Origin of the sequence: Actinoplanes sp. NBRC 101535 (assembly GCF_030269225.1) — a bacterium.
Classification (GTDB): Bacteria; Actinomycetota; Actinomycetes; order Mycobacteriales; family Micromonosporaceae; genus Actinoplanes; species Actinoplanes rectilineatus.
In genome coordinates, this window is record NZ_BSSY01000032.1 from 1 (window position 1) to 57,671 (window position 57,671).

Here is a 57,671-nt window from a genome sequence, read left to right on the forward strand (position 1 = left end):
CGCTGCCCGCTGCCCGCTGCCCGCTGCCCGCTGCCCGCTGCCCGCTGCCCGCTGCCCGCTGCCCGCTGCCCGCTGCCCGCTGCCCGCTGCCCGCTGCCCGCTGCCCGCTGCCCGCTGCCCGCTGCCCCGATTTTCTCGGTTGCTTCGGCGGCGCCGGCATACGGGACAGCGCCGGACGCAACAGCAACGAGCGGGACAGCAACGAGCGGAACAGCGATGGACGCGACAACAGCGAGCGGGACAGCAACGAGCGGAACAGCGATGGACGCGACAACAGCGAGCGGGACAGCGATGGACGGGAGAGCAAAAGACGGGGCAACGGGGCGGCAGTGAGAAGGATGCTGTGACGGGGCTGAGAGAGCGGAATCTCTCAGCGGCATGGGACACGCGGGTTGTCGGGGACACTGGGTCGCGCAAGCTGTCATGGCGCGGCTACGGAGTGGCCGCGCGGGGGAGGGTGTTTCGTTGGGCTTCATCGCGATGATCCTGCTGGTCATCGGTCTGATCCACTTCTATCTGTGGAAGCGGCTGGTTCGGGATCCGCTGGCCGCCGGGTGGCCGCGCCGCATCGGCACGGCCGTCGTCGTCCTGCTGGCGATCCTGGTGCCGCTGACCCTGATCGGGGTTCGTGCCGGGCACTTCATGTGGCTCGCCTGGCCCGGCTATCTGTGGATCGCCGTGATGTTCTATCTGCTGGTGACGCTGGTCGCGCTGGAGATTCCGCGCCTGCTCGCGTCGCGCCTGTGGGTGAGGAGGGCCGACCGGACCACCGCCGGGGCGGCCGACCGAGTCGACGCGCCCACCCCGGCCGCGCCCGCAGACCGGACGGGTGAATCCTCCGAAGCCGAGCTCACCCCCACCGCGTCACCCATCCTCGCCGCCGAGAGGGACAGCGAAGACGACAGGGACAGCAACGATGACAGGGACAGCAACGACGGCAAGAACAGCGAAGACAGCAAGAGCGATCCGACCAACAAAAACACGATTGAAAACAGTAAAGCCGATAAGACCGACAAGTCAGAAACGGGCGATGCGGAAGGCGTGAACCGCCGCCTCCTCCTCGCCCGCGGCGCAGCGATCTTCGCCGGCCTCACCGCTGCCTCGGTCACCGGGTACGGCGTCAAGACCGCCACCGGCGGCCCGCAGATCGACCGTTTCCAGATGCCGATGGCGAAGCTGCCCCGGACGATGGACGGCACCCGCCTCGCCGTCGTCTCGGACATCCACATCGGCCCGCTGACCGGCGTCGACCACGCCCGCCGCATCACCCAGGTGATCAACTCGGTGAACGCGGATCTGGTCTGCGTCGTCGGCGATCTGGTCGACGGCAGCGTCGCCGAACTGGGTGAGTTCGCCGCTCCACTGGCCGACATCCAGTCGCGGCACGGCACTTTCTTCGTCACCGGCAACCACGAGTACTACTCCGGGTACGAGGAGTGGGTCGACGAGGTCGCCCGCCTGGGGATGCGCCCGCTGCGCAACGAGCGTCTGGAGATCGCCGGCCTGGATCTCGCCGGGGTGAACGACCTGTCCGGCGCCGAGCAGGGCGACGCGCCCGATTTCGCCCGCGCGCTGGGGGACCGCGACACGAACCGCCCGGTGGTTCTGATGGCCCATCAGCCGGTGGCCGCGGTCGACGCCGCACCCTACGGCGTGGATCTGCAGATCTCGGGTCACACTCACGGCGGTCAGATGGCGCCGTTCAACTACCTCGTGAGCCTGGAACAACCGGTAGTCTCCGGCTTCGGGCGTGTGGACGGTGTGCCGGTCTACGTGACCAACGGCGCGGGGTTCTGGGGTCCACCGGTTCGGGTGGGCGCGCCCCCGCAGGTCACGGTCATCGAACTGCGCGTGGCATAACTCATCAAGATCGGTAAGTGTGTTTGAGCGTGGCGACTCGTGGCGAAACCGACGGCCGTGACAGGATGCGTGGCGTGGAGGTGACCGCGGATGCATACGTCGCGGACCTACACATCCACTCGCGCTATTCGCGTGCCTGCAGCCGCGACCTGACGCTGCCCAACCTGGCATGGTGGGCGCGGCGCAAGGGCATCGCGCTTCTCGGCACCGGTGACTTCACCCACCCGGCGTGGTTCGAGCACCTCAAGGAGAGTCTCGAGCCCGCCGAGCCGGGTCTGTTCCGGTTGAATGACGAGAAGCCGGTGACGAAGCGGCTGCCGGGTTCGTTGCGGGGGACCGATCCGGCCCGGTTCATGCTGAGTGTCGAGATCTCCACGATCTACAAGCGGGACGATCGCACCCGCAAGGTCCACCACCTGCTGTACGCACCGGATTTCGACACCGTCACCCGGATCAACACCGCGCTGTCCCGGATCGGCAACCTGACCGCTGACGGCCGTCCGATCCTGGGGCTGGACTCCCGCAATCTGCTGGAGATCACGCTGGAGGCCGGTGGTTACCTGGTCCCGGCGCACATCTGGACGCCGTGGTTCTCCGCCCTGGGGTCGAAGTCCGGTTTCGACGCGATTGCCGACTGTTATGCCGATCTGGCCCACCACGTCACGGCGGTGGAGACCGGTCTGTCGTCGGATCCGGAGATGAACTGGCGCGTCTCCAGCCTCGACCGGTACCGCCTGGTGTCGAATTCGGACGCTCATTCGCCGGCCGCGCTGGCCCGGGAGGCGACCCTCTTCACCGGTGTCCCGGACTACTTCGCGGTCCGCGACGGTGTCGGCCAGGCCGGCACCTTGGAGTTCTTCCCCGAGGAGGGGAAGTACCACGCGGACGGGCACCGCGCCTGTGGGGTGAGCTGGGAGCCGGAGCGCACCCGTCAGGCCGGCGGCCGCTGCCCGGAGTGTGGGCGCCCGCTGACCGTCGGCGTGTTGAGCCGGGTCGAGGATCTGGCCGACCGCCCGCTCGGTTTCCAGAAGGACACGCACGTCGAGCACCTGATCCAGCTACACGAGATCATCGGCGAGATCCACGGTGTGGGCCCGAAGTCGAAGACCGTCGAGGCACAGCTCAACCACGTGGTGGCGACGCTCGGCGCGGAGCTGGACATCCTCCGGAAGGTGCCGGTCGACGAGATCGGCAAGGCCGGTGGCGACGAACTGCGGGAGGCGATCACGCGGCTGCGGCGCGGTGACGTCCGCCGGGTGCCCGGTTACGACGGCGAATACGGCGTGATCACCCTGTTCGAACCGGGTGAGCTGCGCAACCGCAACAGCGCGCCGCAGATGGAGACGCTGTTCGACATGCCGGCGGCACAGTCGGCGAAGGAGAAGCCGGCGCCGCCCGTGGCGAAGCCGAAGGCCAAGCCGGCGAAGGAGAAGCCGGCCCCGCCGCCGTTGCCGTCGCCGCCGAGCCCGCACGAGCCGTTCGAGCCGATGCTGGCGGGCATGGAGGAGGTCGGCACCGGCCTGCTGGACCGTCTGGACGCGATGCAGCGGGTGGCCGCGTCCGCGCCGGGTGGGCCGCTGCTCATCGTGGCCGGCCCGGGCACCGGCAAGACCCGCACGTTGACGCACCGGATCGCCTACCTCTGCGCGGAGCTGGGTGTCTTCCCGGAGCGCTGCCTGGCGATCACGTTCACCCGGCGGGCCGCCGCCGAGTTGAAGGAGCGCCTGGAGGGTCTGCTCGGTGACGTCGCCGAGGACATCACGGTCGGCACGTTCCACGCGCTGGGTCTGACGATCCTGAAGGAGAACGCCAAGGCGGCCGGTCTCGGCACGGGTTGGCGGATCGCCGAGGAGCCGGAGCAGACGCAGGCGCGGGAGCAGGCCGGTGAGGACGACGCGGCATACCGGAAGCTGCTGCGGCAGCAGGACCTGGTGGACCTGGACGACCTGATCAGCGTGCCGGTGACGCTGCTGCGGGAGGACCCGGCGCTGGTCGAGAAGTACCGTCGCCGCTGGCAGTGGATCTTCGTCGACGAATATCAGGACGTCGACGACCTGCAGTACGAACTGCTGCGCCTGCTCAGCCCCGCGGACGGCAACCTGTGCGCGATCGGCGACCCGGACCAGGCGATCTACTCGTTCCGGGGCGCGGACGTGCGCTACTTCCTGCGCTTCAACGCCGATTTCGTGGATGCCCGCCTGGTCCGGCTGACCCGTAATTACCGCTCGTCGGCGCCGATCCTGGCCGCCGCGGTGCAAGCCATCGCCCCGTCGACGCTGGTGCCCGGCCGGCGTCTGGACCCGGCCCGGCTGGACCCGGAGGCACCGCTGGTCGGCCGTTATCCGGCGCGGAGCGTCTCCGACGAGGCCGATTTCGTGGTCCGGACGATCGACGAGCTGGTCGGCGGGCTGTCGCACCGCTCGCTCGACTCGGGCCGGATCGACTCCCGGGCCGCCGTCGCCGGCAACCTGTCGTTCTCGGACGTCGCCGTGCTGTATCGCACCGACGCGCAGTCCGGCCCGATCCTCGACGCGTTGTCCCGGGCCGGTGTGCCGGTGCAGAAGCGCTCGCACAACCGGCTGCGGGATCGTCCCGGCGTGCAGGTGATCGCCCGGGAGCTGCGCCACGAGAGTGGTCAGTCCGGTTCTCTGGCGTCCCGGGTCCGGCTGGCCGCGCAGTCGCTGGCCCAGCGGTTCGCCGCGCCGACGCTGGACGGCGGCCAGATCGCTCCGGAGGACATCTGGTCCGCCGCTGACCTGCTGCGGCCGCTGGCCGAGCGGGCCGGCGACGACCTGGCGCTCTTCCTCCAGCAGCTGTCGACCGGGGCCGAGGTGGACGCCCTGGACGAGCGGGCCGAGGCGGTCAACCTGTTGACCCTGCACGCGGCGAAGGGCCTCGAGTTCCCGGTGGTCTTCCTGGTCGGCTGTGAGGACGGCCTGGTGCCGCTGCGCTGGCCGGGGTCGGCGCCGACCGACGACGAGATCGCCGAGGAACGCCGGCTCTTCTTCGTCGGCCTGACCCGGGCACAGGACCGCCTGTACATCAGCCATACGGCCCGCCGGACCCGGCACGGCAGTGAACGCGATCAGGCGCCGACGCCGTTCCTCGACGTGATCGACTCGGGTCTGTTCGAGCGGCTGGGCGAGTCCACGCCGTCCCGTCCGAAGGACCGGCAGCTCAGGCTGTTGTGACACCGATCAGCCCTCCGGTGAGCAGGGCGGGGCCGAACGCCAGGGTGCGCGACCGGCCGGTGAGCAGCAGCCAGGCCGCGGTCAGGCCGCCGAGCACGTGGGCGGCGCCGAGGCCGGTCGCGACGGCCGGCCAGCCGGAGAAGCCGAGGATCAGCGCGAGCACCGCGCCGAGCTTCACGTCACCGAGCCCGAGGCCCTGCCCGGGCAGCAGCGCGATGGCCAGGTAGCCGGCTCCGGTCAGGGCGCCCGCGGCCAGCGCGGTGCCGATCCGGTCGGGGTGGGTCACCGCGAGCGGCACCGCGGTGGTGACGGCGAGTCCGGCGACCAGCGGGTCGGGGAGCCGTCGGCAGCGCAGGTCGATCGCGGCCAGGACGACACCGAGGAATGCCCCGATCAGGTAGACCGGGCGGTCGGCGAGGATCGCGCCGACGAGTCCGCAGAGCGCACTCCAGCGGACCGCGCAGCCGGAGAACAGGCTGCGGAGGTGGTGGACGACGGCGAGAGGTGACATGGCCGGGACGTTAGAACCCGGCCCCTGGGGCAGAGCAAGCCCGGCGATTCCGGCACGGTCCGCGACCGGGCCGCACGCTACCGTGGCAGGGCAGCGAAGGCCGCCGCGCTTCTGAAGGGGATCCCCGATGTCGCAGAACGGGCCGCACTCCGGTCAATCCTGGCCGGGTAAGAGTCCGGAGGAGCCCTACGCGGAGCCGGCCGATCCGTGGGTCGGTCAGCCGCATCAGATCCCGCATCAGCCGTACACCCCGGTTCCGCCGCCGCCGGACTGGAATGCTCCGCAGCCGCCGCCGCGCCGGGGTTTCGCGATGGGTGCCCTGGTCGCCGTGCTGAGTGTGCTGGCCGGTGGGGGCATCGCCACGACCGTGTGGTTCCTGTTGGGCCGCGACGACGAGACTCCGGCGCCCCTGGCCGTGCCGACCACCGCCGCGGCCGGTGGTCCCCGGCCGCAGACCAGTGAGGACGCCCGGTTCGCCGAGAAGGGTCAGTGCGTCCGCAACGAGGGCACGAACAACGAACCCGAGCTGCGCATCGTCGTCTGTGCCGCGAACACGTACGAGGTGCTGAAACGCATCGACGGATCGGCGAACGGCGAGAAGGACGCGATGGGTAAGTGCGCCAAGGTCACCGGGTACACGAAGTGGTACTACTACGACACCGAGTACGACGACGTCGACTTCGTGCTGTGCCTCAAGGAATTCTGAGGTGCTGTGCCTCAAGGAATCCAGCGGGCTGGGCCGCAAGGAACTCTGAGGTGCCGCGCCTCAAGGAATCCAGCGGGCCGGGCCGCGAGGAATCCGGCGAGGCTGGGCCGCGAGGAATCCGGCGAGGCTGGGCCGCAGGCGACTCTGAACCGCTCTAGCCGACTCTAGCGGAAACGCTAGACGACCCGATATTGTGCTACGCCATGGATCCGGTCCGGAACCCCTATGCTCCCGGCGCAGGTCAGCGCCCACCCGAGTTGGCCGGCCGCAGCCGTGAGCTGGGCGCGTTCGACGTCGTCCTGGAACGCGTGGCCCGCGGCCGCCCGGAGCGCAGCCTGGTCCTGACCGGACTGCGCGGTGTCGGCAAGACCGTGCTGCTCAACACGCTGCGCTCGGCGGCGATCGGCCGCCTCTGGGGCACCGGCAAGATCGAGGCGCGCCCCGATCAGTCACTGCGCCGCCCGGTCTCCGGCGCGCTGCACATGGCGATCCGCGAGCTGGCCCCGCACCACCGCGACCCGGATCGGGTGGACGAGGTGCTCGGGGTGTTGAAGGCGTTCGCGCTGCGGGCCAATGACGGCAACGCCAAACTGCGGGATCGCTGGGCGCCCGGCATCGACGTGCCACCGGCCCGTGGCCGGGCCGACTCCGGCGACATCGAGATCGATCTGGTGGAGCTCTTCACCGAGGTCGCCTCGCTCGCCACCGACGTCGGCACCGGGATCGCCCTGTTCATCGACGAGATGCAGGACCTCAGCGCCACCGACGTGTCCGCGCTCTGCGCCGCCTGCCACGAGTTGTCGCAGCTCGGCGCCCCGTTGATCGTGGTCGGCGCGGGCCTGCCGCACCTGCCGGCCGTGCTGTCCGCGGCCAAGTCCTACTCCGAACGGCTGTTCCGCTACCAGCGGATCGACCGGTTGGACCGGGAGGCCGCCGATCTCGCTCTGGGCGTGCCGGCCGAGCGGGAGGATGTCGACTACGACGCGGACGCGCTCGACCTGCTCTACGAGAAGTCCGGCGGTTATCCGTACTTCGTGCAGGCCTACGGCAAGGCCACCTGGGATCACGCCCCGCAGAGCCCGATCACCGCCGATGACGTCCGGGTGGCCGCGCCGGAGGCCGAGGGCGAGTTGGCGGTGGGCTTCTTCGGGTCCCGGTTCGAGCGGGCCACCCCGGCCGAGCGGGAGTACATGCGGGCGATGGCGACGCTCTCCGGCGATCCGGGCAACGACATGGACGCCGCGGTGCCGACCGCGGACATCGCCGCGTCGCTGGGTCGCAAGCCGGCCAGTCTCTCCCCGGCCCGGGACGCACTGATCAAAAAGGGTCTGATCTACTCCGGCGAACGGGGCACGGTCGCCTTCACCGTCCCGCACTTCGGCCGCTACCTGCGAACGCAGCCGGTGTGACCACGCCGTTACGGGTATAACGAGTTCCATGAAGCCGGTTCGTACCGCAGCCCGAGCCATGCTCGCTTCGATCTTCGTGGTCGCGGGCGTCAAGGCATTGTCCCGTCCCACCGCCTCGCAGCTGACCGCTGCCCGCCGGGTGAGCCCTCTGTTGGAGAGGGCCGATCCGCGTCTGCCCCGCGACCCGGCCGTCCTCGTCCGGGTGAAGGCGGCGTCCGACGTGGTCGCCGGCCTGGCCCTGGCCACCGGCCGGTTCACCCGTCCGGCCGCGGCGGTGCTGGCCGCCGGCCTGGTGCCGACCACGGTCGCCGGCCATCCGTTCTGGTCGGCGCCGCCGGAGGCCCGTGCCGAGCAGCGCATCCACTTCCTCAAGAACATCGGCCTGCTCGGCGGTCTGCTGCTGGCGGCCGTGGACACCGAGGGGCGGCCCGATCTGCGGTACCGGGCGGGGCACGCGGCCGATCGCAGCCGGCGTTCGGTGCGCCGCGCGGTGCGGACGGCCCGCCGCGAGGCCAGGATCGCCGCGGTCTCGGCGGCCACCGCCCGCCGCATTCCAGGCTGAGCCATTTTGCCCGGATAACAACCTTGTTGCGGCGTTTGCGTTAAAGCGGACGAGGGGCCACGCGGTCGGTCTGCGCCTTACTAAGCTCGCTTCCGCCCGGTTACGACTGCCGCCTTGCCCACCCTGCCTCGGGTGGGTCGAGCGACAGGCCGTGCCGTGCCCGGGGACGAGACGGGGGTCGCGCCATGCCGGCAAGCAGGAGGGGTGTGCGCCGTGCTGCGCACACCCGGTCAGTGGTGGTCACGCTGGGCGTGCTGGTCACGCTCCTGCTGATCACCCTCTGCCTTCGACGGTACGAGCTGAGCACCCTGACCGTCGCACATGAGGCCCTCCGGTCGTGGATGAACGGGGACGGGCTCTACGCGTACCACGTCATGGATGGTCATGAGGGTGCCGCGCTCTCCCCGGTCCTGGCCCTCCTGCTCGCGCCCCTGATGTTGCTGCCGCTGCCCGTCACCGGGTGGCTGCTGGCGCTGGCCGGCGCCGTCGCGCTGCTGCTCGCGGTCCGGGTGCTGGCCGGCCCACTCGCCCGCCGCAGCGCGACCCTGGTCCCGGCCCTCTTCGGGCTGGCGCTGCTGACCGAACCGGTTCGTGCCGCGTTCGGCATGGGACGCGTCGAGTTGCTGCTGTTCGGCCTGGTGGTGGCCGATCTGGTGGCGCTGCGCCGGGCCGCCTGGATCCGCAGTCGCGCCGCCTGGTGGCCGGGACGGTCCACCCCGGAACGACCACTGCAACGTCCCGTGCTCGCCTGGCTGCGCCGGGTCTGGGCGTCCGGCTCGTGGGCCGGCATCGGCATCGGGCTGGCGTCCGCGCTCTGCGTGACGCCGCTGCTCTTCGTCGCCTACCTGCTCGTCAGCCGGCAGCGGCGGGCCGCCCTGACCGCGCTGGTCACCGCGCTGGCCGTCACTCTCGGCGTGCTGGCGGTCCGGCCGGACGAGACTCTGACCTGGTATTCCGCGACCCTCTGGGAGCTGGACCGCAGCGGGCCGCTGAGTCACGGCGACAACCAGTCGCTGGCCGGTGTGCTGGCCCGCCTCTACGACTTCCCGGCGCCGCCGGTGCTGGTCTGGTTGTCCTTCGCCGTGCTGCTGCTGGCCGTCGGGCTGATCCGGGCCCGGTCGGCGCACCACGACGGTGACGAGACGGCCGCGTTCACCCTGGTCGGGCTGACCGGTGCGGTGATCGGCCCGTCCTCCACGTCGAGCGACTGGATCTGGCTGGTCCCGGCGGTGCTGATCCTCGCGGATGCGGGCCGGCGCCGCCGGACCGGTGCCCGGATGCCCCGCGCGGTGCGGTTCGCCGGGGCCGGATGTCTGGTGGCCGCCGTGCTCGGTTATGCCGTGCTGCTCGCCGGGCCGGGCTGGATCACCCGGTGGAGCGTGCCCGCGCTGACGCTGATCCTGCTGCTCAACGCGCTGCCGTGGCGGCACGCGACCACGCCGGCCGGGCCGGTGCGACGGCCCGCCCGGGAACCGGCGATCCCCGGTCCCCGCGGCGGCTGACCGTGGTCAGGGGCAGTTGACCCATTCCTCGGTGCCGTCCTGGAAGACCTGACGTTTCCAGATCGGCAGCCGGGCCTTGGCCTCGTCGACGAGTCGCGCGCACGCGGCGAAGGCGGCCGCCCGGTGCGCGGTGCTGACCGACGCCACCAGGGCGACGTCACCGATCCGCAGGCTGCCGACCCGGTGCGAGACGGCCACCGCGTAGACGTCCGGGTCGGCGGCGATCTCCTCGGCCACCTCCCGCAGAACGTCCGCGGCGCTCGGGTGTCCTTCGTATTCCAGCAGGGTCACCTGGCGTCCGTGGTCGTGGTCGCGGACCACGCCCTGGAAGGAGACCACCGCACCGGCCCGCGGGTCGGCCACCGCGGCCTCGTGTGCGGCCAGGTCGAGTGCTTCGTCGAGAACCTCGGCACGGGCCACCAGCCCGGCGATGACGGTCACGGTCGCTCCCCGGAGGACAACGGAAGGGGCAGGAAGGGTACGCGGTTGCCGGCGACGACCTTGGTGCCGGGACGGACCACCACGAACCCGTGCGCGTTGGCCAGTCCTCGCAGCATGGCCGAGCCGACGTGGCCGACCGGTGTCGCGACCCGGCCGTCGGTGTCGAGGGCGGCCAGCGCCAGGTGGGTGAAGGTGCCGCGACCCGGCACGTCCGCCGCGGCCTCGATCCGGGGCAGCGGCGGCAGGGTCCGGCCACGCAGCCCGGCGAGCAGCGGTGCGACCAGGGTGACCAGGGCGATCACCGCGGACTGCGGGTTGCCCGGCAGACCGGCCAGGAACCGCGGCCGGCCGTCCGGGCCGGGCACCCGGGCGAGCAGCATCGGGAAACCGGGCCGGACCGCGACGGTGTTGACGATGTACTCCGCGCCGAGTTCGGCGAGCGCCGGATGCAGGTGGTCGACCGGTCCGTGCATGGTGCCGCCGGTGGTGCAGACCAGGTCGGCGGTCTCGAGGCCGGCCCGGATCGCGTCCACGTGGGCGGCCAGGGTGTCCTTGACCGGTCCGGTGACGCCGGTGATCCGGGCGCCGTAGCGCCGCAGCCAGCCGGGCACCTGCGGGCCGAGCGAGTCGCGCACCCGGCCGGCGCCGGGCGGGCCCTCGGTGAGCAGTTCGTCGCCGAAGACCAGCAGCGCGGCGGACGGCACGCGGGTCGCCCGGATCGTCTGGTGACCGCAGGTGGCGGCCATCCCGATCACCGCCGGGTCGACGGGCGTCCCGACGGGCAGGAGTTCCTCGCCGCGGGTGGCCTCCTCGCCGGGGAGACGCCACTCGGGCATCCGCCGCGGCTCGCCGGTGACCAGGCCGTCGTCGCCGGTGGCCGACTCCTCCACCCGGATCAGGGCGGACGCTCCCTCCGGCACCATCGCGCCGGTGGCGATCTCGACGCAGACGCCGTCCTCGGTGAGCGGCGGGGGCGTCCCGCCGGCCAGCACCCGTCCGGCCGGCCGCCACGGTCCCGGGCCGCGCACCGCCCAGCCGTCGATGCTCGAGGTGGCGAAGGCGGGCAGGTCGGTCAGGGCGCGCAGCGGCTCGGCGAGGGTCCGGCCGTCCGCCTCGTGCAGCGGCACGTCCTCCGCCGCGCCGGCCGCGGCCCGGCCCGCCTCGAACGCCAGGGTGCGCGCCCGTTCCCAGTCCACTGGGGTCATCTCGGTCACTGACGAAGCCTATCGCCGCACGTCAGTGGTCGCCGCCGCGGATCTGATCGACGGTGTGCGCCAGCAGCGGGCCGAGGACTGCCAGACCGTCCTTGGCGCCGCCGGTGGATCCGGGCAGGTTGACGATCAGGGTCCGTCCGGCCACCCCGGCCAGCCCTCGGGAGAGTGCCGCGGCGGGCACCCGGTCCCGGCTGTACGCCCGGATCGCCTCGGCGATGCCCGGGATCTCGAAGTCGAGCAGTCCCCGGGTCGCCTCAGGGGTCCGGTCGGTCGGGGTCACGCCGGTTCCGCCGCTGGTCAGGACCACGTCGACGCCGTCCGCCACGGCCTGCCGCAGCGCTTGCGCCACCGGGTCGCCGTCCGGTACGACCACCGGCTGCTCGTCGACGTCGCAGCCCAGTTCACGGAGCCCGGCGACGAGACGGGGGCCGCTGGTGTCCGCGTAGACGCCGGCTGCCGCACGGTTGGAGGCGACGATGACGCGGCCTCTCATGAACGGTGCTCCGGGCGTACCCAATCGCCGGTCTTGCCGCCGATCTTCCGCAGCACCCGGACCGCCTCCAGCGATGCGGCCGGATCCACCGCCTTGATCATGTCGATCATCGCCAGGCCGGCGGTGGCGACGGCGGTGAGGGCCTCCATCTCCACGCCGGTGCGGTCCGCGGTCTTGGTGGTGACCGAGATCTCCACTGTGGTGTCGGTGAGTTCCAGGTCGACGGTGACGCCGTGCAGGCCGATCGGGTGGCAGAGCGGGATCAGGTCCGGGGTGCGCTTGGCCCCCATGATCCCGGCGAGACGGGCCACCGCGATCGCGTCACCTTTCGGCAGGCCGTCGCCGCGCAGCAGCGCGACGACCTCGGCGGTGGTCCGGACACGACCGGCGGCGATGGCACGCCGGGCGCTCACCTCCTTGGCCGAGACGTCGACCATGCGCGCGGCACCGGTCTCGTCGACATGGGTGAGGGAGTGGGATTCGTGGGGCATACCGGGAGCTTATAGAGATCCGGCGGTGGTCACGTTCGCGTCTCGGCCGTATGGGCTTCACACTTTGTCCACGCCCTGGAGTCATGCTTCGGCACTGGTCAGCACATCGGGGATCACTGCGGAAACGCATTTACCAACATAAGAATAAAGCTATGAACCGTCGCTTTGAGTCGCCATTTAGGGACTATGAGTAGCCATAATGCGATCGGTTCTCACATTCTGCCCAAAACGGCATGATTTACTTGAAACAGACAGCCCTTGCCCTCTAATTTCATTCCTGTCGCGACGGACGAATGCCGGATCCCCGACAACGGATCACCGATCCGGCCGGGGAACGCACAGGATGAGGAGAACGCCATGCGTGGCAGCAACGAGTGGGGCTGAAAAACGAGGGGTGCGCGGAATCGCACCCATGAATAGCCTTGAGCGACCACCTGATTGCGCTCGGCGACGGGACATCATGACGACGACCAGCACCAACGACGACGTGACCGATCAGCAGCTCCGGCTGCTCATCGGTCTCGTCGTCGTTCTGGGGTCGACCGCCGGGGTGATCTGGTTGCTGTACGGCCTGCGTTACCCGGCCCCGCACCCGCCGCTCGGCGCGCTCGCGCTGCTGACGGTCGCGGTGGTGGCCGCCAACCGGATCCGGGTCTACGTCCGGGTCCGGTCCAGTCTCGACGGCACCACCTGGGGCGAGATCCCGGTCCTCGTCGGCCTGGTGCTGATGCCGACCCACTGGGTCGTGCTCTGCGCGGTCACCGGACTGGCCGTGCTGCGGCTGGCCACCCGGACCAGCACCCGCAAACTCCTGTTCGGCCTGGCCAAGGAGTCGTTGACCGCCAGCGCCGCCGGGGCGGTGTTCCTCGCCTTCGGGGTGCGGCCCGACCTCGACGACCCGGTCTTCCCGGCCACCGCCGTGATCGTCGCCCTCACCGCCTTCAGCCTGGTCGACCAGCTGGTCTTCCTCCCCGTGATGGCCGCCGACTCTCGGACCAGCATCAAACTGGTCGCCCTGCAGAGCTGGCAGAGCAAGGTCATCGGCTTCCTCGGGCAGATGGCCGCCACCCTGCTGATCGTCGGCGTGCTGGCCACCGGGGCGAACACTCTGCTCCTGCTGGTCGTCCCGCTCGTTGTGGCCTGTATGCACCTGTGGCAGTCCCGCAGCGCCCGGACCCGCGAGGAACGCGAGTCGTGGCAGCGCCTCGCCAAGGCGACCGACGAGCTCAACGCCGTCGACCTCACCCAGGTCCTGCACTCCGCGACCACCCGGGCGGCACAGATCTTCTCCGCGGCCGAGGCGGCGATCGACCTGCCCACCGGCGGGACCGGCCGGACCGTGCGGGCCACCGAGGCCGAGGTCCTCGACGACGGCCCGCTCGTGCTGCGCCCCGCGCCGTCCCCACCCGGCGAGACGGTCGTCGACCTGGTCGCCCACGACGGTGGCATGCGCGTCGGGGTGCTCCGGCTCAGCTTCGGCGGCACCGTCCGGCTCACCGAGGTCGAACAGTACAAACTGCGGACCTTCGCCTCCGCGGTCTGCACGGCCATCCGCAACGCCCAGGCGTACGCCGAACTCGCCCGGATCGCCGCCGAGAACGCGCACGCCGCCACCCACGACCCCCTCACCGGCCTGGCCAACCGGCGACGGCTCTACGAACACGCCGGCCGGTTGTTCCACGGCGGCCTGTTCGCCCTGCTCATCATCGACCTCAACCATTTCAAGGAGGTCAACGACACCCTCGGCCACGCCGCGGGTGACGAGGTGCTGCGCGAGGTGGCCGGCCGTCTGCGCACCGCCGCCGCCTCCGGTGACCTGGTGGCCCGGCTCGGCGGCGACGAGTTCGCCGTGCTGCTCACCGGCCTGCCCACCCCGGCACTGGCCGCGCACCGCGCCGCCGGGATGCTCGCCGCCCTGGAACCGGTGATCGACGTCGAGGGCATGCAGATCACCGTCGAGGCGGCCGGCGGCATCGCCCTGGCCGCCGGCGCGGGCAACGTCGAGGAGCTGATGCGCCGCGCCGACATCGCGATGTACCAGGCGAAACGCACCGGCGAGCCGACCGCCACCTACGCACACGCCCGGGACACCGCCGACCTGGACCGCCTCGCCCTGACCGGCGAACTGCGCCGGGTCGTCGCCGAACAGGCGTTCACCGTCGACTTCCAGCCGATCGTCGACCTGGGCAGCGGCGAGGTCGTCTCGGCCGAGGCGACCGCCCGCTGGCGCCACCCCGACCAGGGCGGACTCGGCCCGGCACAGTTCCTGGAGTCGGTGGAACGCTCCGGTCAGCTGCCGGCCTTCGCCGACGCCGTGCTCGAGCAGTCGCTGCTCGCCATGCAGACCTGGCGGGACGCCGGGTTCGACCTGCCGGTCGCCGTCAACGTGTCACCGCGCAGCCTGCTCGACCCCACCTTCGCCGGGGCCGTCCTGACCCGGCTGGCCAAGCACGACGTGTCACCCGACCGGCTGGTTCTGGAACTCGCCGAGACCCTCACCATCAGTCAGCTCGACGTCGTCGAACGCACCCTCGCCGAGCTGCGCAACGCCGGCGTACGCCTGGCCATCGACGACTTCGGCACCGGCGTCTCGTCGCTCTCGGTGCTCTCCCGCGTCCCGGTGCACCAACTCAAGATCGACCGCGAGTTCGTCGCCGCCGTCGAGACCTCCGCCGAGGCCACCGCGGTCATCCGCACCACCGTCGACCTGGCCCGCAACCTGCACCTGACGGTCGTCGCCGAGGGCGTGGAGAGCGAACCCCAGCGCCGGGCCCTGTGGCGACTCGGCTGCCTGGCCGGGCAGGGGCACCTGTTCGCACGGCCGTACTCCACCTCGCGCTTCCTCAGCGCCCTCCAGCGCGGCTCGGGCGGCCGGCCCGGCGCACTGGCCACCGCCCTGCACGACGCCGGATCCGTGGTCCGCATGCCGGTCCGCCGCTCCGGGAGATCCTCTCTGCCACACTTGCCCGCGTGACGACGACGCCCGGCCTGCTCACACGCATCAACCAAGCCGCGGGCGGACTCGCGGCCGACCTGGCCCTCTACACCCTCTCGGCGATCTTCGCGCTGGTCACCGCACTCACCTCGACGCTGCTGCCCCACCGGGCGTGGGGTGCGATCGCCGCGGTCGGCTACCTCGTCGCGGCGCTCGTCGTCGCCGTCCAGCTGGTGCTGCGCAAACCGGTCCGGCGGGCCACCCTGACCTGGGCGACGTGGGCCGCGGTCACGCTACTGCCCCTGGTCGTGCAGGCGGTGCAGCGCGCTGCCGGGCGCACCGACCGCGCCCAGGAGGAAGTGCTTGTCGTCGAGCACATGGGCGAGTCGCTGCTGCACACCGGCACGCCCTACCTGAGCCGGCCGGAGATCGCCGGGATCGCGCTCGACGAGCGGCTGCTGGGCTACCGGCCGTACCAGCCTGGCATGGCCCTTTTCGGTCTTCCCCGCGCGATCGCGGGAGACCACTGGTGGACCGACTCGCGGGTCTGGTTCGCCCTCGCGACAGTGGGCGCGCTGGTCGTCGCGGTCACCGTCCTCCTTCGTGTACGCGGAACCGACTTCTCCCTGGTGCGGGCGCTGCAGGCGGCCACCGTCCTGCCGGTCACGTCGCTGACCCTCGCAACCGGCGGCGACGACATCCCGGTACTGGCCCTGTGCCTGCTCGCCCTGGCTCTCTTCGCCGCCGGCCGTCACACCGCATCCGGGCTGGCCGTCGGCGCGGCCGCCGCCTGCAAACTCCTCGCCTTCCCGGTGGTGGCCGTGCTGCTCGTGCTCGCCGTCGCCACCGGCCACTGGCGGCGTTTCCTTCCCGGTGCGCTCGGGCTGCCACTGCTCGCCCTGCTCCCGCCCCTGCTGGTGAACGCGGACGCCCTGATCGAAAATGTGCTCCGCTTCCCCCTCGGCCACGGCCTGGTCACCAGCCCCGCGCAGTCGCCGTTCCCCGGTCATCTGATCGCCCAGTTCCTGCCCGGTGGCCGGTACCTCGCCGCCGGACTGCTGGTGGCCGCCGCCGCCGTGATCGGCCTGCTCCTGCTGCGCCGTCCGCCCCGCGACGCCGGGACGGCCGCTCTCTTCTGCGGATACGGTCTGCTCGCCGCGATCCTGCTGATGCCGACCACCCGATTCGGGTACCTGCTCTACCCTGCCGCGTTCCTCGTCTGGGCGTATGCCCTCAGGAACCACACAGCTTCTTCCGCCCCACGGCATGACACGGCCTTGTACCGTCAATGAGATGCATATGACCTGCCCCAAGTGTCACGGCCCGATGCGGGTCTACGAGCGCAGCGGCGTCACGATCGACCAGTGCAGCGAGTGCCGCGGCATCTTCCTCGATCGTGGCGAGCTGGAGAAGCTGTTCGCCGCCGAGGCCAACTTCAACCGTGCCGCGCCCGGTGGTCACGTCCCGCCGCCGCCGCAGCCCGCGCCGCACCAGCAGCCCCACAGCCACGGTGGTTACGCGGCTCCGCCGCCCCCGCCGCCGGCCTACGGCGCTCCGGTGCCGCACGCCTACCCGGTGGCCCCGGCCTACGGGCACCACGGCCACTACCGCCACCACGGGCACTACCGTCGGCGGAGCTTCCTGCACGGCCTCTTCGACTGACCTTCACTCGACAGGCCATAGCTGCATCGGCGCCGGAGCCCTGGGCTCCGGCGCCACCCGCCGCTGCTCTCCCTCTTCGGGCTCGTGGTGCATCGCCGCTGTCGTCCGCGGCGCGCCGCCCGTGAATGCCGGACCGCGGAGGCGTTCGTCGAGCTGTTCTGCACCGGGCGGTGCATACCGGCGCAGATCGTGGCTCACTCGCGTCGATACTTTGGGCCGGACCCGTTGCGTCGATACGCGTCCGGGCTGAGCCGATTAGCCGCATCTCTACTCTTGGCCAATCTTGAGCCACCTTGCCTACCTATTCACTCCTTTATCCGGAGAAATGAATAGATGCATTCCTTCATGGAAGGCAAGACATCGGGATGCGCTTATATAGATACACCCGCGCGGCAGAAGGCGGACACGCCCGCATCCATCGGGCACTGATGCACGTTCACGACCACCTCGCCCACCAGCGACTCTTCAAGCGGTCGCCCATCCGCTGGCGAGGGGTGTCCGAAAAGTGGGATGAGCGCACGCGGCGCGGCGCCCCCTGCACCCACTCCGCACCGACAGCGGGTCACCGAACGCAACCACGGCCCGCACCCGTCGATCACTCCTTTGAAGACTCGCAACCAGCACGAGTACGCCGTTTCCCCACCCGACACGGACATCCACCACACCCATAGATCACTCCGAGTGACCACGAAACGGAGTCATATCGTCACTTTAGAGCGAGCCATTTCGATAAGGCTCTCTTTTCGTGTGCGTTACGAAGTCACCGGAATACGCAACGTCGCCGATCTTGGGTATTGTCACCTCGCCCCCTGTCGCGGCGAACGGAGGAAACCCCGTGACTGAAACTGACGATCGCACGGCGGACCAAGCCCTGCGAAACAACCTCGAAGACGTGTACGGCCGCTACGAAGAACTGCGGTCCGGTGTGGACGAATTGCAGCGCAGTCTCGCCACGATGCAGGTGAGCGCCGACTCTCCCGACGGCATCGTGCACGCCACGGTCGACGCCGACGGACGCCTGGTCGATCTGCGCCTCAACCAGGAGGCGTGCCGCGAGTGGAACGTCGACACTCTCGCCCGCGTCATCGTCGAAACCGTCCAGAACGCCTCCGAAGGCAAGAACCGCCAGATCGAGCACCTGGTGACCCACCGCCCCGTCGAAGAGGCCGCCTGACGGATCCCGGAAGTATCCCCGGCGAAGCTGAAGCCGGTCACCACAACCGAGACCGGTAACCGGCAACCCGGCGTGGATCACCACAGGCTGACGCACCACAGACCCGCAAGGCGACCGAAACCCGGTCGACCGTCACAGATCAGCGCTCCTTCGCACGATCGCACAAAATCGACGATCAGTGTGTCCGCCTCGACATCAGCACTCTCCCAACGGCCCATCACGGCTCCAGCAGATGACAGCCGTGCTCTCGAGCAGACAGCCCGTCCCCGCCGGACGGGGGCCGCGGCCAAACCGCGACCCGGCGGGACATCGGCCTGTTCACCGCCCGAGACCCCGCATCACCCTCCTGGCCGGCCGAGTCCACTCCGGTCCGCCACCAGCCACGACCTCGGCACCAGCCATCCAGTGCCATCGCCGCCGAAGGCTGACCTCTCAGCGCACGCCGGCCTCTTCGCCGCTCGACCGCCCGGCACCGCCGCTCGATCGCCCCGCCGCTCGACCGCCCCGCCCCGCCGCTCGACCGCCCCGCCCCGCCGCTCGATCGCCCCGCCGCTCGACCGCCCGGCACCGCCGCTCGGCACCGCCGCTCGGCCAGCCCAGCGCCGTTACACCGACCGACGGCGAGGCCGCCGACACGCGCCATCGCCCCAGCGGCCCTGCCGAACTCCCGATGCCTCAGAGGTCACGGCTGATGTTGCGACGCCACCGCCGATCGGGCTGAGCGTCGTCACCGCCCCGGAATGGATCGAGCGTCGCCCTCTCCGGCAGTGGCGGCTCAGATGGCCATGTCGACGAATCGGGACAGGTGCAGCTGCGCCGCGACCGTCACGGTGTCGGTCGGGCCGTTACGGTGCTTGGCGACGATGAAGTCCGCCTCGCCCGCCCGCGGTGACTCCTTGTCGTAGTAGTCGTCACGGTGTAGCAGGATCACCACGTCGGCGTCCTGCTCGATCGAGCCGGACTCACGCAGGTCGGACAGCTGGGGTCGCTTGTCGGTCCGCTGCTCGGGACCACGGTTCAGCTGACTCACCGCGATCACCGGGCACTCGATCTCCTTGGCCAGCAGTTTCAGACCACGGGACAGCTCGGAGACCTCCTGCTGACGACTCTCGGTCTTCTTCGGCGAGGACATCAGCTGGAGGTAGTCGATCACCAGCATCCGAAGGTTGTGCCGCTGTTTGAGCCGTCGCGCCTTGGCCCGGATCTCCATCAGGTTCATGTTCGGGGTGTCGTCCACGAAGATCGGCGCCTGGCTGATCTCGCCCATCCGCCTGGCGAGCTTCGTCCAGTCGTCGTCGGAGAGCTGTCCCGATCGAAGTGTGTGCAGTGGCACCCGCGCCTCGGCGGAGAGCAACCGCATCACCATCTCGATCTTGCTCATTTCGAGCGAGAAGATGGCACTGGCGTGCCCGTGCTGAATCGCCGCGTTGCGGGCGAAGTCCATGCTCGCCGTCGACTTACCGAGACCGGGACGACCGGCCACGATGATCAACTGACCCGCGTGCAGACCGTTGAGCAGGCGATCCAGGTCTTGGAAGCCGGTCGGGACGCCGGTCATCACGCCGCCCGAGGCGCCGACCGCCTCGATCTCGTCGAGGGTGGGCTGGAGCATGTCGCCCAGGGCGGCGAAGTCCTCGCTGACCCGCTTCTCGGTGACGTCGTAGATCGCCTGCTGGGCCAGGTCGACGATGTCGTCCACATCGCGACCGCCGTTGCCACCGGTGCCGTACCCCAGTTGCACGATCTTGGTGCCGGCCTCGACCAGACGCCGCAGAATGGCACGTTCCGACACGATGCGGGCGTAGTACGACGCGTTCGCCGCGGTCGGCACGCTCTCGATGAGGGTGTGCAGGTAGGGCACCCCGCCGATGCGCTGCAGGTCGCCCGAGTCGGCGAGCGCCGCCGCCACGGTCAGGGCGTCGGCCGGCTCGCCCCGGCCGTAGAGCTCGAGGACGACGTCGTAGATCGTGGCGTGCACCGGCCGGTAGAAGTCGTTGACCTTGAGAATCTCGACGACGTCGGCGATCGCGTCCTTGGACAGCAGCATGCCGCCGAGCACGCCCTGCTCCGCCGCGACGTCCTGCGGGGGCGCCTTGTCGAACCCGGTGCCCTGGTTGCCACCCGGGTCGCCGCCGCCCGGCCCGCCGGGGCCACCGCCCTTGCGACCCTGACCACCGCCGCCGAACGAGCCTCCGCCACCCGACTGGGAGGGTGGCCTCGATTCTGGCCGTGTGTCATCGGTGATCGACACCTAGGACTCCCCTCCATGAAGATGGCCGTCCGCGCGATCGACCAGCCTTAGTACGACTCTTTCGGCTGATCCCGGGCCCGGAACAGAAGAAATCTCTGATCAAAGCCAGAACGCGGGGCTGGACCACTGTACGAACCTGGCCGCTACCTGCCCAACTGCTTCGGTGGACGAGTCTTGGGACAAGCTGTGGACATCTAGGCCGCTCCTGTGGGTAGCCCTGTGCACACCATGTGGATAACTCTGCGGTGCGGACACCCGCCATCCGACCCGAGCAGGACTTTTGTCATCCCCACCTGTGGAAGGCAGAAAAGGTTCCGGATCAGGCAAATATCGTGTCGCGTGAGCAAGCCGTCGCGCTGAGGCGTTGCGGTTCCGTCTCATGCACGTCACCCTTTTCACGTGGACCAACGGGAGTGGGACTACGGTGCCCGCATGTCGCGCGACAAGCGCGCTGCGGAGGCTTGGCCCACCCGTGCCCCGGAGATCGACGAGTCGGAGCCCCGATGGTCGTCGCTCACCGACACCGGCAGCATGGTTCCCAGTCCCGAGGCGCAGACCTGGCAACGCCGGGCTGACGCCTGGGCTCAGCAGGCCGAGATCGAGCCGTACACCGGCGGTGGCGGCCACGAGGTCGAGCAGGCAAACCGCTGGTCGGATGTGACATCGGCGGGCCGCACCACGTTCCCCGCCGACGGCGCCGGCTGGCGGACACAGACCTCCGAGTGGCGGGCCACCGGCGCACGCTGGCGGCAGACCACCGAGTGGCGGTCCACCACCGGTTCGCACGTCTGGCGTTCGACCACCGAGGCCTGGCAGGCGGAGAACGGCGGCGCGGGCGGCGAGCCCGAACCGGAGCAACCCGCTATCGCCGGCACCGCATGGCCGACCCCGGAGTCCGACTCGTCGACCCCGTCGTGGCGTCAGCAGTCGGACACGCCGTCCTGGCAGCAGCGCGACGACGCGGCCCGGCCGACCACCCCGGTCGAGCAGACCTGGTCGTCCGAGAGCCGTCCGTCCTGGCAGGACCCGTCCGCACAGACCCCGTCGTGGCAGCAGCCGTCCACCCCGGCACCCTCGTGGCGTCAGCAGTCCACCGACACCCCGTCCTGGCAGCAGCCGTCGTCCGACACGCCGTCGTGGCGCGATTCCACGAGCAGCAGTTCCTGGCGTACGCCGCCCGACGCGCCCGCGGCGAACGCCGCCGAGACTCCCTCCTGGCGACAGTCGCCGCCGGAGGACACCGGTTCCTGGCGTTCGTCCGAGGACACCGGTTCCTGGGGCAGGCCCGTCGACAACGGCCGGCCCGCCGACAACGGCCGTCCTGGTGACAACGGCCGTCCTGGTGACGGTGGCCGTTCCGGTGACAGCCGGTCCGCAGGCGGGCCCGCCGACACCGGTTCCTGGCGGACCTCGACCGACACCGGCTCGCGACGCTCCTCCGACACGCCGTCCTGGCAGCAGCCGTCCGGCGCCGGCTCCAGCTGGGGTTCCGGTGCGAGCCCCCGTTCGAGCTGGTCGGACACCTCCGCCAACGGCAGCGCGCCGGCCCCGTCGTGGCGCGGTGGCACCAGCCCGGACGAGAACACGGTCGGCGGTCCCCGGTGGGGCCGTTCCGACACACCGGGCTGGCAGACCTCGTCCGCCGACGACGGCCGGCACCTGGTCCGCGAGGACGACCGCGCGGCCTGGCGCCGGGACGCCGACCAGTCCGACCCGTCCCCGAGGCGTGGCCGTCGCCGCGCCCGTGAGGACGACGCCCCGCCGTCCGGCGGCACCGGCTGGTCGAGCGACTCCGGCGCGGACAGCTGGGCCCGGCACACCGATACCGGCAACGTGTCGGGCTTCTCCGACCCGCAGTCCGGCGGCCCGATGCCGGATTCGCCCTCCTGGGGCGCCCGCTCCGGGGCACCCGGCCGCCGCGCCCTCCCGAGCCGCGCCGAGGAGCCCTCCCGGCACTCCTCACCCGAGCAGCTGCCGTCCCGGCGCGATCCGGGCCAGCCGTCCTGGCGTGATCCCGAACAGTCCCGGCGCGGACCCGGTCAGCCGTCGCGGCGCGAGTCCGACCAGTTCCCGCCCGACCCCTCCCGGCGTGAGCCGGACCCCTCGTGGCGCGATGCCGGTCAGCAGTCCTGGCAGGATCCCGAGCAGTCGCGGCGCGAGCCCGAACAGCCGTCGTGGCGTGAACCCGAGCCGTCCTGGCGCGACGCCGAACCGCGGCGCGACAGCACCCCCGACCGCTATGCGGCGCTGGCCGACCTGTCCGGCGACGGTCCCGGCCCGAGTTCGTTCAACGGTCCGCCGCGGGACGCCCGTCCCGGTCCGGATCCGTCGTCCACCGGGCAGATCCGTCGCGGTCAGGATCCGTCCTCCGCCGGACCGGCCCGTCGTGGGCCCGACCCCTCGTCCACCGGCCAGGTCCGCCGTGGTCCGGACCCGTCCTCGACCGGCGCCATGCCGGCCGGGACCGCGCCGACCGGTGGTGCGCCGCGCGGTCGTCGCGCCGCGGGCCGGGGCGGTTCCCGCTACAACTCGAACACGAACGCCGCGGACTGGCGTGAGAGCACCTCCCAGTGGGAGATGGAGCCGGACGACAGCAACTGGGCCCGCGACCCGGACACCGGCCAGTGGAGCCGGTCCGGCGACGACCCCCGGGTGCTGGCCTGGCGTGCCGAGGCAGCCCGCCGGGAGGCGCTCAAGGAGCAGGAGGGCGGTGACGCGGACGGCCCCGGTGGTGCGCCCGCCGCCCCGTCCGGCCCGGTCATCCCGTCCGACCCGCAGGGCGCCCGGCGGTCCCGCCGCAGCCGCCGTGCCGAGGACCGTGGCGACGGCCCCGGCGGACCGCTGCCCAGCAGTGGCATACCCGGTGGCATCGCCCCGAGCAGCAGCATCCCCGGACCCAGCTGGCAGACCAGCGGAATCCCGGCCGACGGCCCGTCCGCGGCCGCCCGCAGCAGCGCCGCGATGCCCATGCCGGCGCCGCGCGGCACCCCGCCCGGCAACCGTCCGCGCAGCGCGCCGATGCCCGAGGCCATCCGGCCGAACAGCGCGCCGGTCAATCCGTCGTGGAACGGCGCGGTCGCCCCCGGCTCGGCCATCCCGGCCTCGGACGGATATCAGCAGGGCCAGTTCGGTTCCGGTCCGGTGGACGACCAGCCGAGGTACGGCATCGACCGCTACCGCGGTGGTGAGCAGTCCGGTCGGCGGAACCGCGACGACCAGGAACCGACCGGCGGATTCGCCGTCCCGCAGCTCGACCCGGGCACCGGACGCCGCCGCGCGACCGACGCCGGTCCGCGCCGCGGTGACGAACCGTCCTGGCCGGCCCCCGACGAGCCGCGGCAGGGCCGTCCGTCCCGGCGTCCCGGCGGCGATCCGGACGGCTACGACACCGGTGGCTGGCAGCAGGGCCCGCCGTCCCGGCAGTCCCCGCAGCGGGAGTTACCGGCGGGCGGCTCGTGGGCCGACGCGTCCGGCGATCAGCGTCGTCCGTCCGCGTACGGTGGGCCGCAGCCTTCTCGTGAACTTCCCGCCGGTGGGCCCTCCTGGCAGGAGCCGCGCCGTTCCGGCCCCCGTGACGACGCGCCCTCCCGTGAGCTGCCGGCGGGTGGACCGTCCTGGGCTGATCAGGGCGGCCGGCCGAGCTACCCGCCGCGTGAGCTTCCGGCGGGCGGCCCCTCCTGGGCCGATGCGCAGGACCCTCGGGACGGCGGCTACGGCCCCGCCGACCGGGACGGCGGCTACGGCCCTTCCGACCGGGACATGCCGGGTGACGACCGTGCGGATCCCTACGGTCCCGGCAACGGTCGCCCGGATCCGCGCCGCCAGCCTCCGGCCGGTCCGCGCCCGCCTCGGGAGTTACCGGCCGGCAACGGTTCCTGGGGTGACGCCCCGCGCCCGGACGCACCCCGTTCGGCCTATGGTGCCGCTCCGGCCCGTGAGCTGCCCGCTGGGCCGTCGTCCTGGCCTGATCCACTCCAGCAGTCGCAGCGACCCGCCGCACCCGGCTACGGCCCTTCCGGCGCCGCTAGCACCGGTTCGTGGAGCACGCGCGGCTACGACGATCGCAACGGTCCGCAGGGCGGGGGCCCGGGCGGGCCGTCCGCCGCCGGAGGGGACTGGCTCGCCGCTGAGCGGGCGCCCCGGGGTGGCCCCCAGTATTCCCAGGGCGCCGGGGAGGGTGGTGAGACCGACTGGCGCAGCGGGTTGTCCTCGAGCAACCTCGCGGAGGGTGAATCACGCCGATACGGTACGTCGGACTTTCCTCCCTTTCGGCCCAGTGGATCAGCCGCCGTCGCAGGGCCGTCGAACCTGGCCCTAGGTTCCACCTCAGTCATCTCCGCCGTGCCGAACACCGGTACGGCCACCGCCTCCGCCACCGCGACGGTTCCGCGCACCCCGTCGACGGAACAGGCCCCGGCGACGGAACCGGAGGAGGACCGGACCTGGCCGCCACGGGCCACCGGTACCTTCACTCCGGCGTCGTCCGTATCCGCCGCCGCAGCGGTCTCCTCCGTCCCCGCCGCTTCAGCTGTCTCGTCCGTCCCCGCCGCCCCGTCGGCCGATGAGGAGGACAGGACCTGGCCGCCGCGGCGTGCGGGCACCGCCGCCACCGACGTCGGCGCGGACTGGCGCGCGGCCATGGCCACCGGCACCGCTCCGGCAGCATCGGCCGAGGTAGGCGCCGACTGGCGCGCGGCCATGGCCACCGGCACCACCCCGGCAGCACCGGCCGAGGTCGGCGCCGACTGGCGGGCCGCCATGGCGGGAGGCACCGCCCCTCCTGCGGCACCGGCCGAGGTCGGCGCCGACTGGCGAGCTGCGATGGCCGCCGGCACGACGCCCGCTGCCGCGGCTGCCGCACCGGTCGCCGCGCCGGGCGAGGAGGACACCTCCTGGCCGCCGCGCCGGTTCTCCACCGCCGCCCCCACCGGTTTCGCCGAGGACACCTCGTGGCCGCCGCGGGCCGCCCAGGCGGACGACACCTCGTGGCGCCGGTCGACCGGCGCGTTCCAGGGCACCGGCTCCTACGAGCGACGTCCGATGTCCGGCGGGCTGCTCGCCGGCAACACCGGTACCGACCTTCTCGACCCGGACGACGAGGAGAACGAGGAGGACACCGGCGGACCGCTGGCCGCCGTCGGTTACACCGTGGCGTGGTACGGCGTTCCCGTGGCCCTCTTCGTCGTCGGCATGTTCCTGATCAACAGCGGTCAGCGGACCAACGCTCTGACCACGCTGGTCAACGCCATCCCCGAGTTCGGTGTCTCGCTCGCCTTGAGCATGCTGATCGCCCTCGGCCTGCGCCGCGCCACGACCGCGTGGAAGGCCGCCAGTGTCGGGCTCGCCGCCGCGGTCGTCGGCGGCGGCCTGGCAACGGTTCTGAGCTCGGCCATCACCGGCAACAGCCTGAGCTGATCCGGCCTCGACACCCCCCGGAAAGCCTCGACACCCCCGGAAAGCAGAAAGGCGCGCCAGGCCGAAGCCCGGCGCGCCGTTTCGCGCGTGAGTCAGAGACTCACTTGGCGGCGACCACGTTCACCGGGAACGTGGCGGTCACCTCGGGGTGCAGCTTGACCTGCACGGTGTAAGCGCCCGTGGTCTTGATGTGACCGGGGAGCTCGAGGCGGCGACGGTCCAGCGAGGGGCCGCCGGCGGCCTTGACCGCGTCGACGATCTCGGCCGGGGTGATCGAGCCGAAGAGACGGCCACCGTTGCCGGAGCGCGCCTTCAGCGTGACCTTGAGGCCGGACAGCTGGCCCTTGACCTCGTTGGCCTGGCCCAGGTCACGGATCTCGCGGGCCTCGCGGGCCCGCTTGATCACGACGACCTGCTTCTCGGCGCCCTTGGTCCACTGGATCGCGAAGCCCTGCGGCAGGAGGTAGTTGCGGCCGTAGCCGTTCTTCACCTCGACGATGTCGCCGGGCGTGCCGAGGCCGGACACCTCGTGAGTGAGGATGATCTTCATCTGGATGTCCCCTCTCAGCGTGCCGTGGCCGTGTACGGCAGGAGCGCCATCTCGCGGGCGTTCTTGACCGCGCGGGCGATCTGCCGCTGCTGCTGGGAGGTCACACCGGTGACGCGGCGGGCACGGATCTTGCCGCGGTCGGAGATGAACTTCCGCAGGAGAGCGGTGTCCTTGTAGTCGATGTAGGTGATCCCGTCCTTGTCGAGCGGGTTCACCTTCTTCTTCGGCTTGCGAAGCGCCGCAGCCTTAGCCATTGCTCTTACTCCTGATATTCGAGAAAGCCCGAAGGCTTAGAAGGGAGGCTCGTCGTCGAACGAGGAGTTGCCGCCGCCACCGCCGGAGCGGTTGCTGCTGGAGGCCGGCGCAGCCGAGGCCCAGGGGTCGTCGAAGTCGTTGCTGCCGCCGCCGCTGTTGCCGCTGCTGCCGCCACGATTGCCGCCGCCACCGGACTGCCGGTTGCCACCACCGGAGGAGCCGAAGCCTCCCCCACCGCCACCGGAACGGCTCGCCTTCTGCACCTTGGCCGTGGCGTAGCGCAGGGAGGGGCCGATCTCATCGACCTCGAGTTCGTAGACGGTGCGCTTCTCGCCCTCGCGGGTCTCGTAAGACCGCTGGCGCAGCCGGCCCTGCACGATCACCCGAGCGCCACGCTGCAGCGACTCGGCGACGTGCTCGGCGGCCTCACGCCAGATGTTGCACGCGAGGAAGAGTGGCTCGCCGTCTTTCCACTCGCCCGATTGCCGGTCCAAGGTCCGCGGCGTCGACGCGATCCGGAACTTGGCGACCGCCGCACCCGAAGGGGTGAAGCGCAGCTCAGGGTCGTCGGTGAGGTTGCCGACGACCGTGATGGTGGTTTCTCCTGCCATGAACTTCTCCTCGCCGCATCAAACGTTGACGCAAAGGGTCTCAGGACCCTCTGACAAAAACGCCTCAGCGGGTCTCGGGACGGATGACCTTGGTACGCAGGATGGACTCGTTGAGCCGCAGCTGACGGTCCAGCTCGGCCACGGCCTCCGGGGTCGCCTGAAGGTCGACGACGGCGTAGATACCCTCGGCCTTCTTGTTGATCTCGAACGAGAGCCGGCGACGGCCCCACACATCGAGCTTCTCGACCGAGCCACCCGCAGTGCGGATGACGTTCAGGTACTGGTCGAGCGACGGGGCGACGGTGCGCTCCTCGAGCGAGGGGTCGAGGATCACCATCAGTTCGTAATGACGCAAGACTTACTCACCTCCTGTGGGCTTGAACGGCCACGGGATTTCCGTGGCAGGAGGTCTTGTGTCGAACGCAGAAGAAGCCGCGGGGAGACAACTCGCCCACGGCGAACGCACTGCGAACCGAGCCAGCATACCCACCCGAGCCGTCCGGCCCAAAAGCAGGGAAAAACGATGACCCCGTCCGGTGGACGGGGTCATCGCCTGGGAGAGCCGCGGGGCGTCCGGTCCGATTCGTTGGGTGGGACCTGGGGAGGAACGACCACACCGATGAGGTTGGACGCGTCCGCCCCGCGGAGCTTCGAGTAAGAGCTTACGACATATTTGCGTGAGATGCACGTTGCGACACGATTGCCCGAATCGCGGCAGTTGCGACGCCGAGGACGCAGACCAGCGCGGTCAGTCCGAGCAGCCCGAACGACCGGCCCTCCCGGATCGGCCCGACCGCCGCCATCGGCTCGGTGACCTCGGCCGGAGCGGACGCCGTCGTACCCGGCAGCAGCGGCGAACCGTCCGCGGCCGGCGGCACCGGCAGCATCCCCGCCGCCTCGGAGGCCGTCGGAGCCACGTCACTCGGCAGCGCACCGGCGGTCACGGGGACGCCGACTCCGGTCGTACCCCCGAGGATCCTGTCGGGGGAGACGGTGCCGGTGACGCCCTGCGGCAGTGACCGGGACGCCGAGGCCGCGTCGCCCACCGTGGTGGCCGGACGCGCCTCGGCATGCTGTCGTGCCTGATCACGCGCGGCGAGCTTGGAGACGGGCGCGGCGGTCCGATGCGCGTTCGCGGCTCCGGCGGCGGTCCCCGAACCGGACGTCTTGGCCGCTCCCGGAGCCGCACCACCGGTCGGCGCCGGGGCCGGATCGGCGGCCGCGGCGGACGGCTCGGTCTTGACCATCACCGGAACCGCGGTGTCGCCGGTACCGCAGTCCGGGGTCAGCAACACCGAGGTGGTGCCGCGCCGGAAGAGCACCTCGGCCGCGCCGTCGTCCGGAACGGTGCCGTGCGGCACCCCGCCGATCTTGAGCTCGGCGTCGTGGCCGGTCCGGTTGACCAGATGCACCACGGACCGCGCCGGCACGGTGATCGACTCGACGTCGGGCTTGGAGGCGCACGACAGGCCGAGCACGCCGGAGCCGGCGAAGTTCACCCGCCGCTCGCTGGGATCGAGCTGCTCGGCGCTCGCCGTCCCGTTGGTGAGCAGCGGGGCGCCGAAGATCAACCCACTCAGCGCCAGCGCCGCCACTCGGTATCGAGCCTGCCGTGACATGCACCATCCCCTATTCGACCGCCGGCGGGCCGGCATCCGTCAAAAGTGATCAATGCAGCTAACGAGGGGCGGCGGAGGCCGGTGACGCGCGGGCGGAGCGTCACACCCTCGTCGTAGGCTCGTCCCATGCGCATCGGAGCCCATGTCGATCCCGCCGAACCGCTGGCCGAGGCCGCCGCACGCGGCGCCGACGCCGTGCAGTTCTTCCTCACCGACCCGCAGAAATACAACGCGCCCAAACCACGCGAGGACGCCGAGGCGCTGCGCGTCTCCGAGGTGGACATCTACGTTCACGCGCCCTACATCATCAACGTCGCCTCGCCGAACAACCGGGTTCGCATCCCCAGTCGCAAACTGTTGATGCAACACGCCCGGGCGGCCGCCGAGATCGGTGCGAAAGGTCTGATCGTGCACGGCGGCCACGTCGGTTCCGGCGCCGAGCTCGCCTCCGGCTTCGCCAATTGGAAGAAGGCTTTCGAGTATGCGGAGAAGGACGGTGGCCTGCCTCTTCCCGTTCTGATCGAGAACACTGCCGGGGGCGACAACGCCTGCGCACGGCGCTTCGACGACCTGGCCCGGCTCTGGGAGGCCGTCGGTGAGTTCGGGGCCGGATTCTGCCTGGACACCTGCCATGCGTTCGCCGGTGGCGAGGATCTGACCGGCATCGTCGACCGGGTGAAGGCGATCACCGGCCGGATCGACCTGATCCACGCCAACGACTCCAAGGGCGCCTTCGACTCGGGCCAGGACCGACACGACAACCTCGGAAATGGGAAGATCGACCCCGATTTGGTGGTTGCGGTGATTCGCGCCTCCGGGGCACCGGCCATTGTGGAGACCCCGGGCGGCGCCGAGGCGCAGGCCGCCGACATCGCCCTTCTGCGGGAGCGGGCGGGCAGCTGACGCACCGGCACGGGAGGGTCATGTCCGAGGAGCCGCAGAAAACCGCACCCGTGGTGGTCGCCGCGGAGTCCGCCCGGCCGGCACGGCGGCGGTTCGGTCTGCTGACCGGCCTGCTGTCCCGTCGTGCCGCGCCTCCCCAAGCCACACCCTCCGAAACCGCGCCTTCCGAAGACGCGCCTTCCGAAGACGCGCCCTCCAAGGACACGCCTTCCAAAGACGCGCCTTCCAAGGACACGCCAGCCGAGCCCGAGGCAAAAGGCACGCCCGCTTCAAAGGGCACGAACGTTTCAAAAGACACGCCCGGTGGCGAGATTTCCGACAGGTCGGATTCGCCGGGCAAGAAGGGCATCCCGCAACAGCGCAAGGCGTCACCCGACGAACGGCCCCCCGGCGCCCCACCGGACCCGTGGAGCGCGTTCACCGCCATCCCGGAGAAACCCCCCGGCCTCATCCGCCGCGGCCTGAGGTTCGCCCGGCGCCGAGCGGTCCACGAGTACGCCCTGGTCACCTACGCCGCCGTTCTGCTGGCCGTCGCGATGACCTGGCCGACCCTGCGCTACCCGGCCTATACCCTCCCGCAGGACCTCGGCGACCCGTCCCGCCAGGCGTGGCTGCTCTCCTGGGCCGGCCACATCCTGGCCACCGACCCGGTCCGCCTCTGGCATTCGAACGCCTACTTCCCGCTGTCACACAGCTTCGCGTCCGGTGACAGCCTTCTCGGGTACGCCCTGTTCGCCATGATCGGCAGCGGGCCGACCGCCGCCGTCGTGCGCTACAACCTGCTCTTCGTCGCCGCGCACGCCCTGCTGGTCATCGGCGCCTACGCCCTGGTCCGCCAGCTCGGCGCCCGGCCGATCGGCGCCTCGGTGGCGGCCGTCGCCTTCGCGTACGCGCCATGGCGGCTGGCCCAGGAGGGGCACCTCGACATCGTCTCGGCCGGCGGCATCCCGCTCGCCCTGGCGATGCTGGCCCGCGGTCACGGCTGGTCCCTGCGGTACGGCTACCGTCCGGCCCGCCGCAGCAACAACTGGACGGTGGCCGGCTGGGCCGTGGCGACCTGGCAGTTGGGCATGGGCTTCTCGCTCGGCGTCCCGTTCGGCTACGTCCTGGGCCTGTTCGTGCTGGTGCTGCCCCTCACCGGCGTGTTCTACCTGATCCAGCGGCTGCGCCGGCGTAAGCCGAAACCGTGGATCGGCTTCCACCTGCTGACCACCGACTTCCTCGGCGCCTCGATCTTCGCCGGTGTCGGCCTGGTGCTGGCCGTGCCGTACGTACTGGTGCCGGACAGCGACACCAAGACCCAGGAGATCGGGTTCTTCTCACCGCCGCTGCGGAGCCTGCTGATCGGGCCGGCCGAGTCGCGGGTCTGGGGAGCCGCGCACGAGACTCCCCGCGCCTCGCTCGGCTGGGCCGCCGAGATGTCCCTGCTCCCCGGCTTCGTCCTGTACGCGCTCGCCATCGCCGGCCTGTTCCTGTCGATCTGGCGGTTCCGGCACCGGCTGCTGCTGCTCGTGGCACTGGCCGGGGCGACCGTGCTCACCCTGGGCACCACGTTCTTCGGGGGCCGCTGGACGTACCTGCCGTTGTTCGGGCACTACCCGGCCTCGTTCGACCTGCGGATCCCGGGCCGGTTGATGCTGTGGGTGACGCTGCTGCTGGCGATCCTGGCCGCCGGAGCCGTCGACGAGTTCGTCCGCCGGGCCCGGCATCTCGCCGCGCAGCGGTTCCCCCCGTGGCCCGGCCCGTGGTTGCGGCTGGCCATGGTGACGCCGCTGTTGCTGGTGACGTTGGAGGGCTGGAACGCCACGGCGCATCCGGTCGTCCCGGAGCAGCCGCAGGCGATGCGCACGGTCACCGGCCAGCTGCTGGTGCTACCGACCGGTGACCTGACCGATCAGACCGTGCAGCTCTGGTCGACGACCCGTTTCCAGTCGCTGGCCAACGGGGGTGGCGCGTTCGCCGCGGCCCGGCAGAGTGAGCTGCGGAGCCGGGTGGCGTCGTTCCCGGATGCGGCGAGCGTCGAGTACCTGCGGTCGGTCCACGTCACGGTGGTGGTCCTGCTGCGGGCGGAGAGCGTGGGCACGTCGTGGGAGCGGTCCGGCATCGTGCCGGTGGACGCCCTGGGCATCAGTCGTGAGGACCTCGACGAGAACACCGTGGTCTTCCGCCTCGGTTGATCCTGAGCGGGTCCTCACCGACGACAGCAGGCGCGGCCACGACGGGCCGCGCCTGCTGTCGTCTGCCGTGAAAGCGGTCAGCTCGTCAGCACGGCCGGCTGAGACGGTGGCGCCGGCGGCCGGAACGCGTCGATCGGCGCCTCCTCCGACGGCCCCATCCCGAACCGCTTGCGCAAGGTGGTGATCCACGGCGCTTCCGGCCCGTCCAGCGGCCCCGCCTCCGGGTCCACCCCGTCGTAGCTCTGCCGGACCACGTCCAGTTCCGGCCGCCAGATCTCCCGGACCACCGCGCCGACCAGCACCGCCACCGTGATCCACCGCAGGGTGGAGGCGAGCACGAAGGTGCCCTCCGGGATGACCGACTTGCCGCCGGCCCCGATCAGTTCGGCGTAGAACGCGGCGAGGTAGCCCACCTCCGCGATCGACCAGGCGATCACCGCACCCCACTTGGGGCGGGCCAGCGCGATCAGCGGGATGAGCCAGAGCACGTACTGCTGGGACCAGACCTTGCTGAACAGCAGGAACGCCGCCACCACCAGGAACGCCAGCTGGGACAGTCGCGGGCGGCGCGGGGCGAGCAGCCCGAGCAGCAGGATCGCGAGGCAGCAGAGGCCGAAGAGCGCGTACGACAGGATGTTGAGCGTCGGGATGTGGTTGCTGAGCCACTGGAACGGCCCCATGTCGCCCTCGACGCCGCTCTTCCACTTGCCGTCGAGGTACCGGCCGATGTACCAGAAGGTGCCCCAGTCGACGGGTCGTTCCGAGTTGAGCCGGAAGAACCGCAGCCAGCTCTCGTGGTACCAGAACCAGACCGGGAAGTTGACCGCCGCCCAGGTGACGGCGGTGGCGATGAACGAACTCCAGAACGGTCGCAGGCGTCCGGTGCGGAACGCGAGGATCAGGATCGGTCCGAGCAGGAACAACGGCCAGAGTTTCGCCGCCGCGCCCAGTCCGAGGAGGACGCCCGCCCAGACCGGCTTCTTCTTGACCCAGAGTGCCAGCCCGATGGCGGCCAGCCCGATCGCCAGGTAGTCCCAGTTGATGGTGGCGGTGACCAGGACGATCGGGGAGAGCGCCAGGATCGCCGCGTCCCAGGGCCGTCGCCGGCGCAGTGCCAGGACGATCGCGACGGTGGCGACGGCGAGGATCGACAGGATCAGCGCGTTGATGTTGTAGAACCAGCTGCCCTGGTTGATCTCCGGGTGCTGTTCGCCGTACCAGTGGACGGGCAGGCCGAGCGCGCCCATGAAGTAGCCGGTGACGACCGGGTATTCCACCGGGTGGTCGACGTAGGGGACCTTGCCCTCGTTGATGCCCTCGGCGTAGTAGAGCGCCAGCACGTCGGTGTAGCAGTAGCGGGTGTACTGCACGTTCTTCTGCCAGTTGCCGTCCATGCAGGGCGACTTCTGGACCCAGGAGAACGCGAGGATCAGGCAGGCCAGTGCCATCACGATCCGCGGGGCGGTCCAGAACCGGCCGGGCCGGGTGTCGGGATGCACCGCGTGTGAGCCGAGTGGACCGCCGATGAACTGGGAGAGTCCCCGCACGAAACCGTCCGAGGTAGCGCTCGAGACGTCAGGCCGCTCACTGGACGGTTGCTCGCTCATGTCTTGGCATCATGCCGCATGGGACGCCTGTGGCGTTGCCGGGTCGCGGCGTGCCACACCGGGGATGAAAAACGGAACGGCGCCCACCGGATGGTGGGCGCCGTTCTCAGCGGTGCGGTTCGTCAACGGCCGCCGGGGCCTCCGTCGTCATCGTCATCGCTGTCGTCGTTGTTGCCACCGTTGTCGGTGTTGCCACCGTTGTCGGTGTTCCCGCCGTTGTTGCCGGTGTTGTCCTGGCAGAGCGTCGGGAACTTCTGGCAGATGGCGTTCTGGTTCGGGTCCTGGACCGGTTCCTGCTGAACCGGCGGCGGCTCCTGGCCGTTCGCGTACTCGCTGTTGTCGTTGCCGGTCTCGATGCGCTCAGGGAAGGACTCCTTGTCCCACTTGAGCTCCTCGGTCACGGTCTTGATGAACTCCTCCCAGATGTCGGCGGGTGTTCCGGAGCCGAACATCTTCTTGGAGCTGCCGTTGGCCGCGGTGAGTTCCACCTTGTTGCCGGCGCCGCCGACCCAGACGGTCACCGCGAGCTGCGGGATGCCGCCGACGTACCAGGTGTCGCCGTTGCCCTTCTTGAACTCCCAGGTGCCGGACTTGGCGGCCGACTCCCGTCCGTTGCTGAGGGTGTGGTCCGACTTGCCGGGGATCTTCTGCATGACGCCCAGCAGGTTGGACATCTGGCTCGCGTCGAAGACCTGCTTCCCCTTGAGGTTCTCGCTGGGGATGATCTTCATCTCGCCGGTCTCCGGGTCGCGCCGCTCGATCTTGCGGATGAAGTGCGCGTCGTGCCGGACACCGCTGTTCATGATGGTGGCGACGCCCTGCGCGTGCTCCAGCGGAACCACGCGGTACTGACCGAAGGCGACCTCGTTGTCGAAGTAGCCGGAGCTCTTCCACTTGGAGGCGTTGGTCTTGGTCAGGTCGACCTGCTCGCCCTTGTCGGTCCACATGTAGCGGATGCCGGCGTCACGGGCCGCGGCGATGACCTTGTCGCGGCCGATGTTGTTGGCGATCCAGTAGAACGGGAAGTTGTACGAACGGATCGTCGCGGTCTCGAGGTCGCAATACTCGATCTTGCCGTCACAGAGCGCGGAGTCCTCGGCGCCGGCGTTGCTGATCTTGGTGCCGTTGGCGCGCTTCTGCGTGCCGTCCCAGGTCGTCTTGAAGGAGATGTCCTCCTTCAGACCCGCGGCCAGCGTGTAGAGCTTGAAGGTCGAGCCCGGCGACTGGCCGCCGTAGTCGACGACTCCGCTGCCGTCACCCGCCATGTAACCGGCGTAGTCGGTGCCGTTGGGGTCGTCACCGCCGTAGTAACCGAGCACCCGCCCGGTCTCCGGGTCGATGCCGATCACCGCGGACTGGTAGGTCTTCGGCCGGCCGTTCAGCGGCGAGGTCTTGCTCTTGCGGGAGCCGGCCGCGACCGCCGCGTCCTGGACCTTCTTGTTGATCGTGGTGGTGATCGAGTAACCACCCTTTTTCAGGTCGTCCGCGGAGATGCCGAGCTGAGTCAGCTCGTACTGCACGTGGCGCATGACCATGCCGACCGGCTTGCCGTCGGCGCAGGTCTTGCACTTCGAGCTGACCGCCTTGAGCTCCGGGTACGCCCGCTTGTCGTACTGCTCCTGGGTCATCCAACCCATCTCGAGCATGTTCTTCAGCGTGTACTCCCACCGCGACAACGCGTCGGTGGGGTTCTCCCGCGGGTTGTAGCCCTTGTGCGTCGCGGAGGCATACGGCTGCTTGATGATCGAAGCGATCACCGCGGCCTCGTACACGCTGATCTCGTTCTTCGAGCCGGTCACGACCGACTTGCCGAAGTAGCCGTTGGCGGCCGCCTCGACGCCGTACCGGCCCTCGCCGAGGTCGATGTAGTTCAGGTACATGCCCATGATCTGGGGCTTGTCGTACTTGGACTCCAGCTTGCGGGCGATCACGGCCTCGCGCAGCTTGCGGCTGTAGCTGATGTCCTTCAGGACGGCGACGTGGCGCGCGTACTGCTGGGTGATCGTCGAGGCGCCCTGCCGGTCGCCGTTGGTGAAGTTGTTCCACGCGGCACGGGCAATGCCTTTCATGTCAATGCCCTCGTGCTGGTAGAAGTTCTTGTCCTCGGCGGCGGCAACCGCGTGCTGCATTACCTCGCTGATCTGCTGGTAAGGCACGTTGATGCGGGGCTCGCCCTCTTTCGCGAGGACGTTGCCCTTGGTGTCGTAGATGATGTTCATCTGGTCTTCGGCCTGAGCGGCCGGAAGATCGACATCATCGAAGAAGTACGTGCCACCGACGATGCCGACGCCGAGCATGATGACGAGCACCGCTGCCGCGGCAGTCAGGATGTTCGCCCGGCGGTATTTCTTGTCAGCCTTGCTCCGGGGGCCCTTGCGGCCCTTGCCACCACTGCCCAGCACGTCGGGGACGCCGGAGGACGGCGGCACCGAGGCACCGCCCCGGACAGCACCCACCGAGGCCGCCCCGACCGAGGCGCGGCCCGGCGCGGCACTGCCGACCGAGGCCGCCCCGACTGAAGCACGGCCCGGGACGGCGGCGGCGCCACCGACCGAGGCCCGGCCTGGCGAGGCGCTGCCGACGGAGGCCGAACCACCGACCGAGGCCCGCCCCGGCACGGCGGCGGAGCCGCCCACCGAGGCCCGGCCTGGGACGGCGGCGGAGCCACCGACCGAGGCGCGCCCTGACTGCCCGCCGACCTGCGCCGCCCCGGACGGACGCCGATAGGCGTCCGGACCGGATCGGCCCTCGTTCGGGTCGGGCGCGTCGTCAGGCGTGGAAGCAGCGGACGGCCCGGGCACTCTGGCCCGGGCTCGTGCGTTCTGCGGATCGCCGTACGCGTTCATTCCTTCACACCTACCGGTCGCGGGGGCGCAGCCGGACGACCTGGCGGGGTCACCCTGGCGAAGCGCCACGAGCGGGCGTTTTCGGCTGCATCCCCGGCAGCCGGCTTGTCGAATGTCATCAATGACCGAACCCGGCGGGGGGTGCCCGGGTCGGCCCTGAACCAGTACACGTTAGCGAGATCGAACCGGTTCATCGGCGAGCCTCTCCGCCATGGGACGCCGCCGCCGTCCACAAAGTCTCCGACGACGCGAGGAGTAACTCGTCAGTGGCCTGCCCGTCACGACCGAGCACGTATCTCTCGATCAACTGGTTCCACGCGCAGGAGCGGCACACCTCCACCACGAAGACCTGGAACTCACGCAGCGTCATCGCCAACACGGGCAGCTCAGCGAGTTTCCGGGCCTGCCCGGCGGACTGCTTGAGCTCGTCTCCATAGACGTAGTGCACCAGTGTCAGATTGTCGCGACGGCAGATCGGGCACCGTTCGTCGGTGGGCTCACCGTGGTATGTGGCCGCGTTTCTCAAGTACGGCGACGCATCGCAGACTTCGAGCGCGCCGATCCGACCATTTCGCACGTCACGCAGGACTGCTCGCCTCTGTAGCGAGTAGTCGACGACCTGCCGCTGCGTGCGCATGGCGAGAAGAGTACGCGGTCCCCGCAGCAGCGGCGACTGTCATCACGCAGAGTGGCGTGGCGACTGCGAACCGGTGTTCGGGTTGCGCAGGTTCGGGGCCCGGCCTACCGTGACGATGTATCGAGCCGATACATCGTGACGTTCTGAAGGAGGGTCGAGATGCTTGATCTGGCGATTCTCGGTCTCCTGCAGGAGGCCCCGATGCACGGTTACGAGCTGCGCAAGGAGCTGGCCACCAAGCTCGGCACGCTCCGGGCCGCGATCAGCTACGGGACCTTGTACCCGACTTTGAAGCGGTTGAAGCTCGCCGGCTGGATCAGCGAGGCCGCGGCGAGCAACGACGCCGTCCCCCCGATGACCAGCAAGCGCGGCCGTGTCGTCTACAAGATCACCGCTGAGGGCAAGGAGCGGTTCGCCGAGCTCCTCACTCAGACCGGCCCGGAGACCTACGACGACGCCGGTTTCGGGGTGCACTTCACCTTCTTCTCCCGCACCGACCGCGCCACCCGCCTGCGCATCCTGGAGGGCCGCCGCCGCCGGATCGAGGAGCGCCGGGAGAGCCTGCGCGAGATCCTGACCCGGGTCGGCGACCGTCTCGACGCCTACACCCTCGAGCTGCAGCGCCACGGGCTCGAGGCCTGCGAGCGCGAGGTCCGCTGGTTGGAAGAGCTGATCACCAACGAGCGGTCCGGCCGCGCCCCCGCTTTCCGCAATCGTGCCGGGCTCACCGCCGCGCCCAGCCCCGCGCCCACCGGCGACACACCGCCGGCCGGGACGGCTCCGCCAGAAACACCGCGTCCGCACCAGGACCGGCCGTGATGAACAACAAGGAGGCAAACGCGATGGGCTCCGTCCGCGTCGCCATCGTCGGGGTGGGTAACTGCGCCTCGTCCCTCGTGCAGGGTGTGGAGTACTACCGGGACGCCGACCCCGCTGACCGCGTCCCCGGTCTCATGCACGTGACCTTCGGCGACTACCACGTCTCGGACGTGACGTTCGTCGCGGCGTTCGATGTGGACGCCAAGAAGGTCGGCATGGACCTCAGCGAGGCGATCGTCGCCAGCGAGAACAACACGATCAAGCTGACCGACGTGCCGCCGACCGGCGTCACCGTGCAGCGCGGCCCGACCTTCGACGGTCTCGGCACCTACTACCGCGAGATCATCGAGGAGTCGCCGGTCGAGGCGGTCGACGTGGCGCAGGCACTGCGTGACGCCGAGGTCGACGTCGTCGTCTCCTATCTGCCGGTGGGCTCGGACGAGGCCGACAAGTTCTACGCGCAGGCCGCGATCGACGCCGGTTGCGCGTTCGTCAACGCCCTGCCGGTGTTCATCGCCTCCGACCCGGTCTGGGCGCAGAAGTTCACCGACGCCGGGCTGCCGATCGTCGGCGACGACATCAAGAGCCAGGTCGGTGCGACGATCGTGCACCGCGCGCTCGCCAAGCTGTTCGAGGACCGCGGAGTCGAGCTGCTGCGCACGTACCAGCTGAACTTCGGCGGCAACATGGACTTCATGAACATGCTGGAGCGCAACCGCCTGGTCTCCAAGAAGATCTCGAAGACCCAGGCCGTGACCAGCCAGATCCCGCACGAGATGATCAAGAGCGACGTGCACATCGGCCCGTCGGACCACGTGCCGTGGCTCGACGACCGCAAGTGGGCCTACATCCGTCTCGAGGGTCGCTCGTTCGGTGACACCCCGCTCAACGCCGAGCTCAAGCTCGAGGTGTGGGACTCGCCGAACTCGGCCGGCGTGATCATCGACGCCCTGCGCGCCGCGAAGATCGCCAAGGACCGCGGCATCGGCGGCCCGATCCTCTCCGCCTCGTCGTACTTCATGAAGTCCCCGCCGGTGCAGTACAACGACCACGACGCGCACGAGTCCGTCGAGGCGTTCATCCGCGGCGACATCGAGCGCTGACCAGCGTGATCTGAGCGCGGCGCCAGCCACGCGGTGAGGCCGGCCCACGGTTGTGGGCCGGCCTCACCTCACCGACACAACCCTGCGGGGGTACGGCCGGAGCACCGTCCCCGGTTCATCGGCGAACGTCGCATCAGCCCCAGAGCCGGGTCAGGGCGACCCGCGCCTCCAGTTCGAGCAGCCGCCGCTTGCGGTCGAGCCCGCCACCGAACCCGACCATCTTGTTGCCGGCGCCCACCACCCGGTGGCACGGCACGATCACCGGGATCGGATTGCGGTTGCACGCCGTCCCCACGGCCCGCGCCGCCCCCGGGTCGCCCAGTGCCGTCGCGATCGCCCCGTACGTGACCATCTCCCCGTACGGAATACCGGCGATCTGTTCCCAGACCGCCCGTTCGAACTCCGACCCGCCCAGCAGCTTCCACGGCACGCTGAACTCGGTGAGCTCACCGGCGAAGTAGGACTCCAGCTGCGCGGCCGCCGCATGCTCGGCCACCGGTCCCGATTTCGCCCCGAACCGCACGCCCACCACGACGTCGCCCTGCACGGCGACCCCCAGCGGCCCGATCGGTGAGGCGACCACGAAGGTTGTCACACAACGATTCTCCCCCGGATGCAAGCTTTCCGATGGATGCGGCGTCTGGCCCGGTGGAGGTGACCGTGAAGCAGTCACTCGAGGACGAGTTCACCGTGTTCGTCGCGGACCGGGGGCAGGCGCTGCTCCGGATCGCGTACGCGCTGACGGGGGACCGTGGCGCGGCCGAGGATCTGGTGCAGGGCGCACTGGCCAAGGCGTACGCCCGATGGCCCCGCATCCACAGCGATGCGGAGGCGTACGTACGACGGATCCTCTACAACGATCGCGCCTCGCTCTGGCGGCGTCCCGGCCGGCGACGGGAGGTGTCGGTGGCCGAGGTGCCGGACCGGGCCGGGCCGGGCGCCCACGACGAGGACGTCACCGAACGGCTGGCCCTGCGGGAGGCACTGCTCGCCCTGCCCGCCCGGCAGCGGGCGGTGCTGGTGATGCGGTACCTGGAGGACCGCTCGGTGGAGGAGACCGCCGAGGCGCTCGGCTGCCGTCCCGGAACGGTGGCGAGCCAGGCGTCCCGGGCCCTGGCCAAGTTGCGTGTGTCGGCCGGTGACCGGATCACCGAGCTGGGAGGAGCCCGATGAGCGAGCTGGAGAACGCCGTGCGCACCACGGTCCGGGATCTCGCCGACGAGGCTCCACCGGCCCACGACCTGGCCGCGGTGGCCCGCACGCGGGGTCGCCGGATCCGGCGTCACCGCCACGCGGCCCTGGGCGCGCTCGCCGTGGTCCTGGTGGCCGCCACCGCCATGCCGTACGCCCTGCTGCGCCGGGACCCGCCCGCCCCGGTGGTGGATCCGGCCCCCGCGGTGTCCCCGGTCCCGTCGGCGAGTGCGGGGGCGCTGCCCGACTTCAGCGGTGACACCCCTTATCAGCTGCCCGGCGGCGCGGTGGTCACCATGCTGACCAAACAGGTGGAGGTACAGGAGGCCGACGGCACCATCGCGCCGGGGGACCCCGGATACGTGGCACTGGACCGGACCACCGGAACGTACCGCCAGCTGGACGTCACCGACCCGGACCTGGTGCCCGCACCGGACGGCCGGACGTTCGCGGTGATGGGGCTCAGCGGCCGGGTCGACGTCGTGGACGCGTCCGGTAACCGCAAGGCCCGCATCGACACGCGTGGCTCCTTCACGGCCTACTCCGGCCCGCAGTGGTCGCCGGACGGGTCCCGGCTCCTGGTGCCCACCGCGGAGGGTTTCGCGGTCTACACCGTGGCGACGGATGAGGTCCGCGAGTTCGCCGATGCCGACATCGTTCCGGGCTGCCCGGACGTCTGCTTCTTCACCTGGCTGCCGAACGGCCGGGAGGTGGCGGTGCCGCGCAAGGACTCCGACGTGCCGCACGACGAGGCGAAACTCGACCCCATCGAGTCGGCGGTGGTGTACTCCGCCGACACCGGCAAGCGGCTGCGGGCCATCCCGATGACGGGCGTGCCCGCCGGGCCGGGCGCGTGGTCGCCGGACGGGAAGTCGGTGATCACATTGGACCGGGGCGACCATCGGCGGCGGTCCCTGGTCGTGGTCGACGTCGCCACCGGGCGGACCGGGTCCCCGCTGCTGGTCGGCGCGGAGGGCGTCTTCCTGCCGGACGGCCGGATCCTGACCTTCGACGACACGGTGGCCGGCCTCTACGACGCCTCCGGGAACCTGCTGGAGGAGGCGTCGATGCCGCGCGAATTCGACGGGACCGAACTGACCGTGGCCCCGTCCTAGGAGATGTGGCCCTGCTCGCGGGCCCACTTGAAGAGCTCCGCCTCGGCCTCGTCCCGGTCCAGCGGGCCCCGGTCGAGACGGAGCTCCTTGAGGAAACGCCACGCCTGGCCGACGACCGGGCCCGGCGGGACACCGAGCAGTTCCATGATCGCGTTGCCGTCCAGGTCGGGGCGGACCTTGGCCAGGTCCTCCTCGGCCTCGATCCGGGCGATCCGGTCCTCCAGCGCGTCGTAGTCCGCGGCCAGCTGCGCGGCCTTGCGGCGGTTGCGCGTGGTGACGTCGGAACGGGTCAGCTTGTGCAGGCGGGCGAGCAGCGGGCCGGCGTCGGTCACGTACCGCCGCACCGCGGAGTCGGTCCACTCGCCGCGCCCGTACCCGTAGAAACGCAGGTGGAGGGCGACCAGCCCGACCACCTCGGAGATCACGTCCTTGGGGTACTTGAGGGCCTTCATCCGCTGCTTGGTGAGCCGCGCGCCGACCACCTCGTGGTGGTGGAAGCTGACCCGCCCGTCGCGGCCGACGGCCTTGGTGGCCGGTTTGCCGATGTCGTGCATCAGCGAGGCCATCCGCAGGATGAAGTCGGGGCCGCCGTCACCCTCCAGGCGCATCGCGTTCTGCACCACGATCAGGGTGTGCTCGTAGACGTCCTTGTGCTGCGCGTGCTCGTCGATCTCCAGCTTGAGCCCGGAGATCTCCGGCAGGAAGCGGTCGGCGAGGCCGGTGTCGACGAGCAGGCGCAGGCCGGCAATGGGGTCGGCGCCGGACATCAGCTTGGTGAACTCGTCCCGGATCCGCTCCGCGGTGATCCGGTCCAGGTCGGCGCACATCTCCCGCATCGCGGTGACGACCGGCTCGGCCACGGTGAACCCGAGTTTCGCGGCGAACCGGGCGGCCCGCAGCATCCGGAGTGGATCATCGCCGAAGGAGATCTCCGGGGCGGCCGGCGTCCGGATCAGCCGGGCGGTCAGGTCCTGTACGCCGCCGAACGGGTCGGTGAACTCGTGGCCCGGCACCGACACGGCCATCGCGTTGATGGTGAAGTCCCGGCGTTCGAGGTCGTCCAGCAGCGACGTCCCGTAGGAGACCACCGGGTTGCGGGTCACCCCGTCGTAGGCCTCCGCCCGGAAGGTGGTGATCTCGATCCGCAGACCGTTCTTCTGGATGCCGATCGTGCCGAACTCGCGGCCGGTCTCCCAGATCGCGTCGGCCCAGCCCCGGACCGCGTCGAGAGTCTGCTCCGGCCGGGCGTCGGTGCAGAAGTCCAGGTCGTCGCCGAGTCTGCCGAGCAGGGCGTCACGCACCGAGCCACCGACCAGGTGCAGTTCGTGGCCGGCCGCGGCGAACCGCTGCCCCAGCTCGTCGGCGAGGGGGGACACGCGGAGCAACTCGGCTACCGCTTTCTGCTGAACCGCATTCAAGACAGACATGGGACTACCAGGTTATCGGGCGCGGGCTCGGTCCGCGGGTGGCGGGTGGGCGTTCTCCACCCTTACCGGGCAGGATGAGCCTGTGCCCGTTTCCGAGGCGCTGCGACGCCTGAGCCTGAACCCCGCCTTCTGGACGGGTGGGCTCGGCGCCAGTGACACCGACGACCTCCCCCGCGACCTTCGCGTCTCGTTCCCCGTCCTGGACGGCTACAGCCTGGCCCTGGACGTGGACCTTGCGACCGGCGAGCAGGCGCTCGGACTGCGCCGGCCGGCTTCCAGCGAGCCGGTGCAGCTGGGCTGGGCGCCGCCCGGCGGGCCGTACCCGGCGTCGCTGCACTGGTGGGAGCTCGAGACCTGCGCGCGGGTGATCGCCCTGGACGATCCGACGCTGCCGCACCCGGGGCTGGTGGTGGCGCTGCTGTCGCCGTTCGCCGCGGCCGCCGCCGAGGACGACGTCGCCACCGTCTCGGCGATGCGGGAGGCGGCGTACCGCTCGCTGCGCCGCCCGGTGCCCCCGCCCGCGCCGAGCGGCCCCGAGCAGGACCCCCTGCCGATCTTCACCGCCGACCACTGGTGGCCGGCACCGGACGCGCCCTCCCCGCAGGTGCTCGACGAGGCGACCATCGCGGAGCTGAGCGCTCCGGTCACGGTGGGTGGTCAGGTCCGGGCCGACAAGCGCTTCCCGCTGGAGGACCTCTCCGACCTGGTCCGGCGAGCGCATCGGCGCCTGCTTCACATCCCCCATCAGGAGTGGTACGCGCAGACGCGGCCCCTGGCCCGTCGAATGGCGGAATCGGGTCACCTGGATGCGGTACCGGACCTGCTCGGGGCGCTCACCGAGGCGGGGTGCGATCACCCGACGGTGCTGGACGCTCTCAGCGAGCCCCTTGTTCCACTGGAGGCATGCTGGATGGTGGAGACCCTGGCCGGGGCCGAGCCCGGAACCCTCCTGCGTCACCACGTGTAACGAGAGGCCCTTATGGTGACTCCTACATCGGCACCGCTCGGGAGGCTCGGGTGAACAGCGGTCTATACCGCAGCACGCATGCGACACCGGACGACACACCGCCGGACCAGACCGGCGTCACGATCATCTCGGTCGACGCCGACCTGCCCGCGGGTGGCGACCAGGCCCTGCCGCCGGAGGAGATCCCGGCCGAGGAGCCCAGCAAGAGCACCGCCGGCCAGAGCATCATCATGGCGATCGGCAGCATGGTCAGCCGGGTCATCGGCTTCGTCCGGAACGCGATGATCGGCATGGCGCTCGGCTCGGCGGTCGGTGACGCGTACACCAGTGCGCAGTTCCTGCCCGGCCAGATCTACGAGCTGCTGCTCGGCGGCATCCTGTCCAGCGTCCTGATCCCGCTGCTGGTGCGCCGGCGCAAGGCCGACGCGGACGGCGGGCAGGCGTTCATCCAGACGCTGCTCACCTTCGCCATGGTGGCGCTGGGCGTGGCGACCGCGCTGGTGGTGGCGGCCGCTCCGCTGGTCACCGCGATCCAGACGGCCGGCACGGCTCCCGAGGCCTACCGCGACCTGGTCACCCAGTTCGCCTACCTGATCCTGCCGATCATCTTCTTCACCGGCCTGTCCGCGCTGATCGGCGCGGTGCTCAACGTGCACGGGCACTTCGCCGCGCCGATGTGGGCGCCCATCCTCAACAACATCGTGCTGATCGCCGCCTGCGGCGTCTTCCTGGTGGTCTTCGGCACCGACACGAAACTCACCGCGGAGAACGTCACCGGTGGCCAGATCGCGCTGATCGGCGGCGCCACCTTCCTCGGCATCGTGGTGCAGACCCTGGGCCTGCTCCCGGCGCTGCGCAAGGTCGGCTTCCGGTGGGGGTTCCGCTGGGCGCCGCGCTCGCTCGGCCTGCGCGAGATCGGCAGCCTGGCCGGCTGGATGCTGCTGTACGTCGCGGCCAACCAGGTCTCGGTCTTCGCCGTGGTCCGGGTGCTCAGCGAGGTGGCCGGCAAGGACAGCGCCAGCGTCCTCGCCTACAACAACGTCTTCCTGCTCACCATGATGGCGCACGGCATCGTGGGGGTCTCGGTGATGACCGCGCTGCTGCCGCAGATGAGCGCCGCCGCCGCCGAGGGCCGGTACGCCGACGTCAGCGCCGACCTGACCCGCGGCATCACCCTGGTGTCCGCCGCGCTGGCCCCGGTCGCCGTCGTCTACGGCGTGCTCGGCAAGCCGATCGCGGTCACCCTGTTCGAGGGTGGCAACTACTCGCACGAGGCGGCGCTGGCCACCGGCACCGTGCTGAGCCTGGCCGCGTTCGCCGTGCTGCCGCTGTCCATCAGTTACCTCTGTACCTATGCGTTCTACGCGCTGCAGGGCAACAAGACCGTCGCGCTGATCAACATTCCGGTGGTGATCGCCCGGATCGTCGCCTACTTCGTGGTCGCCGAACTGGTCGGTGACGCGCTCCTGGCGGCCGGCATGACCGCGGCCAACGCGCTGTCCTACCTCGTCTCCGCGGTGATCTCGCTCGCCGTGCTGCGCCGCCGGATCGGACGTCTCGATCTGGGCGCGGTCGCCGTGTCGCTGATCAAGGTGGCGGTCGCGGCCGGCATCGCGGCGGCTCTGGGTCTGCTGGTGGTCCGGTTCCTGCCCGGTTCCGGGGCTCCGGACGGCCGGATCGAGGCGTTGATCCAGCTGTTCGCCGGCGGCGCCGTGATCCTGATCGCCTATCTCGTGGCGGCCCTGATCCTGCGCGTCCGGGAGATTAGTCAAGTGATCGGAACGGTGCGCCGCAAACTCGGGCGCTGATCCACTTCAGGGCGCCCCTGATCAGGCGTTTCCCTGGCAACTCGGGCGCGATCTGCCCGCTTCGCACGCCTTTTCCCCGGTGCCGCGCCGGGGGGACGACCTGCCGGACCATGGCCTGGTACGGGTATGGTCGGTGTCGGCATGTGCGCGGGAGCACGTCGTCCTGAGCACCCCCATTATTCGACAAGCCAGCATGCACCCCTGAGGGAGGACTGGTGACCCAGGTCGGCGAAGGCCACGAGACCGCGGCCGACGAGGGCGGACCGGTCTTGACCTTCGGTGCGCCCACCGTCGGTGAGATTCTGGCCGAGCGTTACCAGCTGGAAGACCACGTCAACGACGACAGTGCGGGCCGTCAGGTCTGGCGCGGTGTCGATGTGGTCCTCCGGCGGGCGGTCGCCGTCGTGCTGCGATACCCGGGCGGTTCGTCCGCAGCCGAGATGTTGCAGGCAGCGGTCGCCGCGAGCCGTGTGATCCACCCCAATCTGGTCGGTGTCTACGACGCGATCGACGAGGACTCCCGGGCCTACGTGGTCCGTGAGTGGGTCGACGGCGAGTCGCTGCGTGACATGGTCGGCGCCCAGGGCCCGTTGGACCCGTCCCGCGCCGTCGCCATCGCGCACGCCGTCGCCGACGCGCTGACCTCGGTGCACGCCACCGGCATGGTGCACGGCAACGTGCACCCCGGCAGCGTGCTGATCGCCGACGACGGCCGGGTGGTCCTGGCGGACGCCCGCTCCGACGGCACGGACACCACCGAGTCGGACATCCGTTCCGTCGGCGGCATCCTCTACTTCGCGCTCACCGGCCACTGGCCGCACGCCGAGATCGGCAACAAGGCGCTGCAGGACGCCAACCGGGACAGCGCCGGCAACCCGGCCGCCCCGCGGCAGATCCGGGCCGGCATCCCGGCGTACCTCGACGATCTGACGATGGACCTGCTGGACCCGCGGGTGGCCGCCCCGGCCGCCGACGCTCTCACCGCCGAGCTGGGCCGTCTGGACGCCGCGTCGGAGGACGAGGAGTTCGAGGACGTCGGCCCGCTGCGCTTCGTGCAGGGTGGCGGCGGCTCCGGCGACTCGGCGAAGAGCGCTCCGAAGATCCTGCTCGGCGTCGGCGCCCTGGTGATCATCGCGATCATCGGCCTGGTCTTCGGCATCCGGGCGATCAGCAACTCGACGAGTTCCCCCGACACCCAGGCCACCGCCCCGGTCGAGGCCGGCGCCGGCGAAGGCGCCGATCCGTCCGGCGCCCCCGCCCCGGTGGCCGAGCCGACCAAGCTCAAGCTCACCGCCGACATGGTCCGCATCGTCGACCCGCCCGACGGCACGCGGGACGACACCGGCAAGGCGAAATACGTCGTCGACGGTGACAAGAACACCGCGTGGGAACTCTCCTGGTACAACAGCCCCAAGTTCGGCAACCTGAAGCCGGGCATGGGTGTCCTGATCAACCTGGGTGAGGCCCGTGCCCTCTCCGAGGTCCGTGTCTCGACCTCCAACCCGGGTGCCGTCATGGACGTCCGCACCGGCACCACCGACCCGGGCGACACGTCCAGCGGCGACGACAAGGTCGTCAAGGACTACAAGAAGCTGGGTGACGGCGACGCCGAGCGCACCGGCAACAACTGGGCGTTCTCCGGCTTCGAACCGGACCAGAAATACCAGTACGTTCTGGTCTTCCTGACCGAGCTGCCGAAGAACGACACCGGCCAGGGCTACCGCACCACGGTCACCGAGATCGAGCTCTACGGCTACTGATCCACGGTCCACGTCGAAGGGCCGGTCTCCTCCAGGGGAGGCCGGCCCTTCGACATGCCCGGGGTTCGGACCTCGTCGGTGGCACCTTCCCCCGCCTGGTTCATCGGTCACGGTGTGCACGACCGTGGTGACGACGGGAGCCGGTTCGTGGCATACATTGCTGGGGTGAATTCCCGGGACGGGTCAGCCGGGCCTCCCGGCGCGGACGGGTCCGCGCCGAGCGACGCCGCGCTGATGCACGCCCACGTGGCGGGTGATCCGCAGGCGTTCGGCGAGCTGGTCCGCCGGCACCGCGACCGGCTGTGGGCCGTCGCCGTCCGGACGCTCGGCGACCGTGAGGAGGCCGCCGACGCGGTCCAGGACGCCCTGCTGAACGCACATCGCAACGCCGGCAGGTTCCGCGGCGATGCGGCCGTGACGACCTGGCTGCACCGGATCGTGGTCAACGCCTGCCTGGACCGGGTCCGCAAACGGCAGGCGCACCCGACCGTCCCGCTGCCCGGGGAGCATCGTGACGACGACCGGCCGTCCGGCCGCGAGCCGGTGGCGCCCGCGCCCGACCAGGACACCGTCCTGGTGGTGCGGGAGGCCCTGGCCGCGCTGCCGTCCGACCAGCGGGCCGCGATCGTGCTGGTGGACGTGCAGGGCTACTCGGTCGCCGAGGCTGCCGTGATCCTCGAGGTCGCCGAGGGCACCGTGAAGAGCCGGTGTGCGCGGGGCCGGGCCCGGATGGCGCAGTCGCTGGGCTACCTGCGCGGGAAGCCCCGGGACGGCGGGGTGGCCGAGGACACGCCGGCGCGGGGGAACCGTACGGGCGGCGGGACCGTCCCATCCAGGTCGGCGTCGGTGACACCGCTGCCGACCGGACGTGATCGGAGGGACCAGTGACCGGCGCCGAGTTCGAGGGGGTCGACTTCGACCTGCTCGCCGACTACGTCGGTGGCGCCCTGGACGGCACCCCGGACGAGGACCGGGTGGCCGCGCTGGTCGCCGGCGACCCGGCGTGGCGGGAGGCGCACGAGCTGCTGGCGCCCGGGATGGCCGCGGTCGGCGCCGCCCTGGGTGGGCTGGATCCGGAGCCGATGCCCGGCGATGTCGCCGCCCGGCTGGACGCGCTCTTCGCCACGCCCGCCGCACCCCCCGTGGAGGACCTGGGGGACGGGGCTTCCCGCGTACCCACCAAGGTTCTAGATCTTGAGGAACACCGGCGCCGTCGCCGTCCGCGCCGGCTCGCGCCCCTCGGGGTGGCCGCCGGTGTGCTGGCCCTGGCCGGTGCCGCGATGAGCTGGCTGCCCGGGGTGTCTCTGGACGACGCATCCGATTCCGGGTCGGCTGATTCCGAGGCTGCCGGCGCCGCCGGTGAGGTCTACGCCCAGTCCGGCCCGGCACTCGCCGCGGCACCGCCGGCCGAGCGGATCGCGCGCAGCGGCACCGACTACACCGCCGAGACCCTCACCCAGAGCCCGGCGCTCGGTGCCCCGGCCGCCACCGCCAGCGACCAACCACGCATCAGTGCGCAGAACGAGCCGTCGACCGACCTGGCCCTGCTGCTCGACTGCCTGGCCGCGATCGCGCGGGAGAACGGCGGTGCGCCGCTCGACGTGCAATCCGTCGACTACGCGCGCTACCAGGGCGCCCCCGCCACGATCGTCCGGTTCAGCGCGGCGAACGGCACCTGGGTGTGGGCGGTCGGTCCCCGGTGCGGCACGCCCGATGGCGGCGCCGACGCCCTGGAGCAACTCCCGGTACGCTGACCAGCACCCCCACGTGAGGCCGGACACGAACCGGACCCGGGGGAATGGTGAATGCCTAGCATGACGTTCTAGCGTGCAGTGTCGTCCACGTTTCGGGGCGGCGAAAACAGACTGAGGAGTCGGCAGTGGACGAGGTCCGCAATCTGATCATCATCGGTTCGGGGCCGTCCGGCTACACCGCTGCGCTGTATGCGGCCCGGGCCAACCTCAAGCCTCTCGTGATCGAGGGTGTGCAGTCCGGTGGTGCGCTGATGACCACCACCGAGGTGGAGAACTTCCCCGGTCACCGCGACGGGATCATGGGTCCCGAGCTGATGGACAACATGCGCGCCCAGGCGGAGAAGTTCGGGGCGGAGTTCCTGACCGACGACGTCACCCGGGTCGAGCTGACCGACAAGCCGACCGAGGCCGGCACCGAGGGCCTCAAGACGGTCTGGGTGGGCGAGCAGCAGTTCTTCGCCCGCGCGGTGATCCTGGCGACCGGTTCCGCGTGGCGTCCGATCGGCGTGCCCGGCGAGCAGGAACTACTCGGCCGCGGTGTCTCGTCCTGCGCGACCTGTGACGGTTTCTTCTTCAAGAACCAGCACATCGTCGTGGTCGGCGGCGGTGACTCGGCGATGGAGGAGGCCACCTTCCTGACCCGCTTCGCCGAGACGGTGACCATCGTGCACCGCCGGGACAGCTTCCGGGCCAGCAAGGTCATGCAGAAGCGCGCCCTGGACAACGACAAGATCAAGGTCGAGTGGAACTCCACGGTCGAGGAGATCCTCGGCGAGGACGGCAAGGTCGGCGGCGCCCGGCTGAAGAACGTGCTGACCGGTGAGACCAAGGTCCTGGACGTCACCGGCGTCTTCGTGGCGATCGGCCACGACCCGCGCAGCGAGCTCTTCAAGGGCCAGGTCGAACTGGACGACGAGGGCTACGTGAAGGTGGACTCGCCCAGCACCCGCACCAACGTCTCCGGTGTCTTCGCCGCCGGTGACCTGGTCGACCACACCTACCGGCAGGCCATCACCGCGTCCGGCACCGGCTGCGCCGCGGCACTGGACGCCGAGCGCTTCATCGCTTCATTCGTCGAGCTGTAAAGAAAGACCTGGAGGGTCCTCGTGGGAGCAACCAAGGTGGTCACCGACGCCACTTTCGCCAGCGACGTGCTGGAGTCCGACAAGACGGTGCTGGTGGATTTCTGGGCCGAGTGGTGCGTGCCTTGCAAGAAGGTCGACCCGCTGCTCGCCGAGATCGCCGCCGAGCTGGGCGACAAGGTGGAGATCGTCAAGGTCAACATCGACGAGAACCCGCAGACCACCCTGGCCTACCAGGTCATGTCGGTCCCCACCCTGACGATCTTCAAGGGCGGCGAGCGGGTCAACTCGATCACCGGCGCCAAGCCGAAGAGCTTCCTGGTCAACTTCATCGAGTCCGCGCTCTGACGTCCCTTTGCACGCCCCGCGTCCGTTCTCGGACGCGGGGCGTACGCTTCCCAAGGTCGTCCTTTCTCGCCCCCTAGGGAGTCCTGAGTGCGGTCCATCCGACGCGGCGAAACCGGCCCCGCCGTTTCCGAGATCCGATCGATCCTGGTCGGTCTGGAATTGCTCGGTTCGGCCGAGCCGGACGTCTTCGACGAGGCGCTGGAGTCCGCGGTCCGCGCCTTCCAGCAGGACCGGGGACTCGGCATCGACGGCATGGTCGGCGACGAGACGTGGCGCGCGCTGGACGCGGCCCGGTGGCGGCTCGGTTCCCGCACGCTGTTCCACTCGGTGCCCGACCCGCTGGTCGGCGAGGACGTCCGCGCCCTGCAGGAACGCATGCTGGAGATGGGCTACGACACCGGTCGCCCGGACGCCGTCTACGGCACCCGCACCGCCCGGGCCGTGGCGCAGTTCCAGCGCGAGGTGGGCCTGTCCACCGACGGTTCCTGCGGTCCGCAGACGATGAAGGCGTTGCGCCGCCTCGGTCGCAAGGTCGTCGGCGGGCGCCCGCAGTGGCTGCGCGAGGCCGAGGCGTTCCGCCAGTCCGGCCCCAACCTGGTGGGCAAGACCATCGTGATCGATCCCGGACACGGCGGCGGCACGGACACCGGCGTCGTGGTGCCTGACGGCCCGCTGCGCTGGACCGAGGCGGACCTGGTGTTCGACCTGGCCTCCCGGCTGGAGGGCCGGCTCTCCGCGGCCGGCATGCGGGTGCACCTGACCCGCGGGCCGTCGCCCGCCAAGCCGATGACCGGTGTCGAGCGGGCCGCGCTGGCCAACAGCCTCGGTGCCGACCTGCTGATCTCGCTGCACCTGGACGGGCACGCCGCCGAGGCCGCCGAGGGTGTGGCCACCTACCACTACGGCACCGGCACCGGCCTGAGTTCCACGGTCGGCGAGCGCCTGGCCAACCTGGTGCAGCGCGAGATCGTGGTGCGCACCGGCATGCACGACTGCCGCACCCACGCGAAGAGCTGGGACCTGCTGCGTCTCACCCGGATGCCCACGGTCCGCGTCGACCTGGGCTACCTCACCTCGCCGGTCGACCGGGAACGGCTGATCGACCCGCTGTGCCGGGAACAGATCGTCGAGGCGATCCTGGCCGCGGTCCAGCGGATGTATTTCCCGGTGGAGCGGGACGTCCCCACCGGTTCGATCGACGTGCGCCAGCTGCGGATGGCGCTCAGTTCTCGGCCGAGCTCGTAGCGGGAATCGGGCGGAGGAGCTTCTCCGGGCTCATCGAACCGAGGAGCTTCTCCAGCGCGTACTCCACGTCCGACTTCCAGGACAGCGCGGTCCGCAGCTCGAGTCGCAGCCGCGGGTAACGCGGGTGCGGCCGGATGGTCTTGAACCCGACCGACAGGAAGAAGTCGACCGGCACCAGGCAGGCGCCCTGCCGCTCGTCCTCCTCGTCGATCTCGCCGGCCTTCGCGTCGCCGAACGCCTCGATCGCCTTGACGCCCCGCTTGGTCAGGTCACGGGCGACACCCTGCACCAGCATCCGGCCCAGCCCACCACCGGCGAACTCGGGCACGATCTTGGCGGTGGTCAGCAGGGCCGCGTCGGCGCTGACCGGTGAGGTCGGGAAAGCCATCGACCGGGGGACGTAGGCGGGTGGCGCGAACATCACGTAACCCGCCGGCATGCCGTCGACGTAGGCCAGCTTGCCGCAGGACCCCCACTCCAGCAGGGTCTGCGAAACCCAGGCCTCTTTCTCCAGACCGGGGTCACCCGTCGCGCAGGCCCGCTCGGCGGAGACCGGATCGAGCTCCCAGTGCACGCACTGACGGCACGGCCGGGGAAGATCTTCGAGTGTGTCGAGGGTCAGGTTGACCAGGCGTCGCGACATCGGCGGCCCCCATGAGGATCAGTTCATGAAGCACGATCAGCCGCGCTCCGGGCGAATCCTACGCCGGAATCGCCATGAACGGGAGCAGGTCGGGCAACCCTGGCCGTGAGACGCCGGGGTCGAAACCCGGTGTCGGCGTTTACTATCGGGAGCGTCTCAACCACCGATTTCACCGAGGTGAGAGCCGCATGACCGGCACCACACAGGACGACTACACCGATCGGTACGCGCGACGCGTCCGAGGGATGACCACGTCCGAGATCCGCGCCCTCTTCTCCGTCGCCAGCCGCCCCGAGGTGGTCTCGCTGGCCGGCGGTTCCCCCTACATCGCCGCCCTCCCCCTCGACGCGGTCGGCGAGATGCTCAACAACCTGGGTGCGGTGCACGGTGCGACCGCGCTGCAGTACGGCACCGGTCAGGGCAACGTCGAGCTGCGGGAACGCATCTGTGAGGTGATGGCCCTGTCTGGCATCACCAACGCCTCCCCGGACGACGTGGTCGTCACCGTCGGCGGACAGCAGGCCCTCGACCTCATCGCACGACTGTTCCTGGACCCGGGTGACGTGGTGCTCGCCGAGGGGCCGACCTACGTCGGCGCACTCGGCGTCCTCCAGGCTGCCCAGGCACAGGTGCGGCACGTCGCGATGGATGCCGACGGCCTGATCCCGGAGGCACTCGAGGAGGCGATCGCCGACGCGGCCAGAACCGGCCGACCGGCGAAGTTCCTCTACACGATCCCGACCTTCCAGAACCCGGCCGGTGTCACCCTCTCGGAGGAACGCCGGGAGCGGATCCTCGACATCTGCGAGCAGGCCGGTCTCCTGGTGATCGAGGACGACCCGTACGGGATGCTGTCCTTCGAGGGCGACGCCCCGCGCCCGTTGCGGGCCCGCCGCCGCGACGGCGTGTTCTACCTCAGCACGTTCTCCAAGACCTTCGCACCGGGCCTGCGGATCGGATGGATCCTCGCGCCGCACGCGGTCCGGGAGAAGCTGGTCATGATGAGCGAGGCCAACGTCCTCTGCCCGAACCCGTTCGGGCAGGCCGCCGTCACGCAATATTTGACGACCATGCCGTGGCGTCAACAGATCAAGGTCTACCGGGAGATCTACCGGGAGCGCCGTGACGCCCTGCTGGACGCCCTCGACGACCTGATGCCGGACGGTTCCACGTGGACCCGGCCCGACGGCGGCCTGTTCGTCTGGGTCACCCTGCCCGACGGGCTCGACTCCAAGGCGATGATGCCCCGGGCCATCGCCGCCCGGGTGGCGTACGTGCCGGGCACCGGTTTCTACGCCGACGGCACCGGCCACGCCAACATGCGCCTCAACTTCAGCTTCTCCGCACCCGAACGGCTGCGCGAGGGCGTACGCCGGCTGTCCGGTGTGATGGAGCAGGAGCTGGCGATGCGGGCCATCTTCGGCGGGGCCGCCGCCCTGCAGCCGCACCGTCGTCGCGGCCCGGCCGCCGCCGACGTGCCCGGCCCCGACTTGGCATGATCACTGCCATGGGTCTGCGTGACGATGTACGCGTTCTGGTTCTGGCCGGCGGTCTCTCCTACGAACGTGAGGTGTCACTGAAGTCCGGGCGCAGGGTGCTCGACGCCCTGCGCGCCACCGGCCTCAGCGCCGACCTGCACGAGGCGGACATCTCGCTGCTGCCGACGTTGCAGGCCGACCCGCCCGACGCGGTGGTGATCGCGTTGCACGGCGCCAACGGCGAGGACGGCACCCTGCGCGGGGTGCTCGACCTCTACGACATTCCCTACGTGGGCGCCGACGCACAGACCGCCCGCCGCATCTGGGACAAGCCGTCGGCCAAGTCGCTGCTGCGCGAAGCCGGCATCCGCACCCCCGACTGGATGGCGCTGCCCCACGACCGCCTCTCCGAACTGGGTGCGGCAGCCGTCCTCGACCGTCTCGTCGACCGCCTCGGCCTCCCCCTGATGATCAAGCCGGCGCGCGGCGGTTCCGGTTTCGGCGCCGCGGTGGTCCGGGAAGCGGCCGAGTTGCCGGCCGCACTGATGAGCTGTTTCGCCTACGACTCGACCGCCCTGGTCGAGCAGTTCGTGACCGGCGCCAACGTCGCCGTCTCGATCATCGACCTGGGCACCGGCCCGGAAACCCTGCCGATCGTGGAGATCGTTCCGCACGACGGGGTCTACGACTACGCGGCCCGCTACACGGCGGGCCGCACCACCTGGCACGTGCCGGCCCGCCTCGACACGGCGATGACGGCGAAGGTGGCGGAGACCGCACTGGCGGCCTACAAGACCCTCGGCATGCGGGACTTCTCCCGCATCGACGTGATCGTCGACGAGAACGGCGAACCCCACGTGATCGACTGCAGCGTCTCACCCGGCCTCACCGAGACGTCGCTGCTGCCGCTCGCCGTCCAAGCCGCGGGGGTCGACCTGGGCGCGGTGATGAGCGCTCTGGTGGAACGGGCGGTCGCCCGCAAGGCACCCTGATCTCGCTGGCCCACAAGCTCTGAGGGAGGGCCCGGCGCCGATGCCGGTCCCTCCCTTCTTCTTGTACGAGCCACACCTCATTCAAAAGCCGCTACGCGTCCCCGGGTGGCCCTCGGCGGTTCGGCCGTTCTCCCCCTGAGCCACCCGTCCGCCGCCGGGCACCGTCCCCCAGAGGTGTAGGGCGGAGACCGTGGAACCGACCGACGACCAACCGTCCTTCGGGAGAAGACCGAGCCTGACGAGCGACCGGATCCGCCCGGCATGAAGAGGTAGACCGGGACAGCCGGCGAGGTGGTCGAACGACAGACAGCTTCGCCGCGGCCGCCGTTACCCGTCTCCGATCGGTAGCCGTCGCGGATCCGGAACACGACGGTTGTACGCCCGCATGTGAAGCCCTGCCCCAGTCATGTGGCGAAGTCGGGCTCGGACTCTTGACCGCCGAGACTCCGAACAGCCTGCGCCCAACACCGCGGCCGCTTCAGACGACAGGCTCCTCAAATCGCGGCGTCCCCACTCGGCCGTCACCCAGCCGCCAGAGTCCCCAAGCCGAGTCGCCCCCACTCGGCCGTCACCCAGCCGCCAGAGTCCCCAAGCCGAGTCGCCCCCACTCGGCCGTCACCCAGCCGCCGAAGTCCTCAAGCCGAGTCGCCCCCGATGACAGCGTCCCCTGCAGGGCACGGCACGGGCGTCCCCCTCGCCGGGCACAGCCGACTCCGGGAACCGCGCCCCCGCTGTCGATCACGGCACCACCCTCCTACACCGACCCGGATACCGGGAACCTGACCGACGGCGCCCCACACCTCATCGTGCCCGGCATGCTCGGTCAGGAGCATGCGAGGTGCTTGCTTCGACGCGTCATCAGCTCCCCGGGACAGCGCAACCCGGACGGCCGTCGGTCACGGCCGTCGGTCGGCCGTCGGTCGTCGGTCGTCGGTCGGCCGTGGCCGGTAACCATGCGATTCCCTTCGCCGCGGCGATTCGTCGGCCGTTGGTGGTGGCCGCGGTCGTGGTCGTGGCCGCGGTCGTGGTCATGGTCGTGGCCGCGGCGGTCGCGTCAGCGCGGCTCAGCCGTTTGTCGCAGCGCGGGGTCATGTCCATGATCAACCAAGCTGGGTGGCATGGCGCGACCGCTTGCCGTCGCTCACGGTCGTTTTCGGTTCGGGGACGGACCGCAGTCGACGGCCGGGCCGGTCGAGCCGTCGGCCGCGGCTGTTCGGGAAGGTGGGAGTCAGCCGTGGGCGACGGCTCGGGGTCGCCCAGCCGTCGCCCACGGTCGCTTTCGGCTCATGGGTGGACCACAGTCGACGGCCGGGCCGCTCGAGCCGTCGACCGCGGCTGTTCGGCAGGGTGGGAGTCAGCCGTGGGCGACGGCTCGGGGTCGCCCAGCCGTCGCCCACGGTCGTTTTCGGCTCATGGGTGGACCGCAGTCGACGGCCGGGCTGGTCGGAACGCCACCGAACTCATTCCGATCTCGGCTACGGCCCTGGTGAGGTCGTGAGTGGCAGAACGGCGCCGACGCGCGGGGCGACCGTCGACGACGCCCAGCAGACGTGATCGCAGCCGCAGCGAAGTCGATGGGCATACCAATGATCAACTCAAGCTGAGTGGCATCGCGTCGGTCACGGCCGTCGCGTTCGGGGAAACAGCGCCCCGAAACGCGACGGCCCGAGGTACGTGACGGCCAGGGAAATGACGGTCCCGACAACACCGACTCGATGACTCCGCCACTAATGGCCGGCGGAGGAAGCAGCCTTGGAACAACGGTCGAGTTCAAGGACGGCCCGCCGAGCGGACTGCGAGGGCGCTTGAGGTGACCGGCGAGAGAGCGAAGGCGTTCAAGGCCGAGTCGGCGAGAGTGCGACCAGCAAGAGGGCGGAGGCGTTCCGGGCCGATCGGCGAGAGGCTGCCCGTCGAAGGGCGCCCGTCGAAGGGCGCCCGTCGAAGGCGCGACTGGCCCCGGAGCAATCGCGCCCCGAGGCCGAATCTGCGTTACGGCAGCGGATCGTTCGGATAGGCCTCCGCCGCCAAGGGGCCGGCCGAGGCGGGAGTGTCGTTGTCGCGTACCCCAAAATCGCCCGGCGTTGCCGCGGCCGCCTCGACGTCGCCGAGCGTCGCCGGGCGTGCGCCGTCGTCCGGGTCTTCCCGCGGGATCGGCACGTTGATCGTGGCCGGCGACTCCCACTGGATGTGGGCGGGCTCCGCGTTGGCCTTGCCGCCGAAGTCCGCGAGCCACGCGGCGACCAGGGCCAGGTTTTCCCGCCACTGGTGTTCCGGGATGACCGGAAGGATGTCGTCCCAGAGCGAGAGGAACGTGCCGCGCAGTTGCAGCCGTCCGTACGGCCGGGCGAGGAACCACATGTGCAGGTGCGCCGAGCCGTCACCCCAACGGTTGACGTGAACTCGGGCCACTCCGTCCAGGGAACGGATCGCGCGTTCCAGCCGGACGGTCATCACACCGAGCTCGGCGGCCAGAAGGTTGGGCAGGTCGCCCAGATCTAGGTGTGAACGGCACTCGAGGATGAGGACCATCGGCAGCCCGGTCGGGCGGTCCATGGCCCGCACCCGCCAGCGCTCACTGACCCAGATGTAGGCGTCGTCAGGCGTCCCACAGGCCACACAGTCGGAGGCGTCCTCGCCGCTGCGCGGAGGCTCGACTTCAACCGGTGGTGCGAGCCGCCTGACTCGCATGTCGCCCTCGAAGGGAAAGGATGGCCATCGCGTGAAGTCGGGCAGGGGGGCGGTGTTCTCAGACACGACGTGACCCTAGCCCAGGTCATGACCCCCTGTCCCGGGTCAATTTCGCAGGGCTTCGCACGACCGAGGGATGCCACCCGACTGGCCCTTACAGCGACACCGGTGAGCCCCACCGCCCTCACCGGCCCCTCCAAAAGTTATCCACAGAAGTTATCCACAGGCA

General features: G+C 70.5%; 46 protein-coding genes. 28 read left to right on the plus strand and 18 right to left on the minus strand.

Going from position 1 to position 57,671, the window contains the following annotated elements; translation table 11 throughout:
• From QSK32_RS43980 to QSK32_RS43990, 3 genes are all read left to right on the plus strand, one after another.
• Positions 1 to 347, plus strand: a 347-nt coding sequence (locus QSK32_RS43980; protein WP_285475402.1) for a hypothetical protein, incomplete at its 5' end; no start/stop codon positions are given.
• Positions 348 to 378: 31 nt separating this feature from the next.
• Positions 379 to 1,860, plus strand: a complete 1,482-nt coding sequence (locus tag QSK32_RS43985) for a metallophosphoesterase (RefSeq protein ID WP_502872601.1) — start codon at positions 379 to 381, stop codon at positions 1,858 to 1,860.
• A 65-nt stretch (positions 1,861 to 1,925) separates the two neighbouring features.
• Positions 1,926 to 5,051, plus strand: a complete 3,126-nt coding sequence (locus QSK32_RS43990; protein WP_285475403.1) for a UvrD-helicase domain-containing protein — start codon at positions 1,926 to 1,928, stop codon at positions 5,049 to 5,051.
• Here the strand turns inward: QSK32_RS43990 and QSK32_RS43995 are convergent.
• On the minus strand, positions 5,038 to 5,562 hold the full coding sequence (locus QSK32_RS43995; protein WP_285475404.1) for a prepilin peptidase: 525 nt from the start codon (positions 5,560 to 5,562) through the stop codon (positions 5,038 to 5,040). The genes QSK32_RS43990 and QSK32_RS43995 overlap by 14 nt on opposite strands.
• Before the next feature lie 127 nt (positions 5,563 to 5,689).
• Here QSK32_RS43995 and QSK32_RS44000 point away from each other — a divergent pair, with 127 nt between their 5' ends.
• The 4 genes from QSK32_RS44000 (at position 5,690) to QSK32_RS44015 (ending at position 9,741) form a co-directional block, all read left to right on the plus strand.
• Positions 5,690 to 6,268, plus strand: a complete 579-nt coding sequence (locus QSK32_RS44000) for an LppU/SCO3897 family protein (RefSeq protein ID WP_285475405.1) — start codon at positions 5,690 to 5,692, stop codon at positions 6,266 to 6,268.
• Positions 6,269 to 6,471: 203 nt separating this feature from the next.
• Positions 6,472 to 7,677, plus strand: a complete 1,206-nt coding sequence (locus QSK32_RS44005; protein ID WP_045745984.1) for an ATP-binding protein — start codon at positions 6,472 to 6,474, stop codon at positions 7,675 to 7,677.
• 28 nt (positions 7,678 to 7,705) lie between these two features.
• Positions 7,706 to 8,239 carry a DoxX family membrane protein gene (locus tag QSK32_RS44010; protein WP_045745985.1) on the plus strand — a complete coding sequence of 178 codons (534 nt, stop codon included), beginning with the start codon at positions 7,706 to 7,708 and terminating at the stop codon, positions 8,237 to 8,239.
• A 206-nt stretch (positions 8,240 to 8,445) separates the two neighbouring features.
• A complete protein-coding gene (locus QSK32_RS44015; protein WP_285475406.1) occupies positions 8,446 to 9,741 on the plus strand; it encodes a glycosyltransferase 87 family protein in 1,296 nt (431 codons plus the stop codon).
• 6 nt (positions 9,742 to 9,747) lie between these two features.
• Here the strand turns inward: QSK32_RS44015 and QSK32_RS44020 are convergent, their stop codons facing one another.
• The 4 genes from QSK32_RS44020 to moaC are packed head-to-tail and all read right to left on the minus strand — an operon-like array spanning position 9,748 to position 12,380.
• Complete coding sequence (locus tag QSK32_RS44020; protein WP_157411362.1) at positions 9,748 to 10,173, minus strand: molybdenum cofactor biosynthesis protein MoaE; 426 nt, start codon at positions 10,171 to 10,173, stop codon at positions 9,748 to 9,750.
• Between the two features lie 5 nt (positions 10,174 to 10,178).
• Positions 10,179 to 11,387 carry a molybdopterin molybdotransferase MoeA gene (locus QSK32_RS44025; RefSeq protein ID WP_045746023.1) on the minus strand — a complete coding sequence of 403 codons (1,209 nt, stop codon included), beginning with the start codon at positions 11,385 to 11,387 and terminating at the stop codon, positions 10,179 to 10,181.
• Positions 11,388 to 11,418: 31 nt separating this feature from the next.
• A complete protein-coding gene (locus tag QSK32_RS44030; RefSeq protein WP_045745988.1) occupies positions 11,419 to 11,889 on the minus strand; it encodes a MogA/MoaB family molybdenum cofactor biosynthesis protein in 471 nt (156 codons plus the stop codon).
• Positions 11,886 to 12,380 (minus strand): cyclic pyranopterin monophosphate synthase MoaC, encoded by a 495-nt coding sequence (moaC, locus tag QSK32_RS44035; protein ID WP_045745989.1) that lies wholly within the window; start codon positions 12,378 to 12,380, stop codon positions 11,886 to 11,888. The genes QSK32_RS44030 and moaC overlap by 4 nt, the downstream gene beginning before the upstream one ends.
• Positions 12,381 to 12,840: 460 nt before the next feature.
• On the opposite strand from moaC, the gene QSK32_RS44040 reads away from it, so the two are divergent.
• The 4 genes from QSK32_RS44040 (at position 12,841) to QSK32_RS44055 (ending at position 18,151) form a co-directional block, all read left to right on the plus strand.
• Positions 12,841 to 15,354: a putative bifunctional diguanylate cyclase/phosphodiesterase gene (locus QSK32_RS44040; protein WP_045745990.1), complete on the plus strand. Its 2,514-nt coding sequence runs from the start codon at positions 12,841 to 12,843 to the stop codon at positions 15,352 to 15,354.
• Entirely contained in the window at positions 15,351 to 16,607 is a 1,257-nt protein-coding gene (locus QSK32_RS44045) for a glycosyltransferase 87 family protein (RefSeq protein WP_285475407.1), read from the plus strand. Before QSK32_RS44040 ends, QSK32_RS44045 begins: the two co-directional genes overlap by 4 nt.
• A 1-nt stretch (position 16,608) precedes the next feature.
• Positions 16,609 to 16,977, plus strand: a complete 369-nt coding sequence (locus tag QSK32_RS44050; RefSeq protein ID WP_285475408.1) for a TFIIB-type zinc ribbon-containing protein — start codon at positions 16,609 to 16,611, stop codon at positions 16,975 to 16,977.
• Between the two features lie 787 nt (positions 16,978 to 17,764).
• The gene (locus tag QSK32_RS44055; RefSeq protein ID WP_285475409.1) at positions 17,765 to 18,151 is read left to right on the plus strand and encodes a YbaB/EbfC family nucleoid-associated protein; all 387 of its coding nucleotides are present in this window, start codon (positions 17,765 to 17,767) and stop codon (positions 18,149 to 18,151) included.
• Between the two features lie 775 nt (positions 18,152 to 18,926).
• Here QSK32_RS44055 and dnaB read toward each other — a convergent pair.
• Positions 18,927 to 20,402 (minus strand): replicative DNA helicase, encoded by a 1,476-nt coding sequence (gene dnaB, locus QSK32_RS44060; RefSeq protein WP_045745995.1) that lies wholly within the window; start codon positions 20,400 to 20,402, stop codon positions 18,927 to 18,929.
• A gap of 432 nt (positions 20,403 to 20,834) precedes the next feature.
• Here dnaB and QSK32_RS44065 point away from each other — a divergent pair, with 432 nt between their 5' ends.
• Entirely contained in the window at positions 20,835 to 25,817 is a 4,983-nt protein-coding gene (locus QSK32_RS44065; protein WP_285475410.1) for a hypothetical protein, read from the plus strand.
• A gap of 100 nt (positions 25,818 to 25,917) precedes the next feature.
• Here QSK32_RS44065 and rplI read toward each other — a convergent pair whose 3' ends face one another.
• The 5 genes from rplI to QSK32_RS44090 form a co-directional block, all read right to left on the minus strand.
• A complete protein-coding gene (gene rplI, locus QSK32_RS44070) occupies positions 25,918 to 26,367 on the minus strand; it encodes a 50S ribosomal protein L9 (RefSeq protein WP_045745997.1) in 450 nt (149 codons plus the stop codon).
• A gap of 14 nt (positions 26,368 to 26,381) precedes the next feature.
• Positions 26,382 to 26,621: a 30S ribosomal protein S18 gene (rpsR, locus tag QSK32_RS44075; protein WP_007073789.1), complete on the minus strand. Its 240-nt coding sequence runs from the start codon at positions 26,619 to 26,621 to the stop codon at positions 26,382 to 26,384.
• A gap of 36 nt (positions 26,622 to 26,657) precedes the next feature.
• Positions 26,658 to 27,233 (minus strand): single-stranded DNA-binding protein, encoded by a 576-nt coding sequence (locus QSK32_RS44080; protein ID WP_045745998.1) that lies wholly within the window; start codon positions 27,231 to 27,233, stop codon positions 26,658 to 26,660.
• A gap of 64 nt (positions 27,234 to 27,297) precedes the next feature.
• Positions 27,298 to 27,588 carry a 30S ribosomal protein S6 gene (gene rpsF / locus QSK32_RS44085; RefSeq protein WP_014448192.1) on the minus strand — a complete coding sequence of 97 codons (291 nt, stop codon included), beginning with the start codon at positions 27,586 to 27,588 and terminating at the stop codon, positions 27,298 to 27,300.
• Between the two features lie 307 nt (positions 27,589 to 27,895).
• Positions 27,896 to 28,852: a hypothetical protein gene (locus tag QSK32_RS44090; RefSeq protein WP_285475411.1), complete on the minus strand. Its 957-nt coding sequence runs from the start codon at positions 28,850 to 28,852 to the stop codon at positions 27,896 to 27,898.
• A gap of 126 nt (positions 28,853 to 28,978) precedes the next feature.
• Here QSK32_RS44090 and QSK32_RS44095 point away from each other — a divergent pair, with 126 nt between their 5' ends.
• Both QSK32_RS44095 and QSK32_RS44100 read left to right on the plus strand, forming a co-directional pair.
• Complete coding sequence (locus tag QSK32_RS44095) at positions 28,979 to 29,755, plus strand: deoxyribonuclease IV (RefSeq protein WP_045746000.1); 777 nt, start codon at positions 28,979 to 28,981, stop codon at positions 29,753 to 29,755.
• Between the two features lie 20 nt (positions 29,756 to 29,775).
• Entirely contained in the window at positions 29,776 to 31,932 is a 2,157-nt protein-coding gene (locus QSK32_RS44100) for a hypothetical protein (protein WP_285475412.1), read from the plus strand.
• 77 nt (positions 31,933 to 32,009) lie between these two features.
• Here QSK32_RS44100 and QSK32_RS44105 read toward each other — a convergent pair whose 3' ends face one another.
• From QSK32_RS44105 to QSK32_RS44115, 3 genes are all read right to left on the minus strand, one after another.
• Positions 32,010 to 33,539 (minus strand): glycosyltransferase family 87 protein, encoded by a 1,530-nt coding sequence (locus QSK32_RS44105; protein WP_045746001.1) that lies wholly within the window; start codon positions 33,537 to 33,539, stop codon positions 32,010 to 32,012.
• Between the two features lie 122 nt (positions 33,540 to 33,661).
• Positions 33,662 to 36,385, minus strand: coding sequence for a transglycosylase domain-containing protein (locus QSK32_RS44110; RefSeq protein WP_045746002.1), 2,724 nt, complete (start codon positions 36,383 to 36,385; stop codon positions 33,662 to 33,664).
• A 190-nt stretch (positions 36,386 to 36,575) separates the two neighbouring features.
• Positions 36,576 to 37,022, minus strand: a complete 447-nt coding sequence (locus QSK32_RS44115; protein ID WP_045746003.1) for a DUF5318 domain-containing protein — start codon at positions 37,020 to 37,022, stop codon at positions 36,576 to 36,578.
• A gap of 159 nt (positions 37,023 to 37,181) precedes the next feature.
• Between QSK32_RS44115 and QSK32_RS44120 the strand changes: the two genes are divergently transcribed.
• Both QSK32_RS44120 and QSK32_RS44125 read left to right on the plus strand, forming a co-directional pair.
• Entirely contained in the window at positions 37,182 to 37,841 is a 660-nt protein-coding gene (locus QSK32_RS44120; protein ID WP_285475413.1) for a PadR family transcriptional regulator, read from the plus strand.
• Between the two features lie 23 nt (positions 37,842 to 37,864).
• Positions 37,865 to 38,944 carry an inositol-3-phosphate synthase gene (locus QSK32_RS44125; RefSeq protein WP_045746005.1) on the plus strand — a complete coding sequence of 360 codons (1,080 nt, stop codon included), beginning with the start codon at positions 37,865 to 37,867 and terminating at the stop codon, positions 38,942 to 38,944.
• A 133-nt stretch (positions 38,945 to 39,077) separates the two neighbouring features.
• Here the strand turns inward: QSK32_RS44125 and QSK32_RS44130 are convergent, their stop codons facing one another.
• Positions 39,078 to 39,539, minus strand: coding sequence for a methylated-DNA--[protein]-cysteine S-methyltransferase (locus QSK32_RS44130; protein ID WP_285475414.1), 462 nt, complete (start codon positions 39,537 to 39,539; stop codon positions 39,078 to 39,080).
• Positions 39,540 to 39,571: 32 nt separating this feature from the next.
• Between QSK32_RS44130 and QSK32_RS44135 the strand changes: the two genes are divergently transcribed.
• On the plus strand, positions 39,572 to 40,117 hold the full coding sequence (locus QSK32_RS44135; RefSeq protein ID WP_425394678.1) for a SigE family RNA polymerase sigma factor: 546 nt from the start codon (positions 39,572 to 39,574) through the stop codon (positions 40,115 to 40,117).
• A complete protein-coding gene (locus tag QSK32_RS44140) occupies positions 40,114 to 41,250 on the plus strand; it encodes a WD40 repeat domain-containing protein (protein WP_285475415.1) in 1,137 nt (378 codons plus the stop codon). The genes QSK32_RS44135 and QSK32_RS44140 overlap by 4 nt, the downstream gene beginning before the upstream one ends.
• Here the strand turns inward: QSK32_RS44140 and QSK32_RS44145 are convergent.
• On the minus strand, positions 41,247 to 42,677 hold the full coding sequence (locus tag QSK32_RS44145; protein ID WP_285475416.1) for a CCA tRNA nucleotidyltransferase: 1,431 nt from the start codon (positions 42,675 to 42,677) through the stop codon (positions 41,247 to 41,249). The genes QSK32_RS44140 and QSK32_RS44145 overlap by 4 nt on opposite strands.
• 82 nt (positions 42,678 to 42,759) lie before the next feature.
• Between QSK32_RS44145 and QSK32_RS44150 the strand changes: the two genes are divergently transcribed.
• The 8 genes from QSK32_RS44150 (at position 42,760) to QSK32_RS44185 (ending at position 51,641) form a co-directional block, all read left to right on the plus strand.
• A complete protein-coding gene (locus QSK32_RS44150) occupies positions 42,760 to 43,644 on the plus strand; it encodes a hypothetical protein (RefSeq protein ID WP_045746010.1) in 885 nt (294 codons plus the stop codon).
• 50 nt (positions 43,645 to 43,694) lie between these two features.
• On the plus strand, positions 43,695 to 45,452 hold the full coding sequence (gene murJ, locus QSK32_RS44155) for a murein biosynthesis integral membrane protein MurJ (protein ID WP_045746011.1): 1,758 nt from the start codon (positions 43,695 to 43,697) through the stop codon (positions 45,450 to 45,452).
• A 215-nt stretch (positions 45,453 to 45,667) separates the two neighbouring features.
• Entirely contained in the window at positions 45,668 to 47,212 is a 1,545-nt protein-coding gene (locus tag QSK32_RS44160) for a protein kinase family protein (RefSeq protein ID WP_045746012.1), read from the plus strand.
• Between the two features lie 234 nt (positions 47,213 to 47,446).
• Positions 47,447 to 48,100: an RNA polymerase sigma factor SigM gene (gene sigM / locus QSK32_RS44165; protein ID WP_045746026.1), complete on the plus strand. Its 654-nt coding sequence runs from the start codon at positions 47,447 to 47,449 to the stop codon at positions 48,098 to 48,100.
• Positions 48,097 to 48,966 carry an RsmA family anti-sigma factor gene (locus QSK32_RS44170; protein ID WP_045746013.1) on the plus strand — a complete coding sequence of 290 codons (870 nt, stop codon included), beginning with the start codon at positions 48,097 to 48,099 and terminating at the stop codon, positions 48,964 to 48,966. The genes sigM and QSK32_RS44170 overlap by 4 nt, the downstream gene beginning before the upstream one ends.
• A 125-nt stretch (positions 48,967 to 49,091) precedes the next feature.
• Positions 49,092 to 50,051 carry a thioredoxin-disulfide reductase gene (gene trxB / locus QSK32_RS44175; RefSeq protein ID WP_045746014.1) on the plus strand — a complete coding sequence of 320 codons (960 nt, stop codon included), beginning with the start codon at positions 49,092 to 49,094 and terminating at the stop codon, positions 50,049 to 50,051.
• A gap of 21 nt (positions 50,052 to 50,072) precedes the next feature.
• Positions 50,073 to 50,396, plus strand: a complete 324-nt coding sequence (trxA, locus tag QSK32_RS44180; protein WP_045746015.1) for a thioredoxin — start codon at positions 50,073 to 50,075, stop codon at positions 50,394 to 50,396.
• A gap of 87 nt (positions 50,397 to 50,483) precedes the next feature.
• On the plus strand, positions 50,484 to 51,641 hold the full coding sequence (locus tag QSK32_RS44185) for an N-acetylmuramoyl-L-alanine amidase (RefSeq protein WP_285475417.1): 1,158 nt from the start codon (positions 50,484 to 50,486) through the stop codon (positions 51,639 to 51,641).
• Here the strand turns inward: QSK32_RS44185 and QSK32_RS44190 are convergent.
• Entirely contained in the window at positions 51,619 to 52,284 is a 666-nt protein-coding gene (locus QSK32_RS44190; RefSeq protein WP_045746017.1) for a GNAT family N-acetyltransferase, read from the minus strand. The two genes, QSK32_RS44185 and QSK32_RS44190, sit on opposite strands and share 23 nt — an antisense overlap.
• A 188-nt stretch (positions 52,285 to 52,472) precedes the next feature.
• Between QSK32_RS44190 and QSK32_RS44195 the strand changes: the two genes are divergently transcribed.
• Both QSK32_RS44195 and QSK32_RS44200 read left to right on the plus strand, forming a co-directional pair.
• The gene (locus QSK32_RS44195) at positions 52,473 to 53,783 is read left to right on the plus strand and encodes an aminotransferase-like domain-containing protein (protein WP_045746018.1); all 1,311 of its coding nucleotides are present in this window, start codon (positions 52,473 to 52,475) and stop codon (positions 53,781 to 53,783) included.
• Positions 53,780 to 54,754 carry a D-alanine--D-alanine ligase family protein gene (locus QSK32_RS44200; protein ID WP_045746019.1) on the plus strand — a complete coding sequence of 325 codons (975 nt, stop codon included), beginning with the start codon at positions 53,780 to 53,782 and terminating at the stop codon, positions 54,752 to 54,754. The genes QSK32_RS44195 and QSK32_RS44200 overlap by 4 nt, the downstream gene beginning before the upstream one ends.
• A gap of 1,989 nt (positions 54,755 to 56,743) precedes the next feature.
• Here the strand turns inward: QSK32_RS44200 and QSK32_RS44205 are convergent.
• Positions 56,744 to 57,487, minus strand: a complete 744-nt coding sequence (locus QSK32_RS44205) for a hypothetical protein (protein ID WP_045748545.1) — start codon at positions 57,485 to 57,487, stop codon at positions 56,744 to 56,746.
• Positions 57,488 to 57,671 lie beyond the last annotated feature (184 nt).

What these genes read in the sequence shown, in the direction of transcription:
- rpsR (WP_007073789.1), bottom strand. Translation starts at nt 26,621, where the DNA reads ATGGCTAAGGCTGCGGCGCTTCGCAAGCCGAAGAAGAAGGTGAACCCG.
- QSK32_RS44200 (WP_045746019.1), top strand. Translation starts at nt 53,780, where the DNA reads ATGATCACTGCCATGGGTCTGCGTGACGATGTACGCGTTCTGGTTCTG.
- QSK32_RS44195 (WP_045746018.1), top strand. Translation starts at nt 52,473, where the DNA reads ATGACCGGCACCACACAGGACGACTACACCGATCGGTACGCGCGACGC.
- QSK32_RS44140 (WP_285475415.1), top strand. Translation starts at nt 40,114, where the DNA reads ATGAGCGAGCTGGAGAACGCCGTGCGCACCACGGTCCGGGATCTCGCC.
- QSK32_RS44010 (WP_045745985.1), top strand. Translation starts at nt 7,706, where the DNA reads ATGAAGCCGGTTCGTACCGCAGCCCGAGCCATGCTCGCTTCGATCTTC.
- QSK32_RS44090 (WP_285475411.1), bottom strand. Translation starts at nt 28,852, where the DNA reads ATGTCACGGCAGGCTCGATACCGAGTGGCGGCGCTGGCGCTGAGTGGG.
- QSK32_RS44050 (WP_285475408.1), top strand. Translation starts at nt 16,609, where the DNA reads ATGCATATGACCTGCCCCAAGTGTCACGGCCCGATGCGGGTCTACGAG.
- QSK32_RS44120 (WP_285475413.1), top strand. Translation starts at nt 37,182, where the DNA reads ATGCTTGATCTGGCGATTCTCGGTCTCCTGCAGGAGGCCCCGATGCAC.
- QSK32_RS44110 (WP_045746002.1), bottom strand. Translation starts at nt 36,385, where the DNA reads ATGAACGCGTACGGCGATCCGCAGAACGCACGAGCCCGGGCCAGAGTG.
- QSK32_RS43985 (WP_502872601.1), top strand. Translation starts at nt 379, where the DNA reads ATGGGACACGCGGGTTGTCGGGGACACTGGGTCGCGCAAGCTGTCATG.
- rplI (WP_045745997.1), bottom strand. Translation starts at nt 26,367, where the DNA reads ATGAAGATCATCCTCACTCACGAGGTGTCCGGCCTCGGCACGCCCGGC.
- moaC (WP_045745989.1), bottom strand. Translation starts at nt 12,380, where the DNA reads ATGCCCCACGAATCCCACTCCCTCACCCATGTCGACGAGACCGGTGCC.
- QSK32_RS44080 (WP_045745998.1), bottom strand. Translation starts at nt 27,233, where the DNA reads ATGGCAGGAGAAACCACCATCACGGTCGTCGGCAACCTCACCGACGAC.
- QSK32_RS44135 (WP_425394678.1), top strand. Translation starts at nt 39,572, where the DNA reads ATGGATGCGGCGTCTGGCCCGGTGGAGGTGACCGTGAAGCAGTCACTC.
- QSK32_RS44025 (WP_045746023.1), bottom strand. Translation starts at nt 11,387, where the DNA reads ATGACCCCAGTGGACTGGGAACGGGCGCGCACCCTGGCGTTCGAGGCG.
- QSK32_RS44005 (WP_045745984.1), top strand. Translation starts at nt 6,472, where the DNA reads ATGGATCCGGTCCGGAACCCCTATGCTCCCGGCGCAGGTCAGCGCCCA.
- QSK32_RS43990 (WP_285475403.1), top strand. Translation starts at nt 1,926, where the DNA reads ATGCGTGGCGTGGAGGTGACCGCGGATGCATACGTCGCGGACCTACAC.
- QSK32_RS44100 (WP_285475412.1), top strand. Translation starts at nt 29,776, where the DNA reads ATGTCCGAGGAGCCGCAGAAAACCGCACCCGTGGTGGTCGCCGCGGAG.
- QSK32_RS44145 (WP_285475416.1), bottom strand. Translation starts at nt 42,677, where the DNA reads ATGTCTGTCTTGAATGCGGTTCAGCAGAAAGCGGTAGCCGAGTTGCTC.
- QSK32_RS44115 (WP_045746003.1), bottom strand. Translation starts at nt 37,022, where the DNA reads ATGCGCACGCAGCGGCAGGTCGTCGACTACTCGCTACAGAGGCGAGCA.
- QSK32_RS44095 (WP_045746000.1), top strand. Translation starts at nt 28,979, where the DNA reads ATGCGCATCGGAGCCCATGTCGATCCCGCCGAACCGCTGGCCGAGGCC.
- QSK32_RS44065 (WP_285475410.1), top strand. Translation starts at nt 20,835, where the DNA reads ATGTCGCGCGACAAGCGCGCTGCGGAGGCTTGGCCCACCCGTGCCCCG.
- QSK32_RS44000 (WP_285475405.1), top strand. Translation starts at nt 5,690, where the DNA reads ATGTCGCAGAACGGGCCGCACTCCGGTCAATCCTGGCCGGGTAAGAGT.
- QSK32_RS44125 (WP_045746005.1), top strand. Translation starts at nt 37,865, where the DNA reads ATGGGCTCCGTCCGCGTCGCCATCGTCGGGGTGGGTAACTGCGCCTCG.
- QSK32_RS44030 (WP_045745988.1), bottom strand. Translation starts at nt 11,889, where the DNA reads ATGAGAGGCCGCGTCATCGTCGCCTCCAACCGTGCGGCAGCCGGCGTC.
- QSK32_RS44190 (WP_045746017.1), bottom strand. Translation starts at nt 52,284, where the DNA reads ATGTCGCGACGCCTGGTCAACCTGACCCTCGACACACTCGAAGATCTT.
- QSK32_RS43995 (WP_285475404.1), bottom strand. Translation starts at nt 5,562, where the DNA reads ATGTCACCTCTCGCCGTCGTCCACCACCTCCGCAGCCTGTTCTCCGGC.
- QSK32_RS44040 (WP_045745990.1), top strand. Translation starts at nt 12,841, where the DNA reads ATGACGACGACCAGCACCAACGACGACGTGACCGATCAGCAGCTCCGG.
- QSK32_RS44105 (WP_045746001.1), bottom strand. Translation starts at nt 33,539, where the DNA reads ATGAGCGAGCAACCGTCCAGTGAGCGGCCTGACGTCTCGAGCGCTACC.
- sigM (WP_045746026.1), top strand. Translation starts at nt 47,447, where the DNA reads ATGCACGCCCACGTGGCGGGTGATCCGCAGGCGTTCGGCGAGCTGGTC.